Consider the following 56,795-nt stretch of genomic DNA (forward strand, 5'->3'; position numbering starts at 1 on the left):
CTGGTACGACGACGGCGCGTCGATCTACATCTACGACAACTCGGAGATCAAGAACGCGGTCATATCGATGCGCCATGCGACCGTGCGCAACCTGCGCGACTTCATCCGGCAGACGCGGCTCTACGACCCGCGCTTTCCGGTGCGCGGCGACGACCTGAGCAACACGTTCTACGTGACGGGCGCGCCCGTCTACGTGAATCTCGTCGCCGCCGCCGCGCGCTATCTCGACGAGGTGCGCTCGAACGAGGCGAGCGACAGACAGGTCGTGCGCGTCGTGCAGCTTCACAACAGCTTCGTCGTCGATCGCCAGTACGCGCTGCGCGACAAGGAGATCGACATCCCGGGCATGGCGACCGTGCTCGGCCGGATCTTCGGCCCGGCGCGGCCGGGGGCGCCGGCGATGTCATCCGCCGCGCCGGTCGCGTCGGTCGCGTCGGTCGATGCGGCGGCGCGCGGCGGCGCGGGGGGCGCAATCGGCAAGACCGCGTTCTCGCTCGCCGACGCATTGCCCGCGCCGCTCGATGCCGGCAACGCGCCGGGCGGCGCAGGCTCGCCGGATTCGGCGCACCCGACGAGCGCCGCGAGCCCGTCGGGCGGTGTCGCGGTGCCTGCGTCGGACGGCGTGCGCGCGGTCGCGTATCCGGACACGAACAGCGTGATCCTGGTCGGCCGGCTCGACAAGGTGCAGGACATGGAGGCGCTGATCCGCTCGCTCGACGTCGAGAAGCGGCAGATCGAGCTGTCGCTGTGGATCATCGACATCCGCAAGAGTCGGCTCGACCAACTGGGCATCGATTGGCAGGGCGCGCTCAATGCGCCCGGCATAGGCGTGGGCTTCAACAATCGCGGCGGCGGCAACGTGACGACGCTCGACGGCACGAAATTCCTCGCGTCGGTGGCGGCGCTCAGCCAGACGGGCGACGCAACGGTGATCTCGCGGCCGATCGTGCTCACGCAGGAGAACGTGCCGGCGACGTTCGACAGCAACCAGACGTTCTACGCGAAGCTGATCGGCGAGCGCGCGGTGCAACTCGATCACGTGACCTACGGCACGCTCGTCAACGTATTGCCGCGGCTCACGCGCGATGCGTCGCAGGTCGAAATGATCGTCGACATCGAGGACGGCAACACCGACGGCGCGACGAGCGACGGCCAGATCGTCGTCGACAACAACGCGATGCCGCTCGTCAACCGCACCGAGATCAACACGGTCGCGCGCGTGCCGCGCGAGATGAGCCTGCTCATCGGCGGCAACACGCGCGACGACGTGACGCGCCGCACGTTCAGGATTCCTGGGCTCGCGAGCATCCCGTTGATCGGCGGGCTGTTTCGCGGGCATTCGGACCGGCACGAGCAGGTCGTGCGCGTGTTCCTGATCCAGCCGAAGCTGCTGCGCGCGGGCGCGGCCTGGCCCGACGGGCAGCCGTGGGAATCCGGCGATCCATCGGACAACGCGACGCTGCGCGCAACCGTGCAGATGCTCAAACCCTACATGGACGACAGATCATGAGCTCGATCATCGGCGGCGCATCGGCCGCGCGGCGCGGCTTTTCTGTCGACGGCACGGGCGCGGCGAACCGGCTCGACGCCGAGCCGTCGCTCGACGAAGCGCCGCAGGCGCCGGCTGCGGGCGCGGCCGGCGTCGACGCGCAGCTCGCCGAGCTCGACGGAGAAGCCGCGAACGCCGCCGCGCAGTTCGGCCGGTTCCGCGCGTCGGAGCGCAAGGGGCGCCGCAGCGACGATCTCGAACGGATACTCGACACGGACGCCGACGAGAAGCTCGACGAGCTTGCCGCGCTGCTCGGCCGCCAGAGCCTGCCCGACGGCCGCGCGACGCGCGGCCGCGCGGACCTCGCGGCGCTGCTGCGCGACGCGCGCGAGCGCTTTCGCGACGAGAGCGATCTGCTGCTCGCGCTGCGCGAGCTGCGCCGGCGGCGCCGGCTCGACGGCGAATCCGTCGACGTCGTCGAGCGCGCGATCGAGGAACTGCTCGCGGGCGACGGCAACAAGCGGATCAAGGCGGGCATCAACGCGGCGCTGAAGGCGAAGGTGTTCGGCGCGCGCATGCAGCTCGATCCGCGCCGGCTGCGCGAGCTGTACCGGCAGTTTCTCGAGTTCGACGGCTCGTATCTCGTCGTCTACGAAGACTGGATCGAGCAGTTCGGCGCGGGCCGGCGCAAGCGGATTCTCGACTACGTGAGCGCCGCGCTGTCGTACGACATGCAGTCGCACGACCCGAGCTGCGGCTGCGCGGCCGAGTTCGGGCCGCTCCTCGGCACGCTGCATCACGCGCGGCTGCTCGCGTCGGCCGACGAGCTGTTCGTCGGCCGGCTGCTCGACGATGCGCTCGCGCGCGATTGCGGGCTCACCGAGGCGCGCGCGCTCGCGACGATGCTGGGCGGCCTGCAGCGGCCGTTCTCGGTCGCCGACGTGCTGCTGCGCACGCTCGGCGATCTGCTCGAGCCGCTCGCGGCCGAGCGCCGCTCGCAATTGCTGCAGCTCGCGCTGCGCGCGTTCGCGGGCGTGCCGATCGCGCTCTACGGCGACGCCGACGCGCGCCGCGCGGCGCTCGGCGCGCTCGAGGAGCTGATCGGCGCGACGTACGCGCGCGAGCGGCGGCAGGCGCGCGCGCGCGCGGACGGCGGCTCGCGCGCGGCGCCTTTCATTCGATCCGGTCGATAGCCATGCTGAAGAATCTCCTGCTCAAGGCCCAAGCGCGCCCCGAACTGATCGTCCTGTGCCTGATGGTGCTCGTGATCGCGATGCTGATCGTGCCGCTGCCGCCCTATGTGCTCGATTTCCTGATCGGCCTGAACATCGTGACGGCGCTGCTCGTGTTCATGGGCTCGTTCTACATCGTCAACATCCTCGAATTCTCGACGTTTCCGTCGATCCTGCTGATCACGACGCTGTTCCGGCTCGCGCTGTCGATCAGCACGAGCCGGATGATCCTGCTCACGGCCGAGGGCGGCAAGATCATCACGACGTTCGGGCAGTTCGTGATCGGCGACAACCTTGTCGTCGGCTTCGTCGTGTTCGTGATCGTGACGATCGCGCAGTTCATCGTGATCACGAAGGGCTCGGAGCGCGTCGCCGAGGTCGCGGCGCGCTTCTCGCTCGACGCGATGCCCGGCAAGCAGATGAGCATCGACGCGGACCTGCGCGCGGGCATCATCGACAACGAAGGCGTGAAGGCGCGCCGCTCGGCGCTCGAGCGCGAGAGCCAGCTCTACGGCTCGTTCGACGGCGCGATGAAGTTCATCAAGGGCGATGCGATCGCCGGCATCGTCGTCATCTTCGTGAACCTGATCGGCGGCATCTCGGTCGGCGTGATGCAGCACGGCATGTCGGTGTCCGACGCGCTCACGACCTACACGATCCTGTCGATCGGCGACGGCCTCGTCGCGCAGATCCCGGCGCTCTTGATCGCGATCGGCGCGGGCTTCGTCGTCACCCGCGTGAGCGGCTCGGGCAACAACCTCGGCGCGAACATCGTCGGCGAGCTGTTCTCGAACCCGTTCGTGCTCGCCGTCACGGCCGTGCTCGCGCTCGCGATCGGCCTGCTGCCCGGTTTCCCGCTCATCGTCTTCCTGCTGATCGCGCTTGCGCTCGGCGCGCTGTACGTGCGCCGCGAATGGCGCAAGCCGGGCGAGCCGGCGCGCGAGGGCGGGCTCGTCGGCAAGGTCGCGGGCGCGCTGTCGGGCGGCGGCGCGACGCAGTCCGCCGCCGCCGCCGTGGACGACGTCGACATCGACAAGCTGATCCCCGAGACGGTGCCGCTGATGCTGATGGTGCCCGAGGCGGCGCAGCCGATGTTCGAGCGGGACGGCGTGATTGGCGCGTTCAGGCGGCGCGCGTTCGTCGACATGGGGCTGCGGCTGCCCGACATCCGCGTCGTGTATTCGCCGCAGGTGCATCCGCGCGAGGCGATCGTGCTGATCAACGAGATCCGCGCCGCGACGTTCGCGATCTGCTTCGACAGGCATCGCGTGATCGGCTCGACGCTCGCGCTCGAAGGGCTGCCCGTCGACGTCGTGACGCTGCCGGACGGCGCGGGCGGCGACGCGTGGTGGGTGCCGGACTCGCAGACCGGCGCGCTCGCGAAGATCGACGTGCTCACGCGCCCGGCGATCGACGACCTGTACGGGCAGTTTCTCGCGGTGATGCTGAGCAACGTGTCGGAATTCTTCGGCGTGCAGGAGGCGAAGCGCCTGCTCGACGACATGGATCGGAAGTATCCGGAGCTCATCAAGGAGAGCTATCGGCACATTTCGGTGCAGCGGATCGCCGAGGTGTTCCAGCGCCTGCTTGCCGAGAAGATCTCGATCCGCAACATGAAGCTGATTCTCGAATCGCTCGCGCAATGGGGGCCGAAGGAGAAGGACTCGATCCTGCTCGTCGAGCACGTGCGCACGGCGCTCGCGCGCTACATCTCGAATCGCTTCGCGGCGGGCGGCAAGCTGCGCGCGCTCGTGCTGTCCGCCGAGTTCGAGGACGCGGTGGGCCAGGGCGTGCGGCAGACGTCGGGCGGCGCGTACCTGAACCTGGAGCCCGCGACGAGCGAGCAACTGCTCGACCGGCTCGCGCTCGAGCTCGCTCGCGCGGGCTTCTCGCAGCGCGACATGGTGCTGCTCGCTTCGATGGAAGTCAGGCGTTTCGTCAAGCGGCTGATCGAGAGCCGCTTTCCGGAACTGGAGGTGCTGTCGTTCGGTGAAGTGGCCGACAGCGTCGCAATCGATGTGTTGAAGACGGTCTAAGGAGAGAAACGATGAATGTGGATGTCGTCATGCTCGTCAAGGAAAGCATGGAGAAGATGGATTGCGGCAGCGCGATCGCGGGCGAGCTGGATGCGCACGCGCCGATCTGCATTGCCTTTCATTCGATGCCCGAAATGTTCGTCGAGCGCGACGGCGAGCACGTGACGATCTGGAGCCGGCTCGACTGCGCGGGCGAGAGCCAGCTCGCGCGCTGCGCGTTCGATCTGCTCGCGTATCAGTTGCCGCGCGGCTCGGACGCGTTCGCGTCGCGCCGGCCGCTGCTGTCGCTCGTCGACGATGCGCTCATGCTGCACGGCCGCGTCGAGCCGCGCTGCCTCGCCGACGCCGACGGCTTCACCGAGGCGCTCGAGACGTTCTACGCGGACCTGTGCGCGATCAACGAGATCCTCGCGCGATGAAGGCCGCCGGCGATCCGCTGCGGCTCCTCGCGCGGCGCGCGCATCCGCGCCGCATCCAGGGGCCGATCATCGAGGCGCCGCTGCCGGACGTCGCGATCGGCGAGCTGTGCGCGATCCGCGCGGCGGCGGGCAGCGACACGGTGATCGGCCGCGCGCAGGTGGTGGGCTTCGGGCGCGACACCGCGATCCTGAGCACGCTCGGCAGCACGGCCGGGCTGTCGCGGCAGGTCGCGCTCGTGCCGACGGGCGAGCGGATGACGATCGACGTCGCGCCGGCGATGCTCGGCGCGGTCGTCGACGCGACGGGCGGCATCGTCGAGACGTTCGGCGCGAAGCGGGAGGCGGGGGCGGAGGGGGCGGCGCGCGCCGCGGCGCCGCGCCGCCGCGCGATCGACGCCGCGCCGCCCGATTACGCGGCGCGGCGCCCGATCGAGCGGCGGCTCGCGACGGGCGTGCGCGCGATCGACGGGTTGCTCACGTGCGGCGTCGGCCAGCGCATCGGCATTTTCGCGGCTGCGGGCTGCGGCAAGACTTCGCTGATGAACATGATGATCGAGCATGCGGCGGCCGACGTGTACGTGGTCGCGCTGATCGGCGAGCGCGGCCGCGAGGTGTCCGAGTTCGTCGAGCGGATGCGGCGCTCGGGCAGCCGGGACCGGACGGTCGTCGTGTACGCGACGTCGGATCGCTCGTCGGTGGACCGCTGCAACGCGGCGCTCGTCGCGACGACGATCGCCGAGTATTTCCGCGATCTCGGCTGCGACGTGATGCTGTTTCTCGACTCGATGACCCGCTACGCGCGCGCGCTGCGCGACCTCGCGCTCGCGACGGGCGAAGCGCCCGCGCGGCGCGGCTATCCGGCGTCGGTGTTCGAGCAGTTGCCGCGCCTGCTCGAGCGGCCGGGGCGCACGGAAGCGGGGAGCATCACCGCGTTCTACACGGTGTTGCTCGAAAACGAAGAGGAGCCCGATCCGATCGGCGACGAGATCCGCTCGATCGTCGACGGTCACGTGTATCTGAGCCGGCAGCTCGGCGCAAAGGGGCATTTCCCGGCGATCGACGTGCTGAGGAGCACGAGCCGTCTGTTCGACGAGATCGCGCACGCGCCGCATCGCGCGGCCGCGATGCAGTTCCGGCGGCACCTCGCGCGCATCGACGAGATGCAGGTGTTTCTCGATCTCGGCGAGTACCGGCGCGGCGAGAACCCGGAGAACGACGATGCGCTCGACAGGCGGCCCGCGCTCGATGCGTTCCTGCAGCAGGCAATCGACGAGGCGTCGGCGTTCGACGACACGCTCGAACGGATGCGCGAGGCCGCGTCATGAAGCGGCTCGACGGCGCGCGGCGGCTGCTCGCGGTGCTCGAGCGGCGCGGCGATGCGCTGCGCCGGCAGGCGGCGCGCGAACGCGACGCGCTCGCGGCGCTCGACAGGCAGATCGCCGAGCGATGCGCGACGATCGCGCGCCTGCGCGAGCGGCTCGCGGCGAGCGCGCCGCCGAAGCCGTATGCGCGCAGCGAGCTGATGCGCGTGCGCGGCAAGCAGGCGGTGATCCGTTACGAGATCGCATGCAGGGAGATCGAGGCCAGCGATCTGCGTGAGCGCCGGCAGGCGGCCGAGCAAGCGTTGCGCGGCAGCCAGGCCGCCGCGCTCGCGCTCGAGCGGCGCCGGAACGCGCATCGCGACTGGCTCGCGCGGCGCAGGATCGAAAACGAGCGGCTGCGGGAATCGGCCGCCGATGCGGACATCACGGAAGGAGCAGGTCATGGGTTCAACCATCAGCATTAGCGCGCCGATCGCGGCGGGCGTCGAGCCCGCCCCGCGCGCGCAGACGCCGGGCGGCGGACAGGCGTCCGATTTGCAGCGCGCGTATCGCGAGCAATGCGGCAAGGTGCTCGACAAGCGCGACGACGGGTGCGACGACGGACGTGATGGCGACGACGTCGAAGCCGGGCGCGCCCACGCGAGGAAAAGGGCAAAGCGCAACGGCGAGCCGCCGGTTGCGGCGGTCGGGATGCCCGCACCGCATTCGGCGCGGGAACGGGCGATCGCGCTGCGGTTCGGCGGGGCGCGAGGCGGCGCGAACGCGCGTGTCGCGGGCGTCGAAGCGGGCGTCGAAGCGCATGTGGCTGACGGCGCGCGCACGCGCGTCGAGCCGCGCGACGAAATCGCGCCGCGCCGCGCCGCGACGATGCGCGGCCACGCGCCGGCGCTCGGCGTGGTTCGCGCGACGGGCGAGCGAGCGCCCGATGCTTCGACGGCCGACGCGCGCGCGCCGCAAGCGGCGGCCGACGTCGCGCCGCCGTCCGTGCCGACGCAGGCGCAACGCGCGGCGCAACGCACGCCGGACGGCATTGTGCGCGACACGGCGGCCGGAGCTTCGCGGTATTCCGCGATGGCGGCGGACGCCGCGGCGTCGCGCTCGCCGGCGCTGCCCGCCGCGCGCTTGCCGGCCGCGACGATCGCCGCTGCATCGGCTATGTCGGCTATGTCGGCTGTCTCGGCCGCATCGTCGACACGACGCCCGACGGCCGCCGCTTCGCCGGGCGCCGCGCGCGAACGCGTCGACGGCGACGATTCGAACCGCGCGGGCGACGCATCGCTCGCCGGTTTCCCGCGCGCCTTTCAACCGCAGGCGTCGATGCGTGCGGCCGAGCCTGCCGCGCGCACGCACGATCCGTCGCGCGCCGCGCGCCAACGCGCGCAGGCCGGCGCGGCGCAAACGGACGCGCGCGACGTTCGCGACACGCAAGGCACCCAGGTGCGCTACCGCTTCAACTCATGGGACGGGCGGCCCGCGGTCGAGTTGCGCTTCGATCCCGGCTGCGCGCCGCGCGTCGTCAGCGCGCAGCCGAGCCACGAGCGCGTGCAGCGCGCGATGGAGTACGGCGTCGATCGGCTGACGCCCGGATGGACCGTCGAATTCGATCGGCAGCGCGCGGATGACGACGGCGGCCGTTCGCCGTGGCGCCGCGCGCGGCAGGAGCCGGAGGCGGACGAACGATGAGCGCGCGCTACACGCTGTTGCGGCGCGTCGCGCCCGCGGAGCTGCCGCTGTACCGGAGCGCGCAGGCGCTGCGCGCGGGGGGCGAGTACGCCGCGCTGCGCACGATCGCGCCGCCGCGCGGCTATGCGGCGCTGCGCGCGACCTGGCGGGGCGTCGAGCACGACGGCTGGGTCGACGTCGACGATCTGATGCGCCGCCGCTACCCGGCGCTCGGCGCGCTCGCGTGGCGCGCGCTCGACAGGCGCTACGCGCTCGATCTGCTGAGCGGGCGGGACGCGGCGGCCGAGCTGCCCGCGCCGCCGGGCGGCTGGGCGCACGTGCGGCTCGTCGATCTCGTCGAGCGCAAGCTGCCCGCCGAGCCGCTGCTGTGCTTCGACGCGCCGGGCCGCGTGCGCGCGCTGTTCCGTGCGTTTCCGGGCGAAGCGCCCGCGCCGCGCGCCGCTGCCGACGTCGGCGGCGTGCCGCTCGCGATGCGCTTCGCGATCGGCGTCGCGCGCCTGCCGCTCGCGCTCCTGCCCGCGGTCGCGCCGGGCGACGTGTTGCTCGTCCGCGCGCCGCGCAACGTGGTCAGGATCGGCGCGTATGCGCTGTGTGAATTTTGCTGGGAAGGAGAAAACATCATGCTGAACGAACCCCTGACCGAACCGGCGGTCGACGATCCGCACGACGATCTGCATGACGAACCGACGACGGCGGACGCGCTGCCGGACGCATCGCCGCAGGCTTTCGACGTCGCTGCGCTGCCCGTCACGCTGGAGTTCGTGCTGCACGACGAGCGCGTGACGGTCGCGCAGCTCGCCGGCTGCCATCCGGGCCTGGTGCTGCCGCTGCGCGGCGCGCCGGGCGAGGTGACGATTCGCGCGAACGGCCTGCCGTTCGGCCGCGGCGAGCTGATCCAGGTCGGCGAGCAGTTGGCGGTCGAGGTGAAGGCGCTCTGGCGCGCGAAGCCGGCGGCATGCGATGGCGAATAACGAAATCGCGCTGATCGTCCTGCTGGCGGCGGCGACGCTCGTGCCGTTCGTCGTCGCGGCGGGCTCGTGCTTCATCAAGTTCTCGATCGTGCTCGTGCTCGTGCGCAACGCGCTCGGCATCCAGCAGGTGCCGTCGAATCTCGCGCTCAACAGCATCGCGCTCATCATGTCGCTGTTCGTGATGATGCCCGTCGCGCAGAGCGCGTACCGGTATCTGCAGCACCATCCGCTCGACGTGATGAACGGCGCGTCGGTCAACGATTTCATCGACGGCGGCCTCGGCGGCTACAAGCGCTATCTGACGCGCTACTCGGACCCGGCGCTCGTGCGCTTCTTCGAGCGCGCGCAAGCCGCGCGCCTGAAGAGCGACGACGCCGACGCAGCCGACGCGGACGTCGCGGGCGACGGGCCGGACGGCCTCGACAACTCGCTGTTCTCGCTGCTGCCCGCATACGCGCTCACCGAGATCAAGAGCGCGTTCAAGATCGGCTTCTACCTGTACCTGCCGTTCCTCGTCGTCGACATGGTGGTGTCGAGCGTGCTGCTCGCGCTCGGGATGATGATGATGAGCCCGGTGACGATCTCGGTGCCGATCAAGCTGATCCTGTTTGTCGCGATGGACGGCTGGACGCTGATCTGCAAGGGCCTGATCGAGCAGTACCTGAACCTGATGCAATGACCGCGCCCAGGCGCATTCTTAGGAAGACAAACGATGGCTGAACTCACCTATGCGGGCGACAAGGCGATCCTGCTCGTGATCCTGCTGTGCGCGGCGCCCGTCGCGGTCGCGACCGTCGTGGGCCTCGCGATCGGCCTGTTCCAGACGGTCACGCAATTGCAGGAGCAGACGCTGCCGTTCGGCCTGAAGATGCTCGCGGTGTTCGGTTGCCTGATGATGCTGTCCGGCTGGTTCGGCGGCAAGCTGCTCGCGTTTGCGACCGAGATGCTGTCGATCGGGCTGCGCTGAGCCGCTTCACGTCACGTCATGCCGAGCGACACGATGGATGTCTCGATGGAAGCGTTCTACCGGCAGGCCGGCGCGATCGCGATCGCGTATGCGCGCGTCGCGCCGGTGTTCTATCTGCTGCCGTTCCTGAATGACCGGACGATCGTCAACGGGGTCGTGAAGAACACGATCGTGTTCGCGGTCATTCTCGGGTTGTGGCCGAGCTTCGCGCACCCGCATCTGCAAGGGGGCGCGCTCGCCGGCGTCGCGCTGACGGAGGCGGCGGCGGGCGTCGTGCTCGGCGTCGCGCTGTCGCTGCCGTTCTGGGTCGCGGCGGCGGTGGGCGAGCTGATCGACAACCAGCGCGGCGCGACGATCAGCGATTCGATCGATCCGGCCACGGGCGTCGAAGCGTCGGCGCTCGCGCCGTTCGTGAGCCTGTTCTACGCGGCCGCGTTCCTGCAGCAGGGCGGCATGCTGACGATCGTCGGCGCGCTCGAATCGAGCTACGCGACGGTGCCGGCGGGCGCGCTGTTTTCGGTCGATCTGCCGCGCGTCGGCGCGCTGCTGACCGATCTCGTCGCGCACGGGCTCGCGCTCGCCGCGCCCGTGCTGATCGTGATGTTCCTGACCGATGCGCTGCTCGGGCTCTTCTCGCGCTTCTGTCCGCAGGTCAATGCGTTCTCGCTGTCGCTGACGGTCAAGAGCATCGTCGCGTTCGCCGTGTTCCACCTGTATTTCCTCTATGCGGCCCCGCACGAGCTGACGGCGCTGCTGCACGCGCATCCTTTCAGCGGCCTGGTGAAGTGAGCGATGGCGGAGAAAACCGAAAAGCCGACCGCGAAGAAGCTGCGCGACGCGGCGAAGAAAGGGCAGACGTTCAAGGCAAGGGACATCGTCGCGCTCGTCGTGATCGCCACGGGCGCATTGGCCGCGCCCGCGCTCGTCGATCTGACGCGTATCGCGGCCGAATTCGCGCGGATCGCGTCGTCGGGCGCGCAGCCGGACCCGGGCGCCTACGCGTTCGCGTGGGCGAAGCTGTTCCTGCGGATCGCCGCGCCGTTCGTGCTGCTCTGCGCGGCCGCGGGCGCGCTGCCGTCGCTCGTGCAAAGCCGCTTCACGCTCGCTGTCGAATCGATCCGCTTCGATCTCACGGCGCTCGATCCCGTCAAGGGAATGAAGCGGCTCTTCAGTTGGCGCTCGGTGAAGGACGCGGCGAAGGCGCTGCTCTACGTCGCCGTGTTCGCGGTCACGGTGCGCGTGTTCGCCGATCTCTGCCACCACGACTTGTTCGGGCTGTTCCGCGCGCGAGCGGCGCTGCTCGGCCACATGTGGATCGTGCTGACGATCCGGCTCGTGCTGCTGTTCCTGCTGTGCGCGCTGCCCGTGCTGATCGTCGACGCCGCCGTCGAATACTACCTGTACCACCGCGAGCTGAAGATGGACAAGCACGAGGTGAAGCAGGAATACAAGGAGAGCGAGGGCAATCACGAGATCAAGAGCAAGCGGCGCGAGATCCATCAGGAGCTGCTGTCGGAGGAGATCAAGGCGAACGTCGAGCAATCCGATTTCATCGTCGCGAATCCGACTCACATCGCGATCGGCATCTATGTGAATCCGGACATCGTGCCGATTCCGTTCGTGTCGGTGCGGGAGACCAACGCGCGCGCGCTCGCGGTCATTCGGCACGCCGAAGCGTGCGGCGTGACGGTCGTGCGCAACGTCGCGCTCGCGCGCTCGATCTATCGCAACTCGCCGCGCCGCTACAGCTTCGTGAACCAGGACGACGTCGACGGCGTGATGCGCGTGCTGATCTGGCTCAAGGAAGTCGAGGCGGCGAATCGCGGTGGACCGCCGCCCGGGATGGCGCCCGAGACGCCGCCCGCGCCGCAGGCGCGCGATCGAAACGCTTGACAAGCCGAAAAGACTGCTTTGTGAAATTTTCCTGAGCGAGAGGCGCGTAACGTAGCAACCGTCATTGAACGGCACCGCAACGCGCCGACATCCATGTGACTGAAAGAACCGAACGAGGTGACGGCGTGACGCAACGCGACGTGAACATAGACGACATCGAAGCCGACGAGATGGCGGCGGCGCTGCTGGACGCGGTCCAGAACGGCGCGACGCTGAAGGACCTGCATCGGGTGCCGCAGGACCTGATGGACGGCATCTACGCGTTCGCGTACCGCTTCTACCAGCAGGGGCGGATCGACGACGCGGAGGTGTTCTTCCGTTTTCTGTGCATCTACGACTTCTATAACGCCGAATACGCGATGGGGCTCGCGGCGGTGTGCCAGTTGAAGAAGGAATACGCGCGGGCGATCGATCTGTATGCGCTCGCGTACTCGCTGTCGAAGGACGACTACCGACCGATGTTCCACACCGGCCAATGCCATCTGCTGATGGGCAAGGCGCCGCTCGCGCGGCGCTGCTTCGGCATCGTCGCCGAGCGCTCGCGCGACGAGCGCCTCGCGCAGAAGGCGCAGTCCTATCTCGACGGGCTCGACGAAGTGGGCGCCGATGCGGCGCCCGCGCCGGTCGAAAACGACCTCTAGGATCTGTTTACATACGGAACGCACATGCGCTCCGTATGTAAACAGACTCTAGCCAACAGGAGCTGATCGTATGTCATCGGGAGTGCAGGGCGGATCGGCCGCCAACGCGAACGCTTACCAGACCCATCCGCTGCGCGACGCGGCGCGCGCGCTCGGCACGCTGTCGCCGCAGGCGTACGTCGACGTGGTGTCGGCCGCGCAGCGCAATTTCCTCGAGCGAATGTCGCAGCTCGCGTCCGGGCAGTGCGGCGCGCAGCCGGGGACGGACGACGCGCGGCTCGACAGGCTTGACGATAAGCCGGCGCTGCGCGCGCCGCAGGAACGCGATGCGCCGCAATCCGACACGGCGAACGCGCAGCCGCAGGACGGCGGCAGCCGCGCGAGCGGCGCGGCGAAGCTGACCGAGCTGCTCGGCGTGCTGATGAGCGTCATCAGCGCGAGCAGCCTCGACGAGCTCAAGCAGCGCTCGGACATCTGGAACCAGATGTCGAAGGCCGCGCAGGACAACCTGAACCGGCTGTCCGACGCGTTCCAGCGGGCGACCGACGACGCGAAGGCGGCGACCGACGCGGCCGCGCAGGCCGCCGCCGCGGCGAAGCAGGCCGCCGCCGACGCGAAGGCCGCGGATGCGGCCGTCGACGCCGCGCAGAAGCAGTACGACGACGCGGTGAAGCAGGGCCTGCCCGACGATCAGTTGAAGGCGCTGAAGGCGGCGCTCGAGCAGGCGAAGCAGCAGGCGAGCGACGCGCATGGCCGTGCGGACGCGTTGCAGGCCGACGCGGCGCAGAAGCTCGATGCGGCGACCGCGCTCGCGACGCAGGCGCGCGAATGCGAGCAGCAAGTCGACGACGCGGTGAATCAGGCCGCGCAGCAATACGGCGCGAGCGCGCCGCTGCGCGCGGCGTCGCCGAAGCTGAGCGGCGCGGCCGAGCTCACGGCCGTGCTCGGCAAGCTGCAGGAGCTGATCTCGTCGGGCAACGTGAAGGAGCTCGAATCGAAGCAGAAGCTCTTCACCGAGATGCAGGCGAAGCGCGAGGCCGAGCTGCAGAAGAAGTCCGACGAGTATCAGGCGCAGGTGAAGAAAGCCGAGGAGATGCAGAAGACGATGGGCTGCATCGGCAAGATCGTCGGCTGGGTGATCACCGCGGTCAGCTTCGCGGCGGCCGCGTTCACGGGCGGCGCGAGCCTCGCGCTCGCCGCCGTGGGGCTCGCGCTCGCGGTCGGCGACGAGATCAGCCGCGCGACGACGGGCGTGTCGTTCATGGACAAGCTGATGCAGCCCGTGATGGACGCGATCCTCAAGCCGCTGATGGAGGTGATCTCGTCGCTGATCACGAAGGCGCTCGTCGCGTGCGGCGTCGATCAGCAGAAGGCCGAGCTCGCCGGCGCGATCCTCGGCGCGGTCGTGACGGGCGTCGCGCTCGTCGCCGCCGCGTTCGTCGGCGCATCGGCGGTGAAGGCGGTCGCATCGAAGGTGATCGACGCGGTCGCGGGCCAACTGACGAAGCTGATGGATTCGGCGATCGGCAAGATGCTCGTGCAACTGATCGAGAAGTTCTCCGAAAAGTCCGGGCTCCAGGCGCTCGGCTCGCGCACCGCGACCGCGATGACGCGGATGCGCCGCGCGATCGGCGTCGAGGCGAAGGAGGACGGCATGCTGCTCGCGAACCGGTTCGAGAAGGCGGGCACCGTGATGGACGTCGGCAATCAGGTGTCGCAGGCGGCGGGCGGGATCGTCGTCGGCATCGAGCGCGCGAAGGCGATGGGCCTGCTCGCCGACATCAAGGAGGCGATGTACGACATCAGGCTGCTCGGCGATCTGCTGAAACAGGCGGTCGATTCGTTCGCCGAGCACAACCGCGTGCTCGCGCAACTGATGCAGCAGATGTCGGACGCGGGCGAGATGCAGACGTCGACGGGCAAGCTGATCCTGCGTAACGCCCGCGCAGTTTAATACGGGCGATCACGTTTGTTTTCGAAGTCGAAGAGGTGCGTATGTCAATCGGTGTGCAAAGCAGCGGCATCAACATCAGCAACCCGGAGCTGTCCCGGCTCGCCGACGCGGGGCTGCCCGGGCAGGGCGAGAAGGCGGTTCGCGACGACGGCCGCGCGGTTGCGCGCGCGGACGCGGCGCTCGCGGCCGCCGTCGGCGAGCGCGTGTCGCAGCAGCGCGACGCGGGGCCGGGCGAGCCGCGCGTCGCGCTCGCCCAGCCGAAACCCGCCGCGCAGACGCGCGCGACGGACCGGCGGACGGTCTCGGGAATGGAGCGCGAGCACAAGCGGCTCGCCGCGAGCCAGATGCCCGCCGTGAGGAACATGCTCGACGCGCTCGTTCAGCGCCACGCGCCGCCCGCCGATACGAAGGCGGGCGGCGAAGGCGCGAAGCGCGTCGGCGACGATGCGCCGCGCGCGACGGCGAACGAGCCGCAGCGCTTCTCGTTCGCCGAGGACAAGGCGTTCGACGCGATGCTCGCGCTCGGCATCGCGATGCAGAAGAACGTGCAGTCGGATCTCGTGATGCAGGGCAAGCTCACGACGCTCGCGCACGACGCGATGATGAGCGCGGCCGCGCAGGATCGCAGCATCGGCGCCGCGCAGATGACGGCCGCGATCGCGGGCGGCGCGCTGCAGGCGGCGACCTCGCTCGGCGGCGCGGCGCAGCAGATGAAGGGCTTGAGCACGAAGTCGATGTCGATCGAAAAGGAGATGAAGCCGCAGGCGGAGCTCAAGCAGTTCCACGCCGAGCAGGCGCTCGAACTGCGCGGCGTCAACAAGCCGGTGTTGCAGAACGACGCGGTGTCGCACGTGAAGGTCAAGCGCGACACCGGGGAGGCCGCGCGCCACGAGATCGACCCGGGCGGCGAGCGGATGAGCGACGAGCACGCGAGCGTGCTCGCGCAGGAGGCGCCCGCGCGGCAGCACCGGATCGACATGCACGGCATGCGCCACGAACAGAACCTCGTGAAGGCGAGCCGCCAGCAGATGAAGGGCGACCTGATCCAGTCGGGCGGCCAGATCGGCAGGAACCAGATCGACGGCGCGTCGGCGCAGCAGCAGGGCGCGGATCGCGCGGAGCAGAAAGAGGACGAGAGCGCGCAGCAGACGGCGATGGCGGCGGCGAGCGCGCGCGACGAAGCCGCGCACCGCGGCCGCGAAGCCGCGCAGAAGGCGATCGACGCGGCGAAGAGCCAGGTCGCGAACGACAACGCGGTGGCCGCGCAGGTAGCCGGCAATCTGCGGACCTGACGGTTCGCGCCGCGGCGGACGCGGGGGGCGTCGCCCGCCGCGCGCCGTCGCGTTTCGGGGGCGGGCGATGGCGTTTTTGTGAAAGCGTGCGCCGGCATCCGTCTCCAGAATCGGAATTCCGATGGTTGAGCGCATGGCGACATACAAGGAACTGAAGGCCCGGGCCGAGGCGTTGAGCGCGCAGGCCGAAGCGGCGCGGCAGGCCGAATTGCAGGCCGCGATCGACGACGTGCGCGCGAAGGTGCGCGAGTACGGTCTGACGGCATACGACGTGTTCGGACACCGAAAGAAACCGGGCGAGCGCAAGCGCGAGGCGGTCAGGCCGAAGTACCGCGATCCGGCGACGGGTGCGACCTGGAGCGGGCGCGGCATCGAGCCGAAATGGATTCGCGGCCGCAACCGGGACGAATTCCTGATCGAGTGAAGGCGGGCGCCGCGCATCGCGCGCGCCCTCGATGAATCCGATAGCACGAAGGTGAAACACGATGAACATCCAGGCCGATATGGGGCGCGCGCTGGCCGCGCGCGATTGGCAAGCGGTCGCGGCGCTCGCGAAGACGATGCCCGCCGATGCCGGCGCGCGGGCGATGACCGGCGACGATCTGCGCGCGGCGGGCGTCGATCGCCGCGCGCCGGAGCAAAAGCTCGGCGCGGCGATCGACGAATTCGCGTCGGCCCGGCTGCCCGATCTGGTCGACGGCCGCCTCGTCGAAGGCCGCCGCGCGGACCTCACGGTGTTCGACGACGCGCGCGTCGCGGTGCGCAGCCATGCGCTCGCGCAGCGCAACCTGCTCGAACGATGGGAAACCGGGCACCTGGGCGGCACGCTCGACGCCGCGGGCAGCGACGGCGGCATCGAGCCGGACCCGATCCTTCAGGGGCTCATCGACGTGATCGCCCAGGGCAAGTCGGACGTCGATGCGTACGCGACGATCGTCGAGGGGCTGACGAAGTATTTCCAGAGCGTCGCCGACGTGATGAGCAAGCTGCAGGATTACATCTCGGCGAAAGACGACAAGAACATGAAGATCGACGGCCATGCGATCCGCGAGCTGCTGCAGGACGTCATCGATCACCTGCCGACGATGCAGTTGCCGAAAGGCGCGGACATCGCCCGCTGGCGCAAGGAGCTCGGCGACGCGGTGACGATCAGCGATTCGGGCGTCGTGACGATCAATCCGGACAAGCTGATCAAGATGCGCGATTCGCTGCCGGACAGCGGCGACGTGACCTGGGACACCGCGCGCTACCAGGCGTGGAACACCGCGTTCTCCGGCCAGAAGGACAACATCCAGAACGACGTCCAGACGCTCGTCGAGAAATACTCGCACCAGAACTCGAACTTCGACAATCTCGTCAAGGTGCTGAGCGGCGCGATCTCGACGCTGACGGACACCGCGAAAAGCTATCTGCAGATCTGAACGAGGCCGCGCGCCCGTGCCGTCGCGCTCGCTGCCGCGATTGCGGCGACGGCGCGCGCTCGCGCGGGTCCTGCCTCGATCCGAAGCAACCGACAAGAGGAAAAAAATTCGTCATGCCGCCGTCCATTCACCGATCTTCGTCCCTCAACAGCACGCCGGCCGCGGTCGCCGGCGGCGCTCCGCGTTCGTCCGGGCGCGGCGGCTTCCCGGCCGACGTGGCGCGCGTGGCGAGCGCGCGCCGGCATACGTTGCCAGTCATAGGCTCGCGGCGCGGCGTCGAGAACGATCGCAGCGCGTCCGCGCTACGTGAATCGTTCCGGCAGCGCCTCGACACCGTGTCGTCGCGCGCGATGCAGCCGCCCGAGGACGACCCGCGCGCGACGGCCGCTACGGCCGGCCAGCCGCACGGCGCGACGTCGCTCGAACAGGCGCGTGCGTATCTGGGCGAACTCGCGGGCGAGCGTCGCGGCGCGCTGACGACGCTCGTCGCGCAACTGGGCGGCCACGATCGCCGTGCGCTCGACCATCTCGCGATGACGGTGCACGCGCTGCACCTGACGGTCGACGACGCGAGCCATGCGACGACGTTCGCCGGAATCGGCGACGCGCTCGCGTCGTTCCTCGCGGCCGCCGCGCGAGCGGGCGCGAGGAACGGCTCGGCGTCGCGCGATCTGTGCGTCGAGGGCAACAAGGACTACCGGAAGCTCTGCGAGCGCGTCGGCGCGTTACTGAGGGCCGACGGCGTCGCGAGCGCGATGTTCGGCCGTGCGCGCGAGCGCGGCGACGCGGCGGCGGGCGCGCTCGTGTCCGAGCGGCTCGGCGGCCGGATGGACGGGCACGTGCGCACGAACGGGATGGTGAACCGGCACGGCGGCGACGCGCAGCTCAGGATGGCCGACGCCGCGCAGCGCTTCGCGCTCGGCGCGCGCCACGCGACGAATCTCGTCGACATGGTCGGCACCGCGCTCGATCTGCTCGGGCGTACTGATCAGTTGCTGAACGACGTTGCGCTGAAGCGGCCGGGCGGCGATCCGGGCGCCGATCCGGGCGGCGCGCCGACGGCCCCGCACGGCGGGCCCGCGCCGGACGCGACGCCGCAATCGGTCGCGCCGGTCGTCGTCAACAACCATAACGAAAACAACGTAAACGTAAACCTCGACGGGCTCGAGAAACTCGTCGGCGATCTCGGCAGGATGATCGGCGCGCTGCTGACGCGGATGGACGCCAGCGATCCGCCGCGCGCGCAGCGTCCGGCCGATGATGCGAACGGTCCCGCGCGCGCTCGCGCGACCGTCGTGAAAGCGCCGGTGCCGTTCGCGCGGGCGTCGAACGGCGCGCCGGGCTCGCCGCCGGCCGACGCGCGCGGCGATGCGCCGGCGCCGGTGGCGAGCGCGCCGTCCGTCGATCGGCGGATGCCGCCGCCGGCGACCGTTGACCGGGGCGTCGGCGCCGACGCGCCGCCGACGGGCGCGTGGCGGCGCGGCGACGACGGCAAGTGGCGAATGGACCGGGCCGATCCGGTCGTCAGGACCACCGAAGGCGCGACGCGGATCGATCCGTTCAGTCGCGTCGGCGCGCGCGTGACGCCCGGAGCAGGCGCTGCCGGTGCGTCGCATGGCGGGGCGACGGGCTCAGCGCAGCCGCGCATCGCGGACGTGCGCGCGCAAGGCGCGGGCCGTGACGCGGACGGTGCGCGAGTCGCCCGGTCGAATGACTCGAATGGGCGTTCGGGCGGGCAGCCCATTGACGAACGCGCGGCGGCTGCCGCGGATGCCGCGGACGCGCGTAGCGGCGGCACTGGCGATTCCGCGCCGGGCATGCCGCCCGCGACCGGTTCGTGGTCTCGCGATCCGGCAAGCGGCAAGTGGGTCCGCGCAGGCGGCGACGCGCCGCTCCGGTCGACGGAAGGCTTCAGCCGGATCGACCCGTTTGCCGGTTCGCGGCGCAATGTGTCCGCGTCCATGTCCGCATCCGCGCCCGCGCTTTCGTCTTCATCGTCGTCTTCGTTCGCGCCGGCTTCGACGCCGGCCGCCCCTACCGTCGCATCGCGCATCACGTCGAGCGACGCATCGATCGCCGCGCCCGACGGCGGCCCCTGGCCGCGTCCGTCCGCGCTCGCGCCGCGCCGCGCCGATCCGCGGCAGATGAACCGTGCGCAGTTGGAGCGCGCGGGCCTTTATCCGCTCGTCGACGACGATGCATTGTCGTCGGCGCAGTCTGCGCCGGCTGATGTGGCCGATGTGGCTGCCCGGCGCGCATCGCGGCCCGGCGCAGGGTTGCCGAAGCCGGACGCGAAGCCGGACGCGGGCTCGCGTCCGGCGAGGACGTATCCGCCCGTCGAGCCGGCCGGCCGAATCGTGACGACCGAAGGCGCGACGCGCGTCGGCTGGGCCGATTCGATCGACAAGGGCGCGAAGCGATGACGGCCGGCTCGCGCCCGAACGACGCCGCCGCGCTCGCGGCGGCGGCGGCGCTGCTGGCCGGCATGCTGGGCGTGCCGGAAGCGCGGATAGCGCCGGAGCAGCGGCTGCTCGACGATCTGGCGATGGATTCGCTCGAATTGATCGAACTCGCGATGGAGCTCGACGAGCGCTGGAACATCCGGCTCGATCGCGCGCGGCTTGCCGACGTCGCGACGGTTGCCGACGTCGCCGCACTGCTCGGCGCGGCCGCGCAGCCGGACGGCGCGAGCCGGACATGAGCGCGCGCCGATCCGCGGGGGCGCGCATGCGCGCACGCGTCGCGCGCGTGGCTGCGGCGTTCGCGGTCGGCATCGTGTGGGCGGGCGGCGTCGCGCATGCGGACTGCATCGACGACGCCGCGCGGCGCTACCGCGTCAACGCCGATCTGCTGCGCTCGATCGCGTATTACGAGTCGGGGCTGAATCCGCGCGCGCTGCATCGCAACGACGACGGCTCGACCGACATCGGCCTGATGCAGATCAATTCGGTGCATTTGCCGGCGCTGCGGGATCAGGGAATCGACCTTCGCCGTCTGTACGACGCGTCGGTCAACGCACGTGTGGGCGCGGCGCTGCTGCGCCGGCAGATCGATCAATACGGCGACACGTGGCGTGCAGTCGGCGCGTATCACTCTCGCACGCCGGGCTTGAGCGACCGCTACGCGCGCGCGGTTCACGACGTCTATGTCGCGCGGCCCTGGGCAAGAAAAGCGACGGCGCAGCGGGACGCGGCGCGCGCGATGCCGGCGCGTGAGCCGGGGCTCGTCATCGAGGAAGCGTCGGTGCAGTGAGATCGCGGCGGCGGCGGGTGCCCGCGCCGCCATGAGCGTGCGTCGCCGCTTCGATGGCGGCTGGCGATCAGGAATCCGATGCGTGCCGCGTCGGCGTGCGACTCGCTCCGCGGTGTCGCGCATCGCCCGATGCCCGACGGATATTCGACGAATGGGCCGTGATCGAATGGCGACTGAGCCGCGATCGATCGAGCGCTGAAACGCGGACCGGCCCGGGCCATGAATCGAGCCGGGGCCGGCGAATCGATTGCGGCTCCCGAGTCGGCCGAATCCATCGAATCCATCGAATTCCGCGGATGCTGCGAACTGGCCGAACTCCGCGATCCGGATCATCCAGGCGGGCCCGCCGGACGATCCGGACCACGCTACATCGTCACGCGGCGCCCGGCGCGTCCGTTGTCCCCTTCGCATCGCTCGACGCCTCTTCCGCCGCTCGGCGGTACGTGGCGTCGAGCGTCTGCACCGTCTGCCGGAAGCGGGCGAGCGCGTCCGAACGCTCGGCCGGCAACGCGCTCGCGACGAGGTCGATCGCCTGTTGCCGCGCATACGGCTGAAGCTCGCGATACTCCGGGCGCGCGGCCAGCTCGGCGCCCATCAGCGTATCGGCGCGCTGCCGGATTTCGGCGTAAAGCGGATTCGTGCCGGCGCCGCTCGGCGTGAACACGCCTTGCTTGTCGGCGCCGGGCAGCCCGGTTGCGCACGCCGCTTCGCCGAGCGCCTTGACGAACGCCGGCCGCGCGTTGCCCGCGCGCGTGGCCGGGTCCATGCAGAACCGGTCCTTCGCTTCGCTGAAGATCGCGCAGAGCGTTGCTTCGTAGACCTGCCGGCCGAACTTCGCGTCTTGCCGGATTTCAGGGGTGCGCGCGTGGGCGACCTGCTTGACCGCCTCGTCGACGAAATGCCGGATCGCCTGTTTCGGGTCGCCGGTGGGGCGATGGCTGCCGACGTAGCGAACGCCCTGCAGCTTGACCCGCCCGGGCGCGCAGTCCGGCGCGCTGCGGCGGAACAACTGCCCGAGCGTCTCGCCGATCTTGTTGAAGATGCGCTTGATCTGCTGTGCGAACGACGTGCGCGGCCGCGATTCGCAGCGCTTGACGTGAACGTCGAACGACGCCTTTCTGACGTGCGTGAATCCGCCGATTCTCGGGTTGTAAGTCATGTCGTGCTCTCGGTTGAGTGGAAACGGAATCCGGCACGTCCGCTTCCGCGCCGCGTTTCGTTCGACGAAGGCGCATGCGCAAAGCGGATGTCCGGATCGATTCGATTTTATGGAGCGGGTCGCCTCGTCCGATTCCATAAATTGCTCATTTGCGGCGGCGTGCGTGCGCGTCCGTTTCCGCGACGAACCGACGTGTGCGCCGCCTGAGCGGAATCTGAAAGCGACGCCGGACGAATGTCTTCAGCATCGATTTCGATGTCGAGCGGGATTGACGTGCCGTCCGCCCAACGCGTTGGCGTGCGCCGGGGCGACGCTCCGTTCGACGGCCATGCGCGGCGGCCAGCGCGGCTGCCGCGCCGTATCGGAATGTCTCGTAGCGAAGGGAGGACTTGATGATCAATGTCGATGCATTCGTCGCAAGCGCACGATCCGGCGCGCGCGTCGTGGTCGGCGACGGCGGGCGCGGACCAACCGCGTCGGTCGCGAGGCTGGGCATGAAGGAGCGGCTGTTCGCGTTCCTCGCGCACGTCCCGCTGCTCAAGCATTGCGACGCGGTGCGGCGCTATGCCGAGCAGGCCCGCACTGAAAACCGCCGCGCGCTCGAGGTGTTCGTGCTCGCGCTGTCGAAGCGATATGGCGCGGAAGGCGCCAGGGCCGCGTTCGACTACGGCGCGCGGCGCGACGGCGCGCCGCTCGATCGGCGGCTCGTGCGCAACATGGTGTCGATCGCCGAACATTTTCACGGCACGGGCGATGCGAAACCGCTGGTGCGCCAGATCGTGTTTCGGTCGTGGGAATGCCGAGGTCTCGATCATCCGGGACACGCGTCGCTGACGATCAAGAATCAGGCGGACGCCGATGCAGGCCGGCATGTCTACGAGCACGTCAGTTGGTGGCCGAACCAGAGATTGAGCGGCAAGGGTTTCGATCGGGTCGAGCCGATGACGCTGAGCGGATATCGGATCGACAAGCGCTCGGAGATTTCGAATGCAACGGAGCAGCGGCTTCGACAAGGCGACGCGGCGAGGAGAAAGATCCTCGCGGACGGCTACAAATACGCGAGTCGGGACGAGCTTCGCGACGCGCGTTTTTTCCCGAAAGCCGGCCAGAAACTGGACAAGGAGGAGGAATGGGGGCTGAGCGCGCGCAAGGTGTACTTCCCCGCGATCGGATTCAACCGCGACAAGCGCGACGCGGCCGGCCGGGACACGTTCGTGCTGTTCGGGCTGAACGAAGCGGCGATGTTGCGCGATGCGCGAACCGTGAAGGAAGCGGCGGCGACGGGCAAGCTCAGATACCAGATGATCAGCACGGAGGAAAACTGCGCGTCGATCGCGCTGCGCGTGCTGCGCTCCGGCGGCGCCGAGCACTTCGTGCCGTATGCGGCCGCATGGGTCTCCGAGGACCCGAATCGCGCGCATGCATACGCGCAGGCCGTGCAGTCGAGGATCGACACGCTGAACCAGCAGCGCGCGGACGTCGCGCGCTGCTGCGATCGGCTGGGCGGCAGCGCATCGGTGCAGCAGGCGTGGCGCGCGTTTTCGACGGCCGGCGCGACATCGGCCGGCCGCGCCGCGCACGCGCAGCGGCAAGCGCGGCTCGACGATCACGCGCGCGAAGTCGAACGGATCGGCGCGTACTTCGCCGAGCTGTCTGCCGCGCGATCCGGCAAGCATCGCGATCGCGCGGACGCGGATCTCGCCGATGCGATGAAGCGCTGCGCGCCGTCGGCTCGCGACGACGTCGCAGCGCTGACGCGCAAGGCGCGCGTGTTCGTCGAAACGCTCGGCCGGCATCTAGGCGCGCCGCCGCAGGACGACCGGGGCGCGCTGCGAATACTGGCCGCGCACGCGATGGTCGGGCAGATCGAGGCGTTCATGTCGATCGCGATCGACGCCGATTCGAATCCCATGATTCAGACTTCAGACGGAGCACCCGAACGATGAATACGCATACCGAATGGTTGAATGCGCTGGGCGAAGCGGCGGGCATGCCGCTCGATTTCGACGAGAACGGGCAGTGTTTCCTGCTGCTCGACGCGCAACTGATGATCTCGATTCGCGAACGGCCCGATGCGCTCGTGCTGTATGGAATGGTCGGCGAATTTCCGGCGCATGCGCCGGCGGAACTCTGGAGGCGGATGCTCGCCATCAATCTCGACTTGGCGGAGGCGGGCGGCGGCGGTCTCGGCTTCGACGGCGACACGGCAGCCGTGATGCTGATCGAGCGCATCGCGACGGCGAATCTCGGCGCGCGCGAATTCGTCGACGCATTCGAGGCGTTCGCGTCGCGTCTCGAAAGCCTGATCGGCGCGTTCGAGCAGGTGGGCATCTACGACGCCGGCGCGCGGGACCGTCCGGCGGATTCGCGCGCGGCCCGCGCGTTGCGCGGCTGAATCGACGCGGAGCGGACCGTGTCCGGTTGTGATGCGCGATGTCCGTTGACGCGCCGCCGCGGTCGCCGGACGACGAACGAATGAGCGAATGAGCGAATGAAACGGATCTGAAATTTTCCGGTGATGCGCGCGCGCTACGTTCAAGGGCGCGGGTGGGCGTGGCGGGAAGGGCTGCGCGCCGTTCGGGCGACGCGTCACGTGAGCGGGCGCGCGGGAGAGGATGCTTTGGAGCAACAAAGAATCGATTATGGTCGTAGAGAGAAAGTGTGAAAGGGTGCTCGTCGTCGACAGCCATCCGATCGTGCGCGACGGCATCGAGGTCGTGCTCGGCAAGGCGTATGCGGGGATCGACGTGGGCGGGGCGGCCGATATGGCCGAGGCGAGCGACCGGTGCGGGCGCGACCGCCCGGATCTCGTGCTGATGGACGTGATGCTGCCGGGCGACGATCCGCTGCCGGCGATGAGCGAGATCCTGCGCGCGCATCCGGACGTGCGGTTCGTCGTCTTCACCGCGCTCGGATCGGAGGCGCGCGCGGCGGATGCGATCCGCCTCGGCGCGTCGGGCTATCTGCTGAAGTGGTGCAGCCCGGACGGCATCGTGCAGGCGGTCCGGCGCGTGATGGCGGGGCGCGTCCACATCGACCCGTCGCTCGACGGGGCAAGGATCGCGTCGGCGGCCGGCGGCCGCACGCCTCCGTCCCCCGTCGACGAGCTCACGCGGCGCGAGAAGCAGGTGCTGAAGCTGATTGCCGACGGGATGCGCAATCGCGAGATCGCATCGCTGCTGAACATCAGTCCGAAGACGGTGGATTGCCATCGGCAGCGGCTGATGCAGAAGCTCGGCGCGCGCAACGTCGCGAATGTGATCCACTGGGCGTATCGATACGGATACGCGAACGCGTGCGCGCCCGCCATGTAGCGCGGCCCGCGCGGGCAAGCGCCCGATCGCGCGCGGCGGCGAGCGGTTCGTGAAAGTACCGCGCTGAAGCGTGCCGGAGAATGAACGCTCGCTAATGTTCACGACAGGAAAGACATCATGAAGCTGAATGGAATGATCGCCGCGCAATGGAATCATCGACATGACGCGGTCGAACGGCAGGCGCGACGCACTGGCGATGGCCGGCGCGTATGCGGCGTCGCGAGCGAACGCGACGGCCGGACGATGAGAAGCGAGATCAAGGCGATCCGGATGGACGTGCTCAAGGCGATCCGCTTCCACAGTGCGGTCAGCACTCCGGTGCTGCTCGCGAAGCAAAACCGGATCGCCGCGAACGTTCGTGGGGTCAGCGAAAAGATCGACAGGAAGGGGCTGTTCGGCAAGATGGCCGAAGCAGTCAAGTACGTCGCGCACCGCGGCCTGTATTTCGACCGGCGCGCGCTGAGAAAACTCGACGCGTTGGTCGTCCGGCACATCGGCGATCGGCCCGAGGATCGCAAGTTCAAGGTCTTGCCTACGCGGCTGCGGCGTCCGGCGCCGTGAGCGCGCGCGGCGCCCGCGCCGCGCGTCCGGAGCGCCGGCTTGCGTCGGGCGGGCGCCGGCCACCGATGCGTTGCGCATCGCGCAACGCATGATGCGCGCGATGCGCACTCGGGCAGACGCTCTTTCAGTCGCACATTTCACCGGCCTTCACGATGGCGAAGATGCATGCGCCCGGCAGCGGCACGCTGCTGCAGTTCTTTTCGACCGACGACATGCCGCTCGCGCGCGCAACGTCGTTCTGGAGCGCGCACGTGTTCCAGTGCGAGGACGTGCGCGCGGAGCAGGCGCGCGCGTTTCACGGGCGCGGTTTTCTCTGCCGGCGCGAGCGCGGCCGGTTCGTTCGTTTCCGCGGCGCGTCGCTCGACGCGCGGATCAGCGAAACATGGCTGAGCGCCGCGGCGGCCGACGCGCACGTGACGATCTGCGCGCTGCACGCAGGCGAGTGCACGGTCGAGGCGCCCGGCTTGCCGGATGCGCGCTTTCGCGCGAACGAGCTGTTCATGCTCGACGGCGGCCGGCCGATGCGCGTGCGCTGGGATGAGCCGTGTTTCAGCGCGCTCAGATTGCCGCGCGCGTCGGTGGGGCGCACGCTCGGCCAGGCGGCGATGGAGGCGTCGCCGAGCGCGGCTTCGTTGCAGACGGCGCGGCTCGCGCCGTTTCTCGCGGCCGAGCTGGCGCTCATCGGCGATCGCGGCCCGGGGTTGTCGTCCGACGAGCTCGATTGCGTGCTCGCGCGCGCGGCCGAACTGGGCCGCGCGCTGCTTCAGGCGGCGCTGTCGGCGCGCATGCGGCGCGGCGCGCCCGCGCGCGCCGACCGGCTGCAGGCCGCGTACCGCTACATCGACCAGCATCTGCATCTGCCGACGCTCACGCCCGAGCGGATCGCCGACGCGATCCATTGCTCGCGCACGCAGCTCTATCGCCTGTTTCGCCACGAATCGCAGACGGTGCAGGCGGCGCTGCGCGACGCGCGGCTGAACCGCAGCCTGCGCTACCTCGAGCAGCCCGAATGCACGCTCAACATCGGCGAGATCGCGCATGCATGCGGTTTTCCCGATCAGTCGACGTTCGGCAAGCTGTTTCGCCGGCGCTTCGGCAGGACGCCGGGCGAGGTGCGCCGCGCCGCGCGGGGAGGCGGCGGTGAAGCCGCGCCGCCCGACTTCGCGGAAGGCGCAGACGCGGCGCGTGCATCAGCATTTCATCGATAGATTGCGACTTCGATCGCCACGCCAACAAGATCCGGGTTGGACTCCGAATGACGGTACGATGCAGGCAAATCGCGCAACTGCTGCTCACTGGCCACGCTCACCTGCACGTCGTCGATGCAATACCAGACTCCATCCCGCTTCACATAGGCGACATAGTGGTCGCGCGTGTTGTAGCCGAACGCGACGAGCCGGTCGTGGTTCGGCAGTGCTGCGAAGTCGAACAGGCTGTTCAGCCTGAACGCCTTGGCGTCGGCAGGCGCGTCGCGTATGTCGGATGCGTCGAACGCATCATTGAGCGGCATGCGCAGTTCCATCAGCACATCTGCCAGGTATCCCGGCCCGCTGTCCGGAATATTTGTCGTCGCGCGCAACGCAGCGACCGCGGCTTGCAACTGCTCGTCGAGCTCTTGGGCCGATGCGGCGTCGTAGTCTTCGAGCAGTGCGCGAACGGCGGGTGGGACGTCCTGGTTCGACACGATGCCGTCGAGCGCCGACGAATGAACGGCCAACTGCAGCGCCGTGTTGATGAAGCACGAGCCGCCGAGGTTGCGCAGGCCGCGCGGCGGCGTGGTCGGCGCGGTGTCGAAGCTGGCCGTCAGCGGATGGGCCGACCGTTCGCCCGTCGCGCTCTCGATGCCGGCGGGCACCACGATTTCGTAGCGGCTGTTCGACTTGAGCGGCGCGAGCGGCCTGAACGCGAGCCGGCGATCGCTCAGCCACGACAACGCGCCGACGGCGACGCTCGCGCGATCTTCGCCGTGTAGCGCGATGCGTCCTGCTGAGCGCGGCGCGATCGCGCGATCGAATTCGAGTTCGATCGTCGGGCGGCGCAACGCCGCGTGCGTTGGCGCGATGCCGGCGGATATGCCGCCGGGCGCAGCGGCGGGCGCAGCGGCGGGCGCAGCGGCGGGCGGGATGATCGGCGTCGCGGTGGGCGGCGTGTGTCCGCTGGGTACGTTCGCGACTGGTACGTGCGCGACGGGCGCGTTCGGCTGCGCCGGATACGCGAGCTGCACGGTCGGCGGCGCGAACGCGCGTGGAGCGGATTCGTTCGAATCGTCGCCGCCGCCGCATCCGGCGAGGGAGGCGACGGCCAGCGCGAGCGCCGTGCCGGCGCGTCGGGGTGATCGCATGCCACGGGCAAGCCGGGACGAATCGCGGGGCGAGTCAGATGCGGCGCGTCGAGCCGAAGGCGGCGCGTCGGGATGGTCGAGGGGGTTCGACGTGTGTTTCATCATGGCAAGACTGAAGGTGAACAGAAACAGAAAGTGAACATCAGCGGATTCGGCGGCTTGACTGGGCGACGAGCGGATCACGGACGCGCGCCGCCGCCGCCGGGCCCGTCGCGAGCCGGGTCGCCCCAGCACGCGCCGATGCGGCGGGGCAGCGCGGCGTCCACCGCGCCCGGTGTGCTCGACGCAGACGACGCGCGTGCAACGTTCGCCGCGGAGCCGCCCGCGCCCGCCCCGTCGTCCTGCCGGCTCGCGGCGCGCCGCTGCCGCGCGATGTCGTCGCGGCGCTCGCGCTCGAGCGCGTCGATCCGCTCGACGTGCGCGAGCAGCGCGTCATGCCCCGAGAAGTCGTAACGCACGTCGACGTAGCGCACGCCGAGGCGTTCGAGCTGCGCTTTCGCGTCCGGAAAATCGCCGGGCGCGAAGCGCCGCACGCCGTAGCGGAAGTCCTGGACGAAGCGCGCGACGCCGAGCGGCCCCGCGTACCGGCGCACGAGCGTGACGTCGCCGAGCGCGATGCGCAGCGTCGCGTCGCCGCATCGATCGGGCTGCCAGTCGATCTGCTCGGACACGCGCAAGTTGTAGTTCGTCAGCGTGCGCGCCTGCGGCGCGCATTGCAGCGTCAGCACGGTCTCGAACGGCTTGGCCTGCGCTTCGCGGTTCACGTCGGTCGGCTGCGCGACGATCCCGATGCGCACCGTCTGCGCGTTGAGCGCGTCGATCTGCTTGCCGAGCGACGCGATCCGCTCGTCGAGCTCGGCCGCCGCCTGCTGTTGCGCACGCCGCTCGGCTTCGCGCCGCGCCTGCGCGACGCGCCGGGCGGCCGCGTCGTCGACGAGCGGCAGGAACGCATCGGTGAACGGCAGCCGGTAGCCGAGCGTGTCGGCCGCCGCCGCGCGCGCCGCGCCGACGCGCACGAACGGCTTCGCCGGGCCGTCGACGAACGCCCAGATCGCGCCTTGCGGGCCGTACAGCCGGTCGTTGGCGTCGTCGTGCGTCGCCGCGCGCCTGAGCGGCCACAGCACGTCGCGCTCCCAGTCGTCTTGCAGCGCGCACGACGCTTGCCGCTCGACATACGCGATCACCGCGTGCAGCGGGCCGCCGACGAGGCTCCAGACGACGTCGCCGCCGACGTCGCGACCGCCCGCGAGCCGCTTGACGTCGCGCAGCGCATCGTCGGCCGCGCGCATCGCGGATGCTTCCACCGACGGATCGACGCCGAAGCCGTGGAAGTCGGCCGCGAGCCGGTAGGCGGCGCCGGGCCCCGCGAGCGCGTCGGCGGCGAGCGCGGCGACGCGCCGCTCGTAGTCGACGAGCGCGTTGCGCAACGCGGCGTCGCGCTCGAGCGTGAGCCGGCCTTGCGCGGGCGCGCCGCCGAGCGCCTCGCGCAGCGCGCGGCCGCCGCTGCGCGAGATCGAGCCGAGTGTCGCGCCGAGGCCGCCGCTCGCCGCGGGCAATCGCGCGGGCGCGAGCATGTGCGACGCCGTCCGGACGAAGCGCAGCCACGGCGGCAGCGCGTCGTCGCGCACGGATTCGAATTCGCGATCGACGCGTGCGAGCAACGCCGAGAACGGATCGCGGCGATCGGGAATCCGGTCGATCACCGCGCGCCATTGCGCTTGCGTCGTCAGCCCTTGCTCGCCCTGCGGGAAGCGCGCGACGAAGTCGCGCCAGGCGTCGATGCGCCGCGTGCGATACCACGCATCGAACGCGTCGCGATGGAACGCGAACTTCGGCCGGTTCGCGACCGCCTGCGCCATCTCGTCGAGGAATGCGTCGATCGCCGGACGATGCGCGGCCGTCAGCGCGGCAGGCACGCGCACGTCGCGCAGCGCGGCGGGTTGAGCGGCAGGCAGCGCGGGTGGCGCGGCGGCCGGCCAGAAGTCGGCGAGCGTCACGTCGCGCGGCATCGTTGCGTCGGGCAGCGCGAGCAGCCACGCGCCGTCCGGGTCGCGGTACGCGAGCCGTTCGAGCTGCGCCTGAGCGGCCGCGAGCCGTGCGGCGAGCGCGCTGTCGCCGGGTGCGCTCCACGCGATCCGGCCGACGGCGAGCGCGCCGATGCGCGGCGGCAGCCCGTCGCCGCGATCGCGCGCGCCGCTTGCGTCGTTCGTGTCGCGGGTGTCGCTCGTGCCGCCGACGCCACGCGTGTCGCTTGTGCCGCTCGTGCCGCTCGTGTCGCTTGTGCGCCGCTTGCCGCCTGCGCCGTCGTCATCCCGCGCGCGCACGGCCGCCGGCGCGGGCATCCGCGCGAGCGTCTCGCGATCCGCGCCGCGCAGGCGCGCCTGCATCAGGTTCACGTAGCGGACCAGATTGCGGATGCGCGCGGCGACATCGCCGTCGTCAGCCGCGCGCGCGTCGCTCGCGCCGTCCGGCTCGCCGAAGAACAGCCGATCGGCGGCGGGCTCGATCGAGCGCCGATAATGCGCGACGTAGCGGCGCTTGAGTTCCGCTTCGAGCCGGCCGACGGGCGTCGCGTCGGCGATCGGGGGCGCGAGCCGCCGCACGAGCCGCCGCTCGTCGCGCCGCTCGACGTCGGCGATCACGCGGCCGATTCGCTCGAGCGTCGCCGCATCGCGCATGAGCTCGCCCGTGAAGCGCGGATGCGCGGGATAGTCGCGGCGGATCAGCTCGACGGTCCGCATGTCGCCGACGAACGACGCGCTCATCAGCAGCCCGGCCGCGACGCACGCGAAGAGCCATGCGGCCAGCGCGACGCGCGCCGGCGTCAGCCGCGAGCGGCTTGGCCGCTCGACGGGCCGCCATGCGTCGCGCTCGCCCGGCAGCACGCGCGCGAACACGTCGTGCAGGAACAGGCCCGCGTCGCCGGGCGCGCGCGCCGGCGCGGCGTCGAGCCAGTCGGGCAGCGTCAGCGACGGCGCGCCGCCCGCCTGCCGGCCGCTCGTGAACAGCAGCCCGCGCAGATACGGCGTCTCCTGATAGACGTTCGGGCCGAACGCCGCGCGTGCGAACGCATCGAGCGCGGGCCGCACGCGCGCGAGCTCGTGCGGCAGCATCAGCGCGCGCGGCGAGGGCGGCTCGCCGCGCGCCGCCGGCGCGACGCGCAGCGCGGCGAGCCGCGCGTCGACGCTGTCGAGCGCGTGTGTGACGAACGCATCCGCGTCGTGATCGCCGAGATAGCCGAACGCGCGATCACATTGTTCCGGAGCGAGCTGCGCGGCCCATTCGTCGAAGCCGTAGAGCCGGTCGCATTGCGTGACGAGCACGTAGACCGGAAAGCGCCGGTCGAACAGGCGGATCAGTTGCTCGAGCCGCTCGCGGACCGCGCAGCCGTCGATCGTCAGCGCGTCGCGATCCGCTTCGACGAGGCGCGGCGCGTCGATCGCGACGACGACGCCGTTGACGCCCCGGCGCGCACGCGCGCGGCCGAGCTGCTCGAGGAGTGCGCTCCATGCGCGGTGGTCGCCGTCGGTCGCGTCGGGCTCGGCGAAGCGGCCCGCGAGGTCGAGCACGACCGCGTCGTCGAAGCACCACCAGTCGCAGTCCTCGGTCGGCGCGATGGCCGCGTCGTGGCGCGCGCGCCGCAGCGGCGACGCGATGCGCGCGCGCGCGAGCGCCGTCGTCTTGCCCGCGCCCGTGCGGCCGATCACGAGATACCAGGGCAGCGCGTCGCGCGGCCGGCCGCGCAGGCCCGGCGCGGGCGCGGCGCGTTCGAGCGCGTCGAGCGCCGCGCGCCAGCGCGCGGCGACGCGCAGCTCCGGCGCGTCGCGATCGGCGGGCGCGCGCTCGGCCGCGTCGAGCCGCGCGAGCTGCCTGCGCGCGCGAACGGCGCGCAGCGCGCGGCGCGCGATGGCACCCAGCAGCCATCCGGCGAGCGCCGCGCAGAACACGGCGGGCGCGCTCCACAGCGGCCAGTCGAAGTAGAGCGAGGTCGCCCAACTGAGCGCGGCGAGCGCGAGCAGCGCGACGATCCGCGCGATCATCATGCCGAGCGTCTTCATTGCAGCCTCGGGAACACCGAGTCGACCATTCGCACGATGACGACGTGATAGATCAAATAGAGCGACAGCAGGATCGCGAGCGGCAGCCCGACGTTCAGGCCCGCGAGCGCGATGCGGCGGCGCGTTCGCGCGTTGGCCGCGGCGGCGCGCGGATGTCCGGCGTTGTCCGGATACCCGTCGTCCGGATATGCGGCGGGGAACGGCGGCTCGCCTTCGGCGGGCAGTGACGCATGCGCCGACAACGCGTCGAGCGCGCGCCGCCGGATCGCGTCGAGCGGCTGGCTGCCGCCGTCGTAGCCGTAGCGGCCGCGAAAACCGAGCTGCAGGCACAGCAGATAGACCGCGAGCACGTTCGCGCGCGCGCCGTCGAGCGCGTCGAGGCGCTCGAAGAACACGACGCCCGCGTGCGACGTGTCGAAGTGGCGCTTCTGCAGCAGCCGCAGCGTCCAGCGGTCGGCATCGTCCCAGCCGCTGTTCAGCAGCGCCTCGTCGATCCACGCGCACACCGCGAACAGCGCGTCGTCGACATCGGCTTCGGGCGCGCCCGCGCAGGCCGCGTGATCGCGCGCGCGCTCGATCAGGATGTCGAGCCGCAGCGCGACTTCGGCGGCGTCGCCGCGCGGCGATTGCGCGAGCTGCCGCGCATACGCGACGAGCGGCATCATCGAATCGGACAGCTTCATGATGCGTGCCTCACTGCGATGAGTTCCGCGTGCAGGTCGTCCGGCGCATCGGCCCAGCGCAGCGAGATGCGGCCGTCGCGCCGGATCGCGTCCCACGGCCGGCCGGCCTGCTCGATCCGGAAGTAGCGCGCGTCGCCGCGGCGCGGCAGCCGCGGCGGCGCGCCGGGCAGGCGGGTCAGCTCGACGCCGGGAAGCGCGAGCGCGGTGAGCTGCGGCATCTCGTCGGTCGCCGCGATCCGGCCGCCCAGCAGGAAGCGTTGCGCGAGCGTGTCCGGATCGTGCGCGCTGCGGATCGCGACATAGATCAGATGGCGATCCGCGAACACGTCGGGCGGCAGTCGCGCGGACCGTTGCGCGGGCTGCCGCTCGCCGTCGGGCTCGAACGTCGCGACGCAGTCGGGGCCGACCGCGATTTCGTCGAGCAGATGGCCGATCAGCGCGTGCGCGCGCGAGAAGCAGCCGCCGAGATCGCGGTGGTCATACGGCGGCAGGCCGCCGCGCGCGTCGGGTGTCTCGCCGAGCATGTCGAAGCGCTCGGAGAACGCGCTCAGCTCGCCGACGAGCTGGCGCAGCACGCCGTAGACCGTCCACGGATGCAGCCGGTCGCATTCGGCGAGATGGAACAGCAGCGGGCCGAAGCGGTTCAGCGAGCGCAGCGCGAGCAGGAGCGCCGCATAGCCCGCGTCGAACTCGGCGCGCTGCATCTCGCGCGGATTCTTGTACTGCTGCAACTGCCGCGCGCGGCCCGCGAGCTCGTCGCGGATGCAGCGGACCCGGTCGAGCAAGGCGCGCGCGCCCGTCAGCGCATAGCACGGCGGCGCGAAATCGTCGTCGAGCCGCAGGCGCTCGCCGTCGCGCACGATCCGCGCGATCGGGATCGTCTCGTGCCCGGCGAGCGCGTCGAGCTCGTGCCCGAACACGATCTTCAGCACATGCTTGAGCGTGCGCACCGGCGCGCCCGGCTGGTCCGAATAGAGGTCGCCGACCTCGTCGGCGCACGGCAGCGTCGCGTAGCGCGTCGCGGCGTCGGGCAGCGCGTCGGGCGTGGACGCCACCGTCACGTTGTTCGCGCCGCGCGCGAGCCGCCTGAGCGCGACGTGCACGACGAGCGCGCGGCCGTCGTCGAGCCACGCTGGATCGAACGCGCGCGCGGCGACGACCGCGTTGCCCGGATATTCGACGTAGCTGCGGTCGGAAAAGAGCAGGTGCGCCGAGCGGATCTCGACCGCGCGGCGGTCGATCGCGGCCTGCGCGAGCGACAGCGCGCCGACGCCCCAGAAATGCGGCGGGCCGGACGCGAGCCACGGCTCGACGCGGAACTGCTGATGCAGTTCGGCCAACTGAAAATGTTGCGGTTGCAGCAGCATCCCCTGATGCCAATAGATGTTGTCCATGTCGTTCGTTCCGGTTCGTGATGCGTCGCGTGTCATCGCTTGAGCGGCGCGCGGGCGGCGGCCTCGTCGTTTTCGTTGCTGTCGCGGTTGCCGCCGCCGTTCGCGTTCGCGTTTTCGTCAGCGCTCGGCAGCGTCAGCGTTTTCGCGCCGCTGTCGAGCGTCGTCCACGCGCGCGCGCCGGGCGGCGGCAGGTTCAACTGCGCTTCGCGCGCGTCGGTGATGCTCTGCGCGCCGAGCCTGAGCCGCAGCCCGAGCGTTCGCGGCGCGGCGCGATAGGTGGACGAGAACCAGCCGCGCTTGTCGATGTGCAGCGGCACGTCGAAGAGGCGCGCCGCGCGGGGGCCGTCGGCGTCGTAGTAGCCGGCGACGATGCCGACGTAGCGTGCCCGCTGCGCGCGATCGATCGACAGCGCGACGCGCGCGCCCGGCGCGACGACGTAGCGCGTCGTCTGGATGAAGTCCGCCGCGGGCCCGCCCGCCGCGAGCATCGCGCGCAGCCGGTCCGGATCGTCGGCGAGCTCGCGGAACGTCTGCGCGTCCGCGCTTTGGAATACCGCGAGCAGCAGCGTGTGCGGCGCGTTCAGGTATTCGTTCAGCCGCGGCGATGCGTCGATGTCGATGCGCAGCGCATCGGGCGCGTAGTCCCATCGCACGTCGGCGCGCGCCTGCTCTTCGGTGACGCCCGTCGCGCAGCCGGTGAGCGCGGCGAGCGCAACGAGCGCGGCGGCGCATGCGGGGCGTGGCTGCGGCGGCCGAACCGGCCGGCGCGCATGTGCCGCCGACGGCATCGAAATGTGTCGTTCGTTCATGCCCGCGCCTCAGCTCATCACCATCACTTTTTGCTGGCTGGGCTGCAGCACGGCGCCCGTCGCATTGCCGTCGTTGTGCTTCGTCGGCGTCGTCAGCCGCACGGCCGGGCTGCCTTCGAGCTTCACTTTCGCGCTGCCGGCCGTGAATTCGACCTTGCCCATGATCTTTCCGGACATCGCGCCGCCGGCGGTGCCCGGCTGATCGCCGTTCGTCATCGGAATCGTCGATTTTTTCGTGAGCGCGGGCATCCCGCAGACGAGCACTTTCGTCGTGATCGACGCGGCCATCATCGGCAGGCCGGTGTTCGGATACGGGACGGGCACGGGGCCGCCCGGCGTCGGGGTCTTGCAGACGTCGGCGGGGCTCATGCACAGGCCGGACGCGGTGGTGACGACAAACATGTTGGAACTCCGAATTGAAAGAAGCAGTCAGCCGAGATCGATGCGCTCGCCGTCGATGCCGACGTGGCGGTCCGCAAGTAGCGTGACGTCGCGCGCGTGCAGGTGCGCGCGCTCGTCGATCCGCCAGCGCGCGCGCGCGGCGCGCAAGTCGTCCACGCCGCACACGCGGCGAAAGCAGTCGCCGAGCGTGTGGAGCGCGCGTCCGATCGTCGACGTGAAGCGGCGCGCGACGAGGCGCACGTCGTGCGCGCGGCCGACGATCGACTGCGCGTGCGCGTCGAGATGCGCGGCGCGCACGCGTGCGCGATGCGCGCTCACGTCGACGCGCGTCGCGCACGCGTCGATCCGGTCGCGCGCCGCGAGCGCGATGCGCGGCGCGTCGATGCGCAGCCCGTCGGCGCCGGCCTCGAGCACGACGCCGCCCGGCAGCGCGAGCGCGGCGTGCGGCGCGCCGGCGCGCGCGAGCACGGCGAGCACATACGCGGGCGGCGCGCCGCACGCATCGCCGTCGCCGTGCGCGCAGGCGCGGGCCGGCGCCCAGATCAGCACGCGGTCACCGACGTCGGGCGCGAGCAGGCAGCCGTCGGCGCGCCGCGCGCGGCCGACGGGATCGTCGAGCGATAGCCAGTCGCCGGCGCGGCCCGTCACGCAAGACGCGCGCAACGACGCATCGGCCCCGGATGCGCGCGGCGCGTCGACGGGCGGCAGCGGCGCGGCCGCGCCAGGGGAGGCGGAGGAAGCAGGCAGGGTCGTCATCGAAGCGCGAGAGTCGTGTGTCATCGTTCGGGTGCGGTCCATCGTTCGGCCCGCGCGAGCGCGGGATCGGTCGCGCGCGCGCCCGTCTTGCGCGCGCCGTCCCAGCGCGCGGCGCGGTCGTCCACGCCGTGCAGGTTCGCGTGCGAGAAATCGGCGCCGGCGCAGTCGGCGCGCGACAGCGTCGCGTGCGAGAAATCGCAGTAGGCGAAGCAGCCGCCCGCGAGCGTCGCGCCTGCGCAATCGGCGCGCGCGAACAGCGACATCCGCGCGCGCAATCCGCGCGCGTTCGCTGACGACAGGCGCGCGCGCGCGAAATCGGATTCGTCGAACGCGGCCTCGGCGAGGTTCGCGCCGACGAGCGTCGCGCCCGCGAAACGCGTGTGGCGACCGCGCGCGCCGGCGAGCGTCGCGCGTTCGAGATCGGCGTCGAAGAACATCGTCTGCACGAGCGATGCGCTGCTGAAATCGCTGCCGGCGAGCGTCGCGCCGCTGAAATGCGTCATCGTCAGATCGCAGCGGTCGAAGCGTTGCCCGCGCAGATTCGCTTCGGCGAAGAGCGCATTCGTCAGGCGAGTGGCGTCGAAGCGCGCGGTCGACAGGTCGGCGCGCATCGCCGCGAAGCGCTCGAGCTCGGCGCTCGCGAAATCGGTGCGCTCGAAGCGGCAATCGACGGTTTCGCAACGCAGCAGCTTCGCGTGCGCGCACCGCGCGGCGGAGAAATCGCCGCGCTCGAACGTCGCGCGCGCCCACAGCGCGTCGGTCAGCGTCGCGCCGGCGAGGTCGGTGTCCGTCATCACGAATGCGTCGCCCGTCGTCGCGCGCAGGCTCGCGGCGCGCAGCGCGACCGCGTGCCAGCCCGATTCGCCGAGCGTTGCGCCATCGAGGCGCGCGCCCGTCAGATCGCAGTGCCGCCAGCGCGTCGCGTCGAGCTGCGCGGCCGACAGGTTCGCGCCGCGCAGGATCACGCGATCGAACGTGCAGCCGGACAGATCGCGGCCGGAAAGATCGACATCCGAAAGATCGATGCCGGATAGCGTGCGGGTGTCGGCGAGGGCGGCGAGCGCCGCGTGAACGGTGTCGGACATGGGTGGCGTCGAGTGAATCAGCGGGGGGAGGCGAGTTCGGGGCGGCCCGGCACGGTGAAGAGCGTTCGCTCGACGTTCGTGCCGTCGAGCTGCGATCGGCCGAGCGCGACGCCGTAGCAGTCGGCGCCGTACAGGTTGCTCGATTGCAGTTGCGCGCCGTCGAGCCGCGCGCGGCGCAGCGACGCGCCGAGCAGGTTCGAGAAGCGCGCGTCCGCGTGCGTCAGATCGGCCTTCGTCAGATCCGCGTGCCGCGCGAGCGCGCGCGTCAGTTGCGCGCCGCTCGCGATCGCGCGCGCGAGGCTCGCGCGGTCGAGCGTCGCGGCGTGCAGATTCGCGTCGCGCAGGTCGACGCCGTCCCAGTTCGCGCCGTCGAGCGCCGCGCCGCTCAGAACGGCGTGCCGGAACGACGTCGATGCGTCTGCGCGCGAGCCGCGCAGCGATGCCGAGCGAAGCTGCGCGCGCGACGCTCGCGCGCCGTACCATTCGGCGCCGTCGCACTGCGCGGATGCGAACACCGCATCCGCGAGCGTCGCGTGCTGGAAGTTCGCGCGCGGCACGCGCGCCGACGTGAAATCGGCGGCGTCGAGCGCGCAGCCCGCGAAGCTCGCATGCGCGCCGTCGAGCCGCGCGGCCGCGAGCCCGGTCATCGCGCTCGCGTCGAATTGCGCGTGCGCGCAATGGCTGTCGGCGAGCGACGCGCGCGTGAAGTCGCCGCCGGTGAAATCGGCGCGATCGAGGCGCGCGCGATCGAGCGCGGCGCCGCGAAACGATGCGCCGGGGGCGGACGTATCGACGAAGGTCGCGTCGCGCAGGTCCGCGTTCGAGAAATCGGCGCGCGACAGCAGCGCGCGCTCGAACGACGCGCCGGCCAGCCGGCAGCCGGAGAAGCCGGTGCGTTCAAGGCGCGCATCGCGGAAGTCCGCGCGTTCGAGCGCGGCCGACGACAGATCCAGGCCGCTCAGGTCGAGGCCGGCGAAGCCGAGCCCGCGCGCGTGGCGCTCGATCACCTGCTCGCGCGTGAGCGGTTCCGCGAGCAGCGCGTCGTCGGCCGGCGGCGCGGCGGGGCGCGTCGCCGCGAGGGCGGGGGCGGCGTCGGCGAGCCCGTTCGCGGGTGGTGGCCGGTCCGGCTCCGCCGGCGTATCCGGTTCGACGATCGCTTCGCCGCTGGCGGGCGCGGCGAGCCCGGCCGTCAGCGCGTCGACGTCGAGCGGTGCATCGAGCGCATCGAGCGCATCGAGCGCGTCCGCGAGGGCTGCGAGCTCAGGCCGGTCCCGCGCGGCCGCCTCCATCTGCGCGCGCGACAGGCCGTGCTGCTCGACGAGCATGCGGATCTGCGTGTCGGCTTGCCGAAGCAGGTCGGCGAGCGACGATGCTTCGCCCGGCGCCTGCGAATTCGGCGAAGCGAGCGGCGAAGCGGGCGGCGAAACATCGCGTTGCCCGCCGGCCGCCGCCGCGTCGTACTGCGCTTGCCATTGCGCGGTCTGCGCATCGAGTTCCGCCGCGAGCGCGGCGAGCTCGTCCAGGTTCATGTCGGCGGGCGCCTCGCGCGCCGGCAGCAGACGCGCGATGTCCGCTTCGGCGATACCCAGCCCGGCGAGCAGCGCGTCGGTTTGCGCGGCGAGCGCCGCCGCGTCCCGTTCGAGCGCGGCCAGTTCCGGCGCGGGCAGCGGCGCAGGCGATTCCGGCACCGCCGGCTGTTCCGCGTGCGAAGCCGATGCCGGCCCGGTCGGCGCTCGATCGGCCGCGCGGCCGGCAGCGGCGCGCGCTTCATCGCCGGCGATCGCCGCAGGCGCAGGCGCAGGCACGAGTGCGGCGGCGGGCGTGAGCGCCGGGCGAGAGCCGTCGTCTTCAGGCACCGGCCGGCCGACGTAAGCGCCGTCGGGCAACGGCGGCGCGTCGGCGCTTTCCCAGCCGGCGATCACGCGCACGACGTCGTCGCCGTCTTCATCGTCGATCGCGGCGAGCGCGCGATACAGGACGATGCCGCACGCCGCGCCGGGGAACAGCCAGACGGTTTCCGCGCGCATCGGGCACGCGTCGATGCGCGCGGCGCCATCGATCGCGCGCTCGACGAAGCAGCGCGCCCGAACGCGCGGCAGCGCGCCGGCGATGACCGGCCGGTCCGCATGCAGGTTGACGAGCTCGATGTCCTCGCCGCCGCGCCAGAATCCGGCGATCCGCTGGTCGCGCGGCGCGGTGTGGAAATGCTCGGCGCGCGTGCCGGCGGGCAGGTGGGGCCAGCGCGCGGCCAGCCAGCGTTCGTCGAATGGCCCGAGATCGCGCGCGCGCTCGGGGGCCGACGGCGGCAGCGCGTGAAATTCGGCGAGCGGTGCTGACGCTCGCGCGTCGACGAGCCGCTCCTTGCACGCCGCGCCGATGCGCGCGCGCACCGCGACCGGCGCGCGCGCGCCGCGTTCGCGGCCCGGCGGCGCATACGCGTCGCCGTAGACGAGAAATTCGCCCGCCGGCTTCGGCAGGCCCTCGTCGAGCGGCGCGTGCCCGTCGAGCCACTGCTGCGCGACTTGCCAGAGCGCGGCCTCCGTCGCGAGATCGCCGGGGCCGGCGGGCGCGCCGGCGCGCAGCGGAAAGCAGGCGAGCGCGCCGATCGACAGCCGGTCGACGCCTTCGAAGCGCAGTGTCCGGCACAGCAGCGCGAGCGACTCGGGTTTGACGATTTTCATGATGGAATCCGAACGAATGCGCCCGTCAGCCGAGCTGGATCAACTGGCCGTCGAATTTCAGCGACGCGCTGCCGTTCAGCTTGACGTTGGTCGCGCGCACGTCGATCGCGCCGTCGCTGCCGAGCTTGAGCGATGCGCTGCCGCAACCGGCCGCGATCTTGCCTTCGTCGAGCTCGACGCTCGATTTGCCCGCCACGACGCCGATCTTCGCCTCGCGCACGTCGAGCTTCGCCTTGCCCTGCGCATGCGCGAGCGTGACGCCGTCGGCCGTCGCGACAAGCCGGTTGCCCTTGAAGCCGAGCTGGGCGCCGGATGCGCTCATCCGCACGGCGCTCAGGTTATTCACGTGTTTCTCGAGCTTTTGCTGGAGGTTGTCGATCTTCAGCGTGACGAGCCTGTGCTTCGCGTTCAGCCCGGCGAGCTTCGCTTCCTTCGCCTTGATCGCGACCGCCGCGACCGCATCGGCGGGCGACGGCGGCGTGGGCACGAGCGCGCTGACGCCGAACGCGTTCTGACGGGTCGACAGCACTTCGTTTTCCGAAATGTCGGCTTCGAGATCGGCGATGTCCTTCACGCAGGCATCGAGATCGCGGCGCAGCCCGATCAGGTCCTTCAGGTCGAGCCTGGTGGCCGGATCGGCCGGCACCGCGAACAGCAGCGTGTCGCTCGCGTGGACGTGCGCGTGCTTCGCCGATTCGACGCCCCAGCGGCCCTTGCCGGCGCTCATCGCGACGCCCGCCGCGCCCGGCCCCTTCGCGTGCGTCGACCATGTGAGCCCGTCGACGGCGAGCGACATCCGCGTCGCGTGCGTGAGGTTCTTCGCGGCGAGGGCGATGCCGTGCTTGCCGAGCGACAGGTCGGCGACGAGCGGCAGCGCCTCCTGCAGCTTCGCGACGTTCGCGAGCAGCGTGCGCGCCGTCGCCATCAGCGCCGTGCTGACGGCGCTCGCGCCGGCAAACTGCGCGGCGGATATGCCGAAGCCCGCCCACGGCAGATCGGCAACCGCGCCGCCGCCCTTGATGAGCCCCGCGGCGGCGGCCGCGGACCCGGCGTTCGCGAGGCCCGACACGATCATGAACTTGCGCACCGTGCCCTTGAGCTTGTCGAGCTGCTTTTGCAGCAGCGCGGATGCGTCCTGCCCGGCGGACAGCCGGATCGCGCCCGTCGCGGACTGCTTGTGCAGCGTCTGCAGCAGCGTCGACGCGCTGTCGTTGATCTCGAATGTCCGGCTGCCGGGCAGCATCCAGCGCAGGTTGCCCTGCAGCGTGGTCAGGAAGTTCGCGCTGACGTCGAGGCTGTTGCGCACGCCGACGTAGACGTCGGTGTTGCCGCCCATCGACACCGAGCACTTGAGCCCGCCCGAGAAGCTGTACGCGTTGCCGAGCGAGAAATCGAACTTGTTGCCGGACGTGAGGAGCGCGAGGCCGCCGCCGGGCCCGACCGCGCCGATGCCGATGTGGTTGTTCGGCGCGTGCAGCCACGTCGCCGCGCCGCTGCCGTCCTTCATGTAGAGCTGGTTGTGCTCGGTCAGAATCCGGTGCGCGGCGGGGTTGCGGCGCGTGACGACGCTGCGGTGCGACGAGTTGGGCACCGCGCCGACGATCACGGGGCGGTCGGGGTCGCCGCCGTCGAAGGCGATCTTCACTTCGGTGCGCTTCAGCAGCGGAAGGTGCATGCCGCGGTCGGCGCCCGCATAGGGCGTGGCCATCCGGATTCGCGCGGAGCCCTGGTTCGCGGGATGCGCGGTGTGCGCGAACGGAAAGCGCACCTTGTACTGCCCGTATTCGTCGAGCTCGGCGAGCTTGCCACCGCCCTCGCCGTCGACGATCGCGCTGATGACGCCCGCCGCGCGCGGCTTCGGCGTCGCGCGCGGCGGCCGGTACTGGACGTCGGCGGCAATCGCGTCGAATTCGGCGCGATAGACGGGCGCGCCCGGCGTCGCGCCGAACGGCGTGCCGAGATCGGGAAACAGCAGGCCCGCCTGCGAGCCGCGATGCGTGACCGCCGTCACCAGATAGCGGCCGTCGAAATCCGCGCGATAGTGGCCCGCGAGCGCGACGAAGCGGCCGGCGCGCAGGCCGGCCGCGGTCGCCTCGCCCGAGAACCGGCGGCCTTCGCAGACGAGCGCCTCGGCGCGCAGCTTCGCGTAGCGCCGGCCTTCGTCCTTCGTGTGGAAATGCTCGTCGCTCGACACCCGCTCGCCGATGCCGTCGCGCGACACGCGCTCGCGCACTTCGAGCGGCAGTTCCGCCTTGCGGTGATTGAAATCGCGCAGCACGACTTCGCGCGGCAGCGGCGTCGCGCGGCACGCGAACGCCTGCACGCGGTTCGATTCGATGCCCGTGTCGAAGTCGGCCGCGGGCAGGTAGCGCAGCGCGAGATCGTCGGCGGGGCCCGGCTGATAGCGGCGGTCGTCGACGATCGCGAGCGTCTCGCGCTTGCCGTCGTGCTCGAAGTAGTAGTAGAGACCTTCCTTTTCCATCCAGCGCGACACGAAATCGAGATGGCTCTCGTCGTACTGGCAGACGAAGCTGCGCTTGCGATAGCCGCTGCCGTGCCGCAGGCGGTAGTCGCGGCTGCCGAACGACGCGCCGCGCAGCACCTGCTTCACGATGTCGGGAATCGTCTGCTCGTTCAGATAGACGTCGGATGCCTTGTACAGCGACAGCCGCCAGAGGCGCGGCACGAGCGTCGCGCGATAGACGGTGAGGTTGCGAAAGCCGTTCAACTGCTCGAATTCGGCGAGCACGCCGGCATAGCGGGTCGTGCCGGCGTCGCCGTATGGCGGCAGGATCGTGAGCGTGGCCCCGCGGCTCAGCATCTTCGCGAAGTCGATTCGCGGCTGCTCGCTCACGAGCGTCAGCTCGAACCGGTACGGCTGCGAGATCGCGTCGCGGCCGGTCAGGTCGACGACCTCGAACGCAGCGTCGTCGTACGCTTCGCTCGCGAACGTGAAGCGCCGCGCGTTCGCGGGCGGCGCGGCGGCATCGTGTCGGTGGGATGGCAACATCGGGAACTCCTGGGCGGCGGGGGGACGTCAGCGCGCGTTGGGCGCGCTGGGCTCATCAGATGCATCGAGCGCATCGGATGCACCCCGCGCATCGCCCCCGGCCGGCCCGTCGGCCGACACGGCGAAGCGGCCGTCGGCGTCCACCGCGACGCGGATCGCGGCCACCTGCGTCGCGTCTGCCGCGCAGACGAGCACGTGCTGCGCGAGCGCGGGCAACACGTGCCGTTGCAGGATGAAGTCGACGTTGCGCGCGCCCGATTCGACTTCGGTGCAGCGCGCGGCGACGTGCGCGACGACGGCGTCGTCGTAGACCACGCGCGTCGCGTGCTGCGCGGCGACGCGCGCCGCGATGCGTTCGAGCTTCAGCCGCGCGATGTCGGCGAGCGCGTCGGGCGCGAGCGTCGCATATGGAATCTCGGTCATCCGCGCGAGCAGCGCGGGCTTGAAATGGCGCGACAGCGCGGGCCGGATCGCTGCGCGCATCGCGTCCGGATCGGGGCGGGCGCCGTGCGCCGCGAGATCGGCGACGGCATCCGCGCCGAGATTCGACGTGAGGAAGATCACCGTGTTCGCGAAGTCGACTTCCTTGCCTTCGCCGTCGGACAGCGTGCCCTTGTCGAACACCTGATAGAACAGGTTCAGCACGTCCGGGTGAGCCTTCTCGACTTCGTCGAGCAGCACGACCGAATAGGGCCGCTGGCGCACCGCCTCGGTCAGCATCCCGCCTTCGCCGTAACCGACGTAGCCGGGCGGCGAGCCGATCAGCCGGCTCACGTCGTGCCGCTCCTGGAATTCGCTCATGTTGACGACGACGATCGAGCGCTCGTCGCCGAACAGCGCGTCGGCGACGGCGAGCGCGGTCTCGGTCTTGCCGGTCCCCGACGGCCCCGCGAGCAGGAACACGCCGAGCGGCCGGCGCGGATCGCGGACGCCGGCCGCGCCCGTCTTCACGGCCTGCGCGATCTGCCCGATCGCGTGATCCTGGCCGCGGATGCGGCGCCTGAGCGTATCGGCGAGCCGCAGCATCACGTTCGCGCGGTCGCGGCGCAGCTTGCCGGCCGCGATGCCGGTCCAGTCGGCCACGACGTCGGCGATCGCGTCCGGATCGACGTCGATTCGCACGAGCCGCGCGTCGCGTTGCGCGTGCTCGAAACGGCGGGTCGCGTCGGCGTGCGCGCGCGCCGCGCGCTCGCGCGCGTCGGCGTGCGAGGCCGGCTCGGCATGCGCGCGAGAGGCGGCCGCGGCGGCCCCGGCACTCGCATCGACATCGGCGATGTCGGCAACGTCGGCAACGTCGGCGACATCGACGGCGTCGGCCGCTTCAGCGGCATCCGCGGCCGCCCGGCACGCGCGGCGCGCGCCGACGAGCGCCTGCGCCGCGTCGCGCTGCGCCGCCCATGCGTCGCGCAACGCGTCGGCGCGCGCGGACAGCGCGGCGTGCTCGCGATCGATGTCGGCGACGCGCGGCGTGTCCGGCGCGCAGCGCTCGGCCAGTTCCTGCCGCAGCGCGCGCCGCTCGCGCTCCAACGCCTGGATCGCGCGCTGCGCGTCCTCGAGCGCGGCGGGCTTCGTCTGCTGGCGCACCTTCACGCGCGCGCACGCGGTGTCGAGCAGGTCGATCGCCTTGTCCGGCAACTGCCGGCCGGTGATGTAGCGCGCCGACAGCTCGGCCGCGGCGACGAGCGCGTCGTCGCGGATCGTCACGCCGTGCGCGTCCTGATAGCGGTCTTTCAGGCCGCGCAGGATCATCACCGACGTCGCGACGTCCGGGCTGTCGAGCTTCACCGGCTGGAAGCGCCGCGCGAGCGCCGCGTCCTTCTCGAAGTGCTTCTTGTATTCGCTCCACGTGGTGGCCGCGATCGTGCGCAGCTCGCCGCGCGCGAGCGCGGGCTTCAGCAGGTTCGCCGCGTCGGACGCGCCCGCCGGGCCGCCCGCGCCGATCAGCGTGTGCGCCTCGTCGACGAACAGCACGACGGGCGTCTGCGACGCGCGGATCTCGGCGATCACGCGCTTGAGCCGCTGCTCGAATTCGCCCTTCACGCTCGCGCCCGCCTGCAGCAGCCCGAGATCGAGGCCGAGCAGCGTCGCGCCGCGCAGCGTCGCCGGCACGTCGCCTTCGGCGATCCGCAGCGCGAGCCCCTCGACGACGGCCGTCTTGCCGACGCCCGGCTCGCCAACGCACACCGGATTGTTCTTGCGCCGCCGCGCGAGGATGTCGACGATCTGGCGGATCTCCGCGTCGCGGCCGAACACCGGGTCGATCCGGCCGGCGCGCGCTTTCGCGGTGAAGTCCTCGCAATAGCGGGCGATCGCGCTCGACGCATCGTGCGCGTCGTTCGCATCGCCCGGCGCGGCGTCGCGCGCGGCGGGCCGGCTCGATTCGATCGATTGCGCGCATGCGCCGCTCGCAAAGCGCGCGACGAGCGCGTCCTTGCGCAGCGACTGCAGCACGTCCTCGCCGCCGGGCGACGGCTGCCGCGCCGCGCGCGCGACCGCGGCGGCGAGCACGGCCGCCGAGCGGATGTGCGTCTCGCCGAGCTCGAGCGACGCGATCAGCCACGCGTCCTGCAGCAGCGCGAGCAGCGACGGCGCGAAGGCGGGGCGTGCGCCGCCGCCCGCCGGCCGCGCATCGAGCGCCGCGTCGGCCTGCCGGCGCAGGCGCGCCGCGTCGGCGCCGCTCGCGCGCAGCAGCAGCGCGACGTCGGCCGACGGCTCGTCGCACAGCCGCGCGAGCAGGTGCTCGACGGCGACGTCGTCGTGCCGGCGCGCGACGCAGGCGCCGACGGCGTTTTCGAGCGCCGTCCGGCAATAGGGGTTGAGCTGTTCGATCAACGGTTTCAGGTCAACCAGCAGCATGATGGGGTCTCGCTTGATCAAAGAGGGAGGGCGGAAGACGGAATTCGGGCGACGCCGCGAGTTGGGGCGCCGGCCCGCCCAGCCACGCGTCGAGCCCGACGCGCGACCATGCGCGGCCGCCGCAGCGCGCGGGCAGCGCGTCGCGCGCGCGCACGCGGACCACGACGTCGACTGTGAACGGCTGCGTCAGATAGAGACGCGCGAGGAACCGGAGCCGGCGGAACGCTTCGCCGCCCGGCATCAGCGCGCGGAACAGCGGGCCGGGCACGTCGCCGAGCACGATCCGCAACCGGGCGCCGTCGTCGCGCATGTGCGTGCCGACGCGCGCGTCGACGCCGAGCCGATGCGCGCGCGCGCCGACGCGGGTGCGCTGATCGCCGGGAAGCGGCAGCCACTGCGGCACGCACGGCTCGATGTCGACCGTCGCGGGCGCGAACGCATCGGCGAGCAGCGCGCGCAGCCCGGACGCCGAGCGCGGCCGCTGGCTCAGCAGCCCGACGTAGCGCAGCAGCGCGTGCGCGTGCAGGCCCGCGTCGCGCGCGACGCGCGCATCGACGCCCGCGAGCGCGTAGAGCGGGCGCAGCGCGTTCTCGTCGCGCTCCTCGACGATCCGCAGCGACAGCCGATGCTTGAGCCAGGCATCGAACAGCAGCGGATAGAGCGCGCGATGCAGCACGTCGAGGAAGCTGCGCGCCGCGTGGCGGCCCTTGAACGCTTCGTCGATCAGGTCTTCGGTATAGAACGTCGGCAGCGGCGACGACACGCCGTACAGCCCGAAGAAGTTCGCGACGACCCGGTAGCCGCCGTCCTCCGCCTTGTCGATGCGCTCGATGTCGGTGTCCGGAAACGACAGCGCGAGATTCGGCCGCGTGTGGATCGGCATCCGCGCGTCGGGCCTGCACGCGGCCGCGTCGCGCCGTTCGCGGACGATGCGCCGCAGCAGCCGGATCGCCTGGAAATACGCGAAGTGCTTCGCCTCGCCGAGCAGCACGGGTTCTAGAGCAGGCATTGCGCCCCCATCCTCGGCGGCCACGCGAAGCGCCCGCCGTCGGGCGACGCGTCGATCTCGACGCGCGTGTACGTGTTGAGCGCCGCGTATTCGGCCAGAAAGCGCTCGAGCACGCAGCCGAACAGATACAGCTCGCCCGCGCCGCCGAACGCGTGCGCGCGGCAGCGCAGCGCGACGTGCTGGCCGCTCAGCATCCGCTCGCCGACGATCCGCGTCTCGGCGCGCACGTCGACCGATTCGATGCCGTCGATGCGGCGGCGGTCGGCTTGCGCGCGCGCATCGTCGCCGCGCTCGCCGAACGCGTGGAGCGCGAGCATCTGCTTCAGGTTGTCGACGTTGCCGAGTGACAGGAAATTCAGCGCGAGATGGCCGATGGTCCGCCACAGCAGCGGCTCGCCGAGCGGCGGATCGAGCGGCGGGCTCACCGGCGCGATGTTCGCGAACGCGAAGCGCTCGGGCGAGCTGTCGGTCGGACGGCACACGTCGCCGATCTTCAGGCGCGCGGGCAGCGCGCCGTTCGTGCACGACAGGCCGATCGACAGCGTTTCCGTCGCGAGCGCCTCGCCGGGCGGATACGCGAGCGCCAGATGGACGTCGTGCCCGCGTCCGTCGAGCGCCGCGCGGCGAATCAGCCGGTAGCTCGCGGCGTCGCCCGCGACACCCGCGTCGCCCGCGACGCCGAACGGAACGTAATGCCGGTCAACAGGATGGCCGGGGCGATAGCCGACCACGCGATCGACCGAGTGGATCCGGCAGTGGCCGTGCGCGTCGCCTTCGGGTTGCAGCCGGTAGTCGGTCGCGCGATGCTCGTGCTGGATCGGCACCGCCTCGTGCGCGAACAGGTTCAGCGCGGGGGCGACGTTCAGCCGGAAGCTGTCGCGATCGATGCCCGCCAGCCAGTCGGGGGCGCAATCGAGCGCGAGCCACACGCTGAACTGCGCGCCCGAGCGCGCGGCGCGCCAGCGCTCGAGGCCGCTCAGCTCGACGAACAGGAATTTCTCGGCGAACGCGAAATACTCGTGCAGCAGCCTGAAGCCGGGGAACGCGCGCTCGGGGCAGGGCAGCAGCGCGTCGTCGAAGCCCGCCGGTCGCAGCGCGCGGCTGCCGAGCGCGCAGCGCGGGCCGGGCCGATCCGGCGGGCCGCACGCGATGTCGACCGATGCGACGTGCCGCATCAGGAGCGCGAACAGCCGGCTCGCGTGCAGCCGCTCGCCGGCGACGAACAGGCGAATGCGCGCCGCATCCCATTCGCTCGCGTCGATGCCGAGCATCTCGAAATCGAGCCGCAGCGCGGGCCCGCCTTCCGCGGGCGGCACGAACCGGCAGCCGGCGAGCGCGACCGGCTCGACATCGAGGCTGCCGCACGTGCGGAACCGGCAGGCCGTGCCGTCGACGGGCGTCGATTCGATCTCGGTGCCGGCCGCGATCACCGCGCGCTCGCGCAGCGCGCCGCGCGGCTCGAACGCGATCAGCGTCGCCGCCGGAACCGGGCAGAGCGAGTGCGGAAACAACAGGTTCGCGAGCGCCTGCACGAGCTCCGGCAGGCCGTCGTCGAGCTTTTGCCGCGCGAGCCCCGTCAGAAACGCGACGCCTTCGAGCAGCCGCTCGACGTCCGGGTCGCCCGACGGCGCGCCGAGCATCGGCGCGAGCAGCGGGTACGCGCGGCCGAACTCGGCGGCGAGCTCGCGCAGGCGGACGAGCTCGTCCTCGTAATAGCGATTCAGCGTGGTGGTGGTCATGATGGACGCGCGGCGAAAGCGCGCGCGCTCAGGAAATGGTTCGGATATCGATCTTTCCGTTGCCGCCGACGGTCGTCAGAAAGCGCGCCGGCACTTCGCGCGCGTCGATCACGAGCTGCGCGTCGAGACTGAAGTGCAGCGTCGTCGCGCCGGGCGCGCGCTCGGCGAGCGCGATGCGCGGCGATTTCAGCCGCGGCTCGTAGCACGCGATCACGCGCTCGATCTGCGCCTCGATCTCGCGGGCGGACCCTTGTGCGAAGCCGCCCGCGAGATTCGTGAAGTCCGGCACGCCGAAGGCCGGATCGATCGGCACGTGGCCTTGCCGCGTGTTCAGGATGCGGCGCAGGTGATCGATGATCGAGCGCGTGAGCGCGTCGGCGCGAGGCAGGCGAGCATGCTCGCCGCCCGCCTCCCAGTCCGCGATGCGTTCGAGCAGGCGACGCCCGCCCGTCGGCCGGCGCGCCGGCGGGCGCGCGCTCACTTCTTCGGTGTGAGCCATGAGTCTTCGGCCTCGATGCCGTCCAGCACGTAGGTCCACGTGATCTTCTCGTAGGTGAACGACACGTCTTCCATGTGACTGAGCTCCTTGTTGTCGAGCACGAGGCAGTTCGGCGTCCACGAGCGGATTTCCATCAGGATCGCGTTCTCGAGCTTGACCGTGTAGTAATGCTCTTGTTTGCCATCCTTATTGATCCGCCAGTACTCGAGCACGACCGACTTCATGTGCTCGCCGGACGTGAGCGCCTGCGCCAGCTTCGGCGACGACTTGTCGATCTCCTTCGTCAGCATCATCGGCCCGTGAATTCGCGGGCCGGTCGGCAGGCCGGTCTGCAGGTTCTTCGGGATCTCGATCTTGTGCTCGACGCCCTGGACGAGAATCTTGTTCTCGTGGCCCGCGATGGCGCAGGAGCCCTCGATGTTGCCCTGGGTTTCCCCTTCGAGCGTGAGATAGCACGGCATCGGCATGGTGAATTCCTCCTGATGTGGCGGCGCGCCGCGCGGCGCGCCGGATTGACGAACGCCGCGGCCCGACGCGGGGCCGCTGACGTGAAACGATTATTGGCGGCGCGGATTGGATTTTCGTTTCGGCGCAGCGCCCGAACGTCACGGATGAAACATTCGGCGCGCAAGCGCCGAGGGCCGCGCGCCATCAGCGCTTTTCGAGCTTGCCGACGAGCGACAGCGTGAACGACGCGCCCATGTACTTGAAATGCGGCCGCACCTTCATGTCGACGCGGTACCAGCCCGGCTCGCCCTCGACGTCCGACACGAAGATCTCCGCCTGGCGCAGCGGCCGGCGGCTGCGCACGCCCTCGGTGGGGTTGTCCATGTCCGCGACGTACTGGCGGATCCACTGGTTGAGCTCCTGCTCGAGATCGCCGCGCTCCTTCCACGTGCCGATGTTCTCGCGCTGGATCACCTTGATGTAATGCGCGAGCCGGTTGACGACGAAGATGTACGGCAGTTGCGTGCCGAGCCGGTAATTCAGTTCGGCTTCCTTGCCTTCCTTGCCGATGCCGAAGAATTTCGGCTTTTGTGTCGAATTGGCGGAGAAGAACGCGGCGTTGTCGCTGTGCTTGCGCATCGTGAGCGCGATGAAGCCCTGCTCGGCGAGCTCGAACTCGCGGCGCTCGGAAATCAGCACGTCGGTCGGGATCTTGTTCTGGATCTCGCCCATCGCCTCGTATGCATAGAGCGGCAGATCGGCGACCGTGCCGCCGCCCTTCGGGCCGATCACGTTCGCGCACCAGCGGTAGTCGGCGAAGCTCGCGGTGAGCCGCGTCGCGAACGCGAACGCCGCGTTGCCCCACAGGAAATCCGCGTCGCCGCCATCGACGCGCTCGTCGTAGTTGAAGCGCTTGACGGGCGTCGTGTTCGCGCCGTATGGCAGCCGCAGCAGGAAGCGCGGCAGCGTGAGGCCGACGTAGCGCGCGTCCTCGCTTTCGCGAAACGCGTTCCACTTCGCGAATTGCGGCCCCTCGAACAGCGACGCCAGATCCTTCACGTTCGGCAGCTTGCCGAACGAATCGATGCCGAAGAACGCGGGGCCCGCCGCCGCGACGAACGGCGTGTGCGCCATCGCCGCCGTGCTCGCGGCGTATTGCAGCAGCTTGACGTCCTGCGCGCCCGGCCCGAACGTGTAGTTCGCGACGATCGCGCCGATCGGCTGGCCGCCGAACTGGCCGTACTCGGCCGTGTAGACCTTCTGGTACAGGCCGGATTTCGTGATGTCGGGCGAATCGTCGAAATCGTCGAGGAGCGCCGCCTTGCCGACGTCGAGGAACTGGATCCTGATGTTCTCGCGGAAATCCGTGCGCTGGACGAGGAACTTCAGCGAGCGCCACGTCGATTCGAGCTGCTGAAAATCCGGATCGTGGAGGATCGCGTCGACCTGCCGGCACAGCTTGCGGTCGATCTCGGCGATCATGTCGTCGATCGTCGCCTGGCTCACGGTCTCGATCGGGCGCTTCGGTTTCGCCAGATGCGCGACGAATGCCTGGATGCCTTGGCGCGTGATCGGATACGCGTCCTCATCGCGCTTCACGCGCGCGGCCTCGATCAGCTCGTCGAGCAGCGACGCGGGGGAGTCGGGCGCCGCCGCGTGCGGCGCGTCGTCGTTCTTCGGGGATTGCAGGTGTTCGCCTTCCATGGTCGTCTGTTCCGTGTCGCGGTTCATTGGTCGTCGAGGCCGAGTTCGGTGAGCAGTTGCTTGCGCGCGCCCTTGTCGGCGACGATCTCCTGGATGCGCCTGCGAAAGCCCGGGATGTTGCCGAGCGGGCCCTTCAGCGCCTTCAGCGCGTCGCGCAGCGCGACGAGCTGCTTCAGTTCGGGCACCGTCTCGACGATCGCGTCGGGCGAGAAATCGTCGATCGATTCGAAGCCGAGCGCGACGGCCAGGCGTTCGTCTTCGCCCGCCTGATCGTCGAGCAGGTTCGGCACGCTCAGCGCGAGCCGAAGGCGCTGCGCCTTCATCACATCGTTGAAGTCGTCCTTGTCGACGTTCACGGGCGCGAGCTCCTCGAGCGGCGGCTTGTCGTCGGCCGTCGAGAATTCGCCGAGCACGAGCACCTTGAGCGGCAGCTCGACTTCCGCTTTCGCGTCGCCCGTGGCCGGGCGATAGACGATGTTGACCCGCTCTTTCGGCGCGACGGATCCGTTCGTTGTCATGTTGGGTTCTCCTCTTCGTTGTCGCTCGCGGGCGACGGTCGTGTCCGGATGCGCGCGGCGTTTTGCATGAAACGCTCAAAAGCCGCACCGGCGGGGCCAGTATCGAAGGAAAGACGGAACCGGCGTTAGCCGCCGGGTTCCAATTTTTGGTCGCCGCGTGCCGCCTTCGTTGCGGATGAAAAGAACGGCGCGACGCATCGCCAAGATCGATTGATGTCCGAAACAAAGACGGTTTAGTATTCGCCGACCGCTGAGACCTATGCACGAAAATTCCATCGATGCCGGCCCGCCCGCGCGCGCCCGGCCCGCACGCATCAAGCAGGCGTCGCGCCGCGCGCCGCGCCGCGGCGATCGCACATTCGCGCCGGGCGGCGCGCTGAACGCGGCGGGGCTGCTGCTGCTGCTGCTGTTCTACGCGAATCATCTGCTGACGCGGCCGGGCGCATGCACGTCGCTCAATCACACGCTGTCGGCCGTCGTGTGGCCCGCCCCGGTACTGGGCATCGCGTTGCTGCTGCATTGCCGGCGGCCGCTCGCGTGGGGGCTCGGCGTGGTTTCGCTGTTCGTCACGCTGCTCGCCGCGGGCTCGCTCGATTGGGTGCCGTGGCGCGTCGACGCGTTGTTCGCGGCCGTCAACGCAATCGAGGCGGTCGCGGGCGCGTGGCTCGCGCGGCGCTACGTGAGCCCGGGCGGCGGCGTGGACACGCTGCGCGGCTTCGCGATGTTCGTGCTGCTGTTGCCGCTCGGCATGGCGGCGATGCATGCGACGCTCGCGGCGGCGATCCTGTCCGTGTGGCTGAACGATCGCGAGTGGCTGAACGAATGGTCGCGTGCGTATGCGGCAAACGCGCTCGCATTGCTCGCGTTGCTTCCGGCGCTTCTCACGTGGAACGCGCGCGCTTGCCGCGCGGCGTGGTCGCGCAGCCGGAATCAGTTGCCCGCGCTCGCGACCTTCGGTTCGCTGTGCTTCGCATCGATATGGGGCGACCAGGCCGAGGTCGCGCGCGCGTTGCTCGCGCTGTCGTTGTGCTGGGCCGGGATCGAGGGCGGTCTCGTGCTCGCGTCCCAGCTCAACGCGCTCGCGGCGATCGCCCTGATCGCGATGACGCTCGGCGGCCGCGGGCCGTATGCATTGCATTACGACGGTCACGGCGTCTGGGCGCTGCAGGTCGATCTGATCGGCGTCGCGATCCTGTCGATGTGCATCGCGATCGCGACGGGCGAGCGACGCCGGCTCGCGCGGCAGATCGAGCGATCGCGCAGGTTCGAGTCGCTCGGCTTCTTCGCGGGCGGGATCGTTCACGACTTCAACAACGTGCTGACGACGATCGATTGCCATGCCGAATATGCCTCCGATCGGCTGGCGGGCGGCGCGCGCGCGGACGAGTCGATCGACGAAATTCATCGCGCGGTCGAGCGGGGGCGCGATCTGACGACGCAGATCCTGCTCGCCGCGCGCCGCGGCGAACCCGTGCTGACGCGGGTGAGCGTCGACGAGGTCGTCGACGACGCGCTCGCCGCGATGCGCGCGGCCGCCCTGCGCGGCATCGAGATCGTCCGGTGCGGCGATGACGCGTGCGGCGACGCGCGGCGTGACGATGCCCGTCACGTCGTATTCGCCGATCGCAGCCAGCTCGCGCGCGCGGTCATGAATCTCGTCGGCAACGCAGTGCGCGCGGCGCGCGCGACGGTCGTCGTGCGTGTCGGTGCGAACGACGGTGCGAACGACGGCGGCGCGCCGGCCGCCGACGCATTCGATGTCGCGATCGGCGAGCCGTCGGTGCCGGGCGGCGTATGGATCGAGGTGAGCGACGACGGCGACGGCATCGGCGTCGAGCCGCTCGACCGCATCTTCGAGCCGTTCTATTCAAACCGGTCCGGCGCGCCGGGCACGGGGCTCGGCCTGGCGATCGTCGCGGGCGCGGCGATCGCGCATCGCGGGCAGATCGCCGTCGCGACGGATCGCGGCGCGGGCAGCCGCTTCAGGCTCACATTGCCCGCGGCGCACGGGACGGGCGAATCGGGCGCATCGGGCGCACCGGGAGAAGCGGACGCCGGCGCGCGCGGCGCAGTACAGGAGAAGAAACGATGAATGCGACAAGATCGCCGGCGGTGCTCGTCGTCGAGGACGACGAGCCGTTGCGGCGCGTGCTCTGCAATTACCTGTCGGGCCACGGCATGGCCGTGGACGGCGTGGGGACGGCGGCTGCGGCCGCCGATTCGGTCGAGCGGCGCGAATACGAAATGGTGCTGCTCGACCTCGGTCTGCCGGATGGAGACGGCATCGACGTGCTGCTGCGCTGGCGCGATTCGCAGCGCTTTCCGCTCATCTGCGTGACGGGCCGAAGCGAAGAGGCCGATCGCATCATGGGCCTCGAATTCGGCGCGGACGATTACGTCGTGAAGCCGTACTCGCTGCGCGAGGTGCTCGCGCGGATGCGCGCGCTGTGGCGGCGCGCCGAGCCGTCGACAACGCCCGTGCGGCGCGGCAGGCATCCGCGCGCATACCGTTTCGACGGCTGGACGCTGAACATGAACACGCGCCGGCTGTCGACGCGCGACGCGCAGGACGTTCCGCTGACAGTCGGCGAATTCAATCTGCTGGCGTTTTTTCTCGGCTCGCCGTCGCGCGTCGTCACGCGTGCGCAGTTGCTCGAGTGCACGCGCGCGTTCGACGACGTGTTCGATCGCGCGGTCGACGTGCAGATCTGGCGGCTGCGCAAGAAGATCGAGAAGAATCCGAAGCATCCCGAACTGATTCGAACGGAGCGCGGCGTCGGCTACTACTTCGCCGCGACGAACGTGGAGACGCTATGGGAATGAGCGAACGGCCTCGGCCGGGCGGCGCGGCGCCGGTTGCGCGCCCGCCCGTGGATGTCGACGCGCTTGCCGCGCTGGGGCGCACGGACATCGATCCAGCCGCGCCCGCGGGGGCCGACGTGCGCGCCGACGCGCGGTTCGATGCGCTGCACGCGGAACTCGCGAAGCTCGCATCGCCGGGCGCGAGCGGGCACGTCGACTGGCGCTCGGCGATGAATCTCGCCGCCGGGCTGCTGCGCGATCGAGGCAAGGATCTGCTCGTCGGCTGTTATCTGGCGGGCGCGCTGCTGCAGATCGGCGGCGCGGCGGGGCTGCGCTGCGGGCTCGAAGTCGTCGGCGATCTCGTCGAGCGTCATTGGGACGCGATGTCGCCGCCGGTGGCGCGGATGCGGGCGCGGCGCGGGGCGCTGCAATGGCTGCTCGATCGCGTCGACGCGACGCGGGACGCCGGCGCGGCCGCATGCGGCCGCGCTTGTCCGGCCGAACTGGTCGGGCAATTGCGCGCGGCCGCGCGGCGGATCGATGCGCTGCTGGCGGAGCGCGACGACGACGCGCCGACGATGCGCGCGGTGAATGCGTTCGCGGACCGGCTGCCGGTCGAGCCAGTCGAGTCGAACGCGATGGATGCGCCCGTCGCGGTGGGCGAGACTTCCGCGAGCCTCGCGGCCCGCTCCGCCGGGCAGGCATCAGTCGAGCCGGCCGATCGCACGGCGTTGCGCGCGAACGCCGACGCCGCCCGGCAACCGGCGTCGCTCGCCGATGCGGCCGGCCGCGAGCGCGCGCTCGCCGATGCGCTCGCGCAACTGCATCGCATCGCAGCGGCGTTCGCGCAAGCGGACTGGACGGACGTGCGCGGCGTCCGGCTGCGCCGCTTCGCGTGCTGGTCGAGCGTGCACACGCTGCCGGACACGGAAGCGGACAGCGGACGGACGCGGATCGCCGCGCCGAATGCGCAGATCGTCGACGTGGCGAAAGGCATCGACGTGCAAGGCGAGCCCGCGGATGCCGTCCGCTTCGCCGAAGAGCACGCGCAGGCGTTCCCGCTCTGGCTGGATCTACAGCGGATCGCCGCGCGCGCGCTCGCGCGCGGCGACTGCGCCGACGCGCAACGCGAGGTGGAGGCGGCGGTTCGTGCGCTGCTCGCGCGGCTGCCGGGTCTCGATGCGCTGAAATTCGCGGACGGCACGCCGTTCGCCGACGACGCGACGCGCGCGTGGCTCGCCGGGCTTTCCGTGCAGGGCGGCGCGCGGAATGCGGCGGTGCCGCTTTCGTCTTCGCCGTCCTTGCCGATGACGGGCGACCCGGATCGTGCGCAGGGCGATGCGCGCGAAGCGGCCGCCGACGACGCCATCGATCGTGCAAGCGCGCTCGCCGCAAGCGGCCGGATCGATCTCGCGCTACAAGCGATTCAGCAAGCGATCGATCGCGCGCCGGGCGCCGAACGCCGGTTGAGGGCGCGCATCCGGTTGTGCGAGCTCGCGCGCGATCATTGGGCGCATGAGATTCCCGACGCGCTCGCGCGCGGCGTGATCGAGCCGATCCGCCGGCACGACTTGCTCGCATGGGACTCCGAACTGGCGCTCGACGGCTTGTCGGTCGCGTATGCGCTGCTGATTCGGCGCGATCGCGATTCGGCGCACGCGCGGACGGTGCTCGACGAGATCGCGGGCGTCGACGCGGCGCGGGCGATGCGTTTGTCGATGTGAAGGGAAACGCGCGGGACGCGGCGCGGCAGGGCGCTTGCCCGTGCATGCGCCGAGCGTGCCGATGCGAAGCTGTGTCGTTCGCTCGCGTAACGGGGGCGCGGCGATCGCGCGAGAGGGGGCGGGGTTGTCGTTGCCGCGCATGCAGCGCGTGGCGTGCGGCGCGCGAAGAGCGAAGAGCGCGCCGCGACGTGCCGCCGCCCGTAAGCGGTCGGGCACGTCGCGGCGCGAGCGGATCAGGACATCCGGGAATCGGCGGCGGCCGGACCCGGCCGTAGCGCCTGTGCGGGCGCATGGCGCGCGCCGCTCGGCGCGGCGCATGCCGACGTGGCCGGGTCGGCGGACGGCGCCGCCTTGATCGTGTTGAAGATGCCCCAGCCGCGATTGATGTACACGCCGGTCTCGTGCTCGCCGCTCATCGACCGGATGCTCTCGTTGAACTCTTCCATGTAGGAGGGCCTGCCTTGCGAGGCCGACGCGCCGGCGTCGACATGCGTGACGGGTGTGGGTTCGGCGTCGCGAGTGCAGCCGCCGAGGCTCGCGATCGACAACGCGAGCGCCGGGAGGGTTGATAGAAGGATCGGAAATTTCATCGTGCCGTTTGCTTCCTTGACGATGTGTGCGATGCGCGCTTGCGGGCGCTCACCATTGCCAGCTCATGCCGACGCCGACCGC

The 56,795-nt window shown here is 70.8% G+C and carries 48 protein-coding genes (2 of these 48 cut by a window edge); 28 read left to right on the forward strand and 20 right to left on the reverse strand.

Annotation, left to right across the window (positions count from 1 at the left end):
- From sctC to AQ610_RS23230, 20 genes are all read left to right on the forward strand, one after another.
- Window positions 1–1,510, forward strand: the 3' portion of a protein-coding gene (sctC, locus tag AQ610_RS23135) for a type III secretion system outer membrane ring subunit SctC (protein ID WP_006028907.1). The gene continues 374 nt to the left of window position 1, outside the view; 1,510 of the gene's 1,884 nt are visible here — the last part of the coding sequence; the start codon falls outside the window, past its left edge; the stop codon is at window positions 1,508–1,510.
- Entirely contained in the window at window positions 1,507–2,682 is a 1,176-nt protein-coding gene (gene sctW, locus AQ610_RS23140) for a type III secretion system gatekeeper subunit SctW (protein ID WP_006028906.1), read from the forward strand. Before sctC ends, sctW begins: the two co-directional genes overlap by 4 nt.
- A gap of 2 nt (window positions 2,683–2,684) precedes the next feature.
- Complete coding sequence (bsaQ, locus tag AQ610_RS23145) at window positions 2,685–4,757, forward strand: SctV family type III secretion system export apparatus subunit BsaQ (RefSeq protein WP_006028905.1); 2,073 nt, start codon at window positions 2,685–2,687, stop codon at window positions 4,755–4,757.
- Between the two features lie 11 nt (window positions 4,758–4,768).
- Entirely contained in the window at window positions 4,769–5,176 is a 408-nt protein-coding gene (gene bsaR, locus AQ610_RS23150; protein ID WP_009915457.1) for a type III secretion system protein BsaR, read from the forward strand.
- Window positions 5,173–6,501, forward strand: a complete 1,329-nt coding sequence (gene bsaS, locus AQ610_RS23155; protein WP_006028903.1) for a SctN family type III secretion system ATPase BsaS — start codon at window positions 5,173–5,175, stop codon at window positions 6,499–6,501. Before bsaR ends, bsaS begins: the two co-directional genes overlap by 4 nt.
- Window positions 6,498–6,962 carry a hypothetical protein gene (locus tag AQ610_RS23160; protein WP_006028902.1) on the forward strand — a complete coding sequence of 155 codons (465 nt, stop codon included), beginning with the start codon at window positions 6,498–6,500 and terminating at the stop codon, window positions 6,960–6,962. Before bsaS ends, AQ610_RS23160 begins: the two co-directional genes overlap by 4 nt.
- Window positions 6,940–8,181, forward strand: coding sequence for a SpaN/EivJ family type III secretion system needle length determinant (locus tag AQ610_RS23165; protein ID WP_006028901.1), 1,242 nt, complete (start codon window positions 6,940–6,942; stop codon window positions 8,179–8,181). Before AQ610_RS23160 ends, AQ610_RS23165 begins: the two co-directional genes overlap by 23 nt.
- Entirely contained in the window at window positions 8,178–9,152 is a 975-nt protein-coding gene (gene sctQ, locus AQ610_RS23170; RefSeq protein WP_006028900.1) for a type III secretion system cytoplasmic ring protein SctQ, read from the forward strand. The genes AQ610_RS23165 and sctQ overlap by 4 nt, the downstream gene beginning before the upstream one ends.
- Entirely contained in the window at window positions 9,142–9,831 is a 690-nt protein-coding gene (spaP, locus tag AQ610_RS23175) for a SctR family type III secretion system export apparatus subunit SpaP (protein ID WP_006028899.1), read from the forward strand. Before sctQ ends, spaP begins: the two co-directional genes overlap by 11 nt.
- A 33-nt stretch (window positions 9,832–9,864) precedes the next feature.
- Window positions 9,865–10,119 (forward strand): SctS family type III secretion system export apparatus subunit BsaX, encoded by a 255-nt coding sequence (bsaX, locus tag AQ610_RS23180; RefSeq protein ID WP_004187417.1) that lies wholly within the window; start codon window positions 9,865–9,867, stop codon window positions 10,117–10,119.
- Window positions 10,120–10,152: 33 nt separating this feature from the next.
- Complete coding sequence (bsaY, locus tag AQ610_RS23185) at window positions 10,153–10,908, forward strand: SctT family type III secretion system export apparatus subunit BsaY (protein WP_197417888.1); 756 nt, start codon at window positions 10,153–10,155, stop codon at window positions 10,906–10,908.
- 3 nt (window positions 10,909–10,911) lie between these two features.
- Window positions 10,912–12,012 carry an EscU/YscU/HrcU family type III secretion system export apparatus switch protein gene (locus AQ610_RS23190; RefSeq protein WP_006028897.1) on the forward strand — a complete coding sequence of 367 codons (1,101 nt, stop codon included), beginning with the start codon at window positions 10,912–10,914 and terminating at the stop codon, window positions 12,010–12,012.
- A gap of 125 nt (window positions 12,013–12,137) precedes the next feature.
- Window positions 12,138–12,653, forward strand: coding sequence for a SycD/LcrH family type III secretion system chaperone BicA (gene bicA, locus AQ610_RS23195; protein WP_006028896.1), 516 nt, complete (start codon window positions 12,138–12,140; stop codon window positions 12,651–12,653).
- A 70-nt stretch (window positions 12,654–12,723) separates the two neighbouring features.
- Complete coding sequence (gene bipB, locus AQ610_RS23200) at window positions 12,724–14,607, forward strand: type III secretion system translocon subunit BipB (protein ID WP_009915437.1); 1,884 nt, start codon at window positions 12,724–12,726, stop codon at window positions 14,605–14,607.
- A gap of 41 nt (window positions 14,608–14,648) precedes the next feature.
- Window positions 14,649–15,899, forward strand: a complete 1,251-nt coding sequence (locus AQ610_RS23205; RefSeq protein WP_006028894.1) for an IpaC/SipC family type III secretion system effector — start codon at window positions 14,649–14,651, stop codon at window positions 15,897–15,899.
- Between the two features lie 133 nt (window positions 15,900–16,032).
- A complete protein-coding gene (bprA, locus tag AQ610_RS23210) occupies window positions 16,033–16,323 on the forward strand; it encodes a T3SS protein BprA (protein ID WP_009915432.1) in 291 nt (96 codons plus the stop codon).
- Window positions 16,324–16,384: 61 nt separating this feature from the next.
- On the forward strand, window positions 16,385–17,320 hold the full coding sequence (gene sctA, locus AQ610_RS23215; protein ID WP_006028892.1) for a type III secretion system needle tip protein SctA: 936 nt from the start codon (window positions 16,385–16,387) through the stop codon (window positions 17,318–17,320).
- A 113-nt stretch (window positions 17,321–17,433) separates the two neighbouring features.
- Window positions 17,434–19,743 carry a hypothetical protein gene (locus tag AQ610_RS23220; RefSeq protein WP_006028891.1) on the forward strand — a complete coding sequence of 770 codons (2,310 nt, stop codon included), beginning with the start codon at window positions 17,434–17,436 and terminating at the stop codon, window positions 19,741–19,743.
- The gene (gene bapB / locus AQ610_RS23225) at window positions 19,740–20,021 is read left to right on the forward strand and encodes a T3SS-associated acyl carrier protein BapB (protein ID WP_006028890.1); all 282 of its coding nucleotides are present in this window, start codon (window positions 19,740–19,742) and stop codon (window positions 20,019–20,021) included. Before AQ610_RS23220 ends, bapB begins: the two co-directional genes overlap by 4 nt.
- A complete protein-coding gene (locus AQ610_RS23230) occupies window positions 20,018–20,572 on the forward strand; it encodes a lytic transglycosylase domain-containing protein (protein ID WP_006028889.1) in 555 nt (184 codons plus the stop codon). Before bapB ends, AQ610_RS23230 begins: the two co-directional genes overlap by 4 nt.
- Before the next feature lie 373 nt (window positions 20,573–20,945).
- Here the strand turns inward: AQ610_RS23230 and AQ610_RS23235 are convergent, their stop codons facing one another.
- Window positions 20,946–21,731, reverse strand: a complete 786-nt coding sequence (locus AQ610_RS23235) for a type III secretion system protein (protein ID WP_009915423.1) — start codon at window positions 21,729–21,731, stop codon at window positions 20,946–20,948.
- A gap of 392 nt (window positions 21,732–22,123) precedes the next feature.
- On the opposite strand from AQ610_RS23235, the gene bopA reads away from it, so the two are divergent.
- The 5 genes from bopA (at window position 22,124) to AQ610_RS23260 (ending at window position 26,814) form a co-directional block, all read left to right on the forward strand.
- Window positions 22,124–23,677, forward strand: coding sequence for an autophagy evasion T3SS effector BopA (gene bopA / locus AQ610_RS23240; RefSeq protein WP_006028887.1), 1,554 nt, complete (start codon window positions 22,124–22,126; stop codon window positions 23,675–23,677).
- Window positions 23,674–24,126, forward strand: coding sequence for a chaperone SicP (gene sicP, locus AQ610_RS23245; protein WP_006028886.1), 453 nt, complete (start codon window positions 23,674–23,676; stop codon window positions 24,124–24,126). The genes bopA and sicP overlap by 4 nt, the downstream gene beginning before the upstream one ends.
- 247 nt (window positions 24,127–24,373) lie before the next feature.
- The gene (gene bprB / locus AQ610_RS23250; protein WP_075645192.1) at window positions 24,374–25,045 is read left to right on the forward strand and encodes a two-component system response regulator BprB; all 672 of its coding nucleotides are present in this window, start codon (window positions 24,374–24,376) and stop codon (window positions 25,043–25,045) included.
- Window positions 25,046–25,162: 117 nt separating this feature from the next.
- Complete coding sequence (locus AQ610_RS23255; protein ID WP_006028884.1) at window positions 25,163–25,606, forward strand: hypothetical protein; 444 nt, start codon at window positions 25,163–25,165, stop codon at window positions 25,604–25,606.
- A 152-nt stretch (window positions 25,607–25,758) separates the two neighbouring features.
- Window positions 25,759–26,814: an AraC family transcriptional regulator gene (locus AQ610_RS23260; RefSeq protein ID WP_006028883.1), complete on the forward strand. Its 1,056-nt coding sequence runs from the start codon at window positions 25,759–25,761 to the stop codon at window positions 26,812–26,814.
- Here the strand turns inward: AQ610_RS23260 and AQ610_RS23265 are convergent.
- The 17 genes from AQ610_RS23265 to tssB form a co-directional block, all read right to left on the reverse strand.
- A complete protein-coding gene (locus AQ610_RS23265; RefSeq protein ID WP_006028882.1) occupies window positions 26,805–27,947 on the reverse strand; it encodes an Ig-like domain-containing domain in 1,143 nt (380 codons plus the stop codon). The two genes, AQ610_RS23260 and AQ610_RS23265, sit on opposite strands and share 10 nt — an antisense overlap.
- A 179-nt stretch (window positions 27,948–28,126) precedes the next feature.
- Window positions 28,127–32,005: a type VI secretion system protein gene (locus AQ610_RS23270; RefSeq protein WP_006028881.1), complete on the reverse strand. Its 3,879-nt coding sequence runs from the start codon at window positions 32,003–32,005 to the stop codon at window positions 28,127–28,129.
- Window positions 32,002–32,688 (reverse strand): DotU family type IV/VI secretion system protein, encoded by a 687-nt coding sequence (locus AQ610_RS23275; RefSeq protein WP_006028880.1) that lies wholly within the window; start codon window positions 32,686–32,688, stop codon window positions 32,002–32,004. Before AQ610_RS23275 ends, AQ610_RS23270 begins: the two co-directional genes overlap by 4 nt.
- Window positions 32,685–34,082, reverse strand: a complete 1,398-nt coding sequence (tssK, locus tag AQ610_RS23280; RefSeq protein WP_043283162.1) for a type VI secretion system baseplate subunit TssK — start codon at window positions 34,080–34,082, stop codon at window positions 32,685–32,687. Before tssK ends, AQ610_RS23275 begins: the two co-directional genes overlap by 4 nt.
- A gap of 32 nt (window positions 34,083–34,114) precedes the next feature.
- Complete coding sequence (gene tssJ / locus AQ610_RS23285; protein WP_006028878.1) at window positions 34,115–34,891, reverse strand: type VI secretion system lipoprotein TssJ; 777 nt, start codon at window positions 34,889–34,891, stop codon at window positions 34,115–34,117.
- A 9-nt stretch (window positions 34,892–34,900) separates the two neighbouring features.
- The gene (locus AQ610_RS23290) at window positions 34,901–35,293 is read right to left on the reverse strand and encodes a DUF4150 domain-containing protein (RefSeq protein WP_006028877.1); all 393 of its coding nucleotides are present in this window, start codon (window positions 35,291–35,293) and stop codon (window positions 34,901–34,903) included.
- 27 nt (window positions 35,294–35,320) lie between these two features.
- A complete protein-coding gene (locus tag AQ610_RS23295; protein WP_269465454.1) occupies window positions 35,321–36,091 on the reverse strand; it encodes a DUF3540 domain-containing protein in 771 nt (256 codons plus the stop codon).
- Window positions 36,070–37,134: a type VI secretion system accessory protein TagB-5 gene (gene tagB-5, locus AQ610_RS23300; RefSeq protein WP_006028875.1), complete on the reverse strand. Its 1,065-nt coding sequence runs from the start codon at window positions 37,132–37,134 to the stop codon at window positions 36,070–36,072. The genes AQ610_RS23295 and tagB-5 overlap by 22 nt, the downstream gene beginning before the upstream one ends.
- A 17-nt stretch (window positions 37,135–37,151) precedes the next feature.
- Window positions 37,152–39,815, reverse strand: a complete 2,664-nt coding sequence (locus AQ610_RS23305; RefSeq protein ID WP_006028874.1) for a type VI secretion system accessory protein TagAB-5 — start codon at window positions 39,813–39,815, stop codon at window positions 37,152–37,154.
- A gap of 25 nt (window positions 39,816–39,840) precedes the next feature.
- Window positions 39,841–42,825, reverse strand: coding sequence for a type VI secretion system Vgr family protein (locus AQ610_RS23310; protein WP_006028873.1), 2,985 nt, complete (start codon window positions 42,823–42,825; stop codon window positions 39,841–39,843).
- Between the two features lie 27 nt (window positions 42,826–42,852).
- Window positions 42,853–45,681, reverse strand: a complete 2,829-nt coding sequence (tssH, locus tag AQ610_RS23315; RefSeq protein WP_006028872.1) for a type VI secretion system ATPase TssH — start codon at window positions 45,679–45,681, stop codon at window positions 42,853–42,855.
- The gene (gene tssG, locus AQ610_RS23320) at window positions 45,668–46,690 is read right to left on the reverse strand and encodes a type VI secretion system baseplate subunit TssG (RefSeq protein ID WP_043283161.1); all 1,023 of its coding nucleotides are present in this window, start codon (window positions 46,688–46,690) and stop codon (window positions 45,668–45,670) included. The genes tssH and tssG overlap by 14 nt, the downstream gene beginning before the upstream one ends.
- Complete coding sequence (gene tssF, locus AQ610_RS23325; protein ID WP_006028870.1) at window positions 46,678–48,429, reverse strand: type VI secretion system baseplate subunit TssF; 1,752 nt, start codon at window positions 48,427–48,429, stop codon at window positions 46,678–46,680. The genes tssG and tssF overlap by 13 nt, the downstream gene beginning before the upstream one ends.
- Before the next feature lie 28 nt (window positions 48,430–48,457).
- A complete protein-coding gene (tssE, locus tag AQ610_RS23330) occupies window positions 48,458–48,928 on the reverse strand; it encodes a type VI secretion system baseplate subunit TssE (protein ID WP_006028869.1) in 471 nt (156 codons plus the stop codon).
- Window positions 48,907–49,395, reverse strand: coding sequence for an Hcp family type VI secretion system effector (locus AQ610_RS23335; protein ID WP_009915381.1), 489 nt, complete (start codon window positions 49,393–49,395; stop codon window positions 48,907–48,909). The genes tssE and AQ610_RS23335 overlap by 22 nt, the downstream gene beginning before the upstream one ends.
- A gap of 184 nt (window positions 49,396–49,579) precedes the next feature.
- Complete coding sequence (gene tssC / locus AQ610_RS23340) at window positions 49,580–51,106, reverse strand: type VI secretion system contractile sheath large subunit (RefSeq protein ID WP_006028867.1); 1,527 nt, start codon at window positions 51,104–51,106, stop codon at window positions 49,580–49,582.
- Window positions 51,103–51,597, reverse strand: a complete 495-nt coding sequence (gene tssB, locus AQ610_RS23345; RefSeq protein WP_006028866.1) for a type VI secretion system contractile sheath small subunit — start codon at window positions 51,595–51,597, stop codon at window positions 51,103–51,105. Before tssB ends, tssC begins: the two co-directional genes overlap by 4 nt.
- Before the next feature lie 259 nt (window positions 51,598–51,856).
- On the opposite strand from tssB, the gene AQ610_RS23350 reads away from it, so the two are divergent.
- From AQ610_RS23350 to tssA, 3 genes are read left to right on the forward strand one after another with little or no spacing between them, the layout of a single operon-like run.
- Entirely contained in the window at window positions 51,857–53,689 is a 1,833-nt protein-coding gene (locus AQ610_RS23350) for an ATP-binding protein (RefSeq protein WP_006028865.1), read from the forward strand.
- Window positions 53,686–54,420 carry a response regulator VirG gene (gene virG, locus AQ610_RS23355; RefSeq protein WP_009915376.1) on the forward strand — a complete coding sequence of 245 codons (735 nt, stop codon included), beginning with the start codon at window positions 53,686–53,688 and terminating at the stop codon, window positions 54,418–54,420. Before AQ610_RS23350 ends, virG begins: the two co-directional genes overlap by 4 nt.
- Complete coding sequence (gene tssA / locus AQ610_RS23360) at window positions 54,411–56,123, forward strand: type VI secretion system protein TssA (RefSeq protein WP_043283160.1); 1,713 nt, start codon at window positions 54,411–54,413, stop codon at window positions 56,121–56,123. Before virG ends, tssA begins: the two co-directional genes overlap by 10 nt.
- A 233-nt stretch (window positions 56,124–56,356) precedes the next feature.
- Here tssA and bimD read toward each other — a convergent pair whose 3' ends face one another.
- Window positions 56,357–56,713: a protein BimD gene (gene bimD, locus AQ610_RS23365; RefSeq protein WP_006028862.1), complete on the reverse strand. Its 357-nt coding sequence runs from the start codon at window positions 56,711–56,713 to the stop codon at window positions 56,357–56,359.
- A gap of 49 nt (window positions 56,714–56,762) precedes the next feature.
- Window positions 56,763–56,795: the 3' portion of a trimeric autotransporter actin-nucleating factor BimA gene (gene bimA / locus AQ610_RS34645; RefSeq protein ID WP_080595215.1), read on the reverse strand. 1,050 nt of this gene lie beyond the right edge of the window; the window shows 33 of its 1,083 coding nt (coding positions 1,051–1,083); its start codon lies beyond the right edge, outside the window — the gene reads right to left on this strand; its stop codon occupies window positions 56,763–56,765.

This window comes from Burkholderia humptydooensis (assembly GCF_001513745.1).
In the GTDB taxonomy this organism is placed as follows: domain Bacteria; phylum Pseudomonadota; class Gammaproteobacteria; order Burkholderiales; family Burkholderiaceae; genus Burkholderia; species Burkholderia humptydooensis.

What these genes read in the sequence shown, in the direction of transcription:
- sctW (WP_006028906.1), top strand. Translation starts at nt 1,507, where the DNA reads ATGAGCTCGATCATCGGCGGCGCATCGGCCGCGCGGCGCGGCTTTTCT.
- bsaQ (WP_006028905.1), top strand. Translation starts at nt 2,685, where the DNA reads ATGCTGAAGAATCTCCTGCTCAAGGCCCAAGCGCGCCCCGAACTGATC.
- bsaR (WP_009915457.1), top strand. Translation starts at nt 4,769, where the DNA reads ATGAATGTGGATGTCGTCATGCTCGTCAAGGAAAGCATGGAGAAGATG.
- bsaS (WP_006028903.1), top strand. Translation starts at nt 5,173, where the DNA reads ATGAAGGCCGCCGGCGATCCGCTGCGGCTCCTCGCGCGGCGCGCGCAT.
- AQ610_RS23160 (WP_006028902.1), top strand. Translation starts at nt 6,498, where the DNA reads ATGAAGCGGCTCGACGGCGCGCGGCGGCTGCTCGCGGTGCTCGAGCGG.
- AQ610_RS23165 (WP_006028901.1), top strand. Translation starts at nt 6,940, where the DNA reads ATGGGTTCAACCATCAGCATTAGCGCGCCGATCGCGGCGGGCGTCGAG.
- sctQ (WP_006028900.1), top strand. Translation starts at nt 8,178, where the DNA reads ATGAGCGCGCGCTACACGCTGTTGCGGCGCGTCGCGCCCGCGGAGCTG.
- spaP (WP_006028899.1), top strand. Translation starts at nt 9,142, where the DNA reads ATGGCGAATAACGAAATCGCGCTGATCGTCCTGCTGGCGGCGGCGACG.
- bsaX (WP_004187417.1), top strand. Translation starts at nt 9,865, where the DNA reads ATGGCTGAACTCACCTATGCGGGCGACAAGGCGATCCTGCTCGTGATC.
- bsaY (WP_197417888.1), top strand. Translation starts at nt 10,153, where the DNA reads ATGGATGTCTCGATGGAAGCGTTCTACCGGCAGGCCGGCGCGATCGCG.
- AQ610_RS23190 (WP_006028897.1), top strand. Translation starts at nt 10,912, where the DNA reads ATGGCGGAGAAAACCGAAAAGCCGACCGCGAAGAAGCTGCGCGACGCG.
- bipB (WP_009915437.1), top strand. Translation starts at nt 12,724, where the DNA reads ATGTCATCGGGAGTGCAGGGCGGATCGGCCGCCAACGCGAACGCTTAC.
- AQ610_RS23205 (WP_006028894.1), top strand. Translation starts at nt 14,649, where the DNA reads ATGTCAATCGGTGTGCAAAGCAGCGGCATCAACATCAGCAACCCGGAG.
- bprA (WP_009915432.1), top strand. Translation starts at nt 16,033, where the DNA reads ATGGCGACATACAAGGAACTGAAGGCCCGGGCCGAGGCGTTGAGCGCG.
- sctA (WP_006028892.1), top strand. Translation starts at nt 16,385, where the DNA reads ATGAACATCCAGGCCGATATGGGGCGCGCGCTGGCCGCGCGCGATTGG.
- AQ610_RS23220 (WP_006028891.1), top strand. Translation starts at nt 17,434, where the DNA reads ATGCCGCCGTCCATTCACCGATCTTCGTCCCTCAACAGCACGCCGGCC.
- bapB (WP_006028890.1), top strand. Translation starts at nt 19,740, where the DNA reads ATGACGGCCGGCTCGCGCCCGAACGACGCCGCCGCGCTCGCGGCGGCG.
- AQ610_RS23230 (WP_006028889.1), top strand. Translation starts at nt 20,018, where the DNA reads ATGAGCGCGCGCCGATCCGCGGGGGCGCGCATGCGCGCACGCGTCGCG.
- AQ610_RS23235 (WP_009915423.1), bottom strand. Translation starts at nt 21,731, where the DNA reads ATGACTTACAACCCGAGAATCGGCGGATTCACGCACGTCAGAAAGGCG.
- bopA (WP_006028887.1), top strand. Translation starts at nt 22,124, where the DNA reads ATGATCAATGTCGATGCATTCGTCGCAAGCGCACGATCCGGCGCGCGC.
- sicP (WP_006028886.1), top strand. Translation starts at nt 23,674, where the DNA reads ATGAATACGCATACCGAATGGTTGAATGCGCTGGGCGAAGCGGCGGGC.
- bprB (WP_075645192.1), top strand. Translation starts at nt 24,374, where the DNA reads ATGGTCGTAGAGAGAAAGTGTGAAAGGGTGCTCGTCGTCGACAGCCAT.
- AQ610_RS23255 (WP_006028884.1), top strand. Translation starts at nt 25,163, where the DNA reads ATGAAGCTGAATGGAATGATCGCCGCGCAATGGAATCATCGACATGAC.
- AQ610_RS23260 (WP_006028883.1), top strand. Translation starts at nt 25,759, where the DNA reads ATGGCGAAGATGCATGCGCCCGGCAGCGGCACGCTGCTGCAGTTCTTT.
- AQ610_RS23265 (WP_006028882.1), bottom strand. Translation starts at nt 27,947, where the DNA reads ATGCGATCACCCCGACGCGCCGGCACGGCGCTCGCGCTGGCCGTCGCC.
- AQ610_RS23270 (WP_006028881.1), bottom strand. Translation starts at nt 32,005, where the DNA reads ATGAAGACGCTCGGCATGATGATCGCGCGGATCGTCGCGCTGCTCGCG.
- AQ610_RS23275 (WP_006028880.1), bottom strand. Translation starts at nt 32,688, where the DNA reads ATGAAGCTGTCCGATTCGATGATGCCGCTCGTCGCGTATGCGCGGCAG.
- tssK (WP_043283162.1), bottom strand. Translation starts at nt 34,082, where the DNA reads ATGGACAACATCTATTGGCATCAGGGGATGCTGCTGCAACCGCAACAT.
- tssJ (WP_006028878.1), bottom strand. Translation starts at nt 34,891, where the DNA reads ATGAACGAACGACACATTTCGATGCCGTCGGCGGCACATGCGCGCCGG.
- AQ610_RS23290 (WP_006028877.1), bottom strand. Translation starts at nt 35,293, where the DNA reads ATGTTTGTCGTCACCACCGCGTCCGGCCTGTGCATGAGCCCCGCCGAC.
- AQ610_RS23295 (WP_269465454.1), bottom strand. Translation starts at nt 36,091, where the DNA reads ATGGACCGCACCCGAACGATGACACACGACTCTCGCGCTTCGATGACG.
- tagB-5 (WP_006028875.1), bottom strand. Translation starts at nt 37,134, where the DNA reads ATGTCCGACACCGTTCACGCGGCGCTCGCCGCCCTCGCCGACACCCGC.
- AQ610_RS23305 (WP_006028874.1), bottom strand. Translation starts at nt 39,815, where the DNA reads ATGAAAATCGTCAAACCCGAGTCGCTCGCGCTGCTGTGCCGGACACTG.
- AQ610_RS23310 (WP_006028873.1), bottom strand. Translation starts at nt 42,825, where the DNA reads ATGTTGCCATCCCACCGACACGATGCCGCCGCGCCGCCCGCGAACGCG.
- tssH (WP_006028872.1), bottom strand. Translation starts at nt 45,681, where the DNA reads ATGCTGCTGGTTGACCTGAAACCGTTGATCGAACAGCTCAACCCCTAT.
- tssG (WP_043283161.1), bottom strand. Translation starts at nt 46,690, where the DNA reads ATGCCTGCTCTAGAACCCGTGCTGCTCGGCGAGGCGAAGCACTTCGCG.
- tssF (WP_006028870.1), bottom strand. Translation starts at nt 48,429, where the DNA reads ATGACCACCACCACGCTGAATCGCTATTACGAGGACGAGCTCGTCCGC.
- tssE (WP_006028869.1), bottom strand. Translation starts at nt 48,928, where the DNA reads ATGGCTCACACCGAAGAAGTGAGCGCGCGCCCGCCGGCGCGCCGGCCG.
- AQ610_RS23335 (WP_009915381.1), bottom strand. Translation starts at nt 49,395, where the DNA reads ATGCCGATGCCGTGCTATCTCACGCTCGAAGGGGAAACCCAGGGCAAC.
- tssC (WP_006028867.1), bottom strand. Translation starts at nt 51,106, where the DNA reads ATGAACCGCGACACGGAACAGACGACCATGGAAGGCGAACACCTGCAA.
- tssB (WP_006028866.1), bottom strand. Translation starts at nt 51,597, where the DNA reads ATGACAACGAACGGATCCGTCGCGCCGAAAGAGCGGGTCAACATCGTC.
- AQ610_RS23350 (WP_006028865.1), top strand. Translation starts at nt 51,857, where the DNA reads ATGCACGAAAATTCCATCGATGCCGGCCCGCCCGCGCGCGCCCGGCCC.
- virG (WP_009915376.1), top strand. Translation starts at nt 53,686, where the DNA reads ATGAATGCGACAAGATCGCCGGCGGTGCTCGTCGTCGAGGACGACGAG.
- tssA (WP_043283160.1), top strand. Translation starts at nt 54,411, where the DNA reads ATGGGAATGAGCGAACGGCCTCGGCCGGGCGGCGCGGCGCCGGTTGCG.
- bimD (WP_006028862.1), bottom strand. Translation starts at nt 56,713, where the DNA reads ATGAAATTTCCGATCCTTCTATCAACCCTCCCGGCGCTCGCGTTGTCG.